The 54,297-nt window shown below is 67.7% G+C and carries 52 protein-coding genes and 1 pseudogene (1 of these 53 cut by a window edge); 28 read left to right on the plus strand and 25 right to left on the minus strand.

All coding sequences use genetic code 11. The annotated features are described in order from the left end of the window. The 3 genes from AC1DK4_RS13255 to AC1DK4_RS13265 all read left to right on the plus strand — a co-directional run. Positions 1 to 1,020 carry the 3' portion of an acyl-CoA dehydrogenase family protein gene (locus AC1DK4_RS13255; RefSeq protein WP_441613519.1) on the plus strand. It extends 147 nt beyond the left edge of the window, so only the last 1,020 of its 1,167 coding nucleotides appear in the window; its start codon lies off the left edge, out of view; it ends in the stop codon at positions 1,018 to 1,020. Next, a complete protein-coding gene (locus AC1DK4_RS13260) occupies positions 1,017 to 1,472 on the plus strand; it encodes a MaoC family dehydratase (RefSeq protein WP_477116034.1) in 456 nt (151 codons plus the stop codon). The genes AC1DK4_RS13255 and AC1DK4_RS13260 overlap by 4 nt, the downstream gene beginning before the upstream one ends. Before the next feature lie 121 nt (positions 1,473 to 1,593). Continuing rightward, positions 1,594 to 2,604 carry a Bug family tripartite tricarboxylate transporter substrate binding protein gene (locus AC1DK4_RS13265; RefSeq protein ID WP_477131578.1) on the plus strand — a complete coding sequence of 337 codons (1,011 nt, stop codon included), beginning with the start codon at positions 1,594 to 1,596 and terminating at the stop codon, positions 2,602 to 2,604. Between the two features lie 104 nt (positions 2,605 to 2,708). Here AC1DK4_RS13265 and AC1DK4_RS13270 read toward each other — a convergent pair whose 3' ends face one another. Next, a complete protein-coding gene (locus tag AC1DK4_RS13270) occupies positions 2,709 to 3,911 on the minus strand; it encodes an acyl-CoA dehydrogenase (RefSeq protein WP_441643425.1) in 1,203 nt (400 codons plus the stop codon). A 270-nt stretch (positions 3,912 to 4,181) separates the two neighbouring features. Between AC1DK4_RS13270 and AC1DK4_RS13275 the strand changes: the two genes are divergently transcribed. The 11 genes from AC1DK4_RS13275 (at position 4,182) to AC1DK4_RS13325 (ending at position 15,685) form a co-directional block, all read left to right on the plus strand. After that, complete coding sequence (locus AC1DK4_RS13275; protein WP_441613523.1) at positions 4,182 to 5,018, plus strand: enoyl-CoA hydratase/isomerase family protein; 837 nt, start codon at positions 4,182 to 4,184, stop codon at positions 5,016 to 5,018. Between the two features lie 456 nt (positions 5,019 to 5,474). Then, positions 5,475 to 6,650: a porin gene (locus AC1DK4_RS13280; RefSeq protein ID WP_441613524.1), complete on the plus strand. Its 1,176-nt coding sequence runs from the start codon at positions 5,475 to 5,477 to the stop codon at positions 6,648 to 6,650. Between the two features lie 308 nt (positions 6,651 to 6,958). Next, on the plus strand, positions 6,959 to 8,206 hold the full coding sequence (locus AC1DK4_RS13285) for a CaiB/BaiF CoA transferase family protein (protein ID WP_441613525.1): 1,248 nt from the start codon (positions 6,959 to 6,961) through the stop codon (positions 8,204 to 8,206). Between the two features lie 19 nt (positions 8,207 to 8,225). Beyond that, positions 8,226 to 9,389, plus strand: coding sequence for an acyl-CoA dehydrogenase family protein (locus AC1DK4_RS13290; protein WP_477131579.1), 1,164 nt, complete (start codon positions 8,226 to 8,228; stop codon positions 9,387 to 9,389). A gap of 13 nt (positions 9,390 to 9,402) precedes the next feature. Next, positions 9,403 to 10,422: an acyl-CoA dehydrogenase family protein gene (locus tag AC1DK4_RS13295; RefSeq protein ID WP_441613527.1), complete on the plus strand. Its 1,020-nt coding sequence runs from the start codon at positions 9,403 to 9,405 to the stop codon at positions 10,420 to 10,422. 26 nt (positions 10,423 to 10,448) lie between these two features. Continuing rightward, on the plus strand, positions 10,449 to 11,633 hold the full coding sequence (locus AC1DK4_RS13300; protein WP_441613528.1) for an acetyl-CoA C-acyltransferase: 1,185 nt from the start codon (positions 10,449 to 10,451) through the stop codon (positions 11,631 to 11,633). 13 nt (positions 11,634 to 11,646) lie between these two features. After that, the gene (locus tag AC1DK4_RS13305) at positions 11,647 to 12,417 is read left to right on the plus strand and encodes an enoyl-CoA hydratase/isomerase family protein (protein WP_441613529.1); all 771 of its coding nucleotides are present in this window, start codon (positions 11,647 to 11,649) and stop codon (positions 12,415 to 12,417) included. Positions 12,418 to 12,440: 23 nt separating this feature from the next. After that, complete coding sequence (locus tag AC1DK4_RS13310; RefSeq protein ID WP_441613530.1) at positions 12,441 to 13,580, plus strand: acyl-CoA dehydrogenase family protein; 1,140 nt, start codon at positions 12,441 to 12,443, stop codon at positions 13,578 to 13,580. Further along, complete coding sequence (locus AC1DK4_RS13315; RefSeq protein WP_441613531.1) at positions 13,577 to 14,680, plus strand: acyl-CoA dehydrogenase family protein; 1,104 nt, start codon at positions 13,577 to 13,579, stop codon at positions 14,678 to 14,680. Before AC1DK4_RS13310 ends, AC1DK4_RS13315 begins: the two co-directional genes overlap by 4 nt. A gap of 26 nt (positions 14,681 to 14,706) precedes the next feature. Further along, positions 14,707 to 15,477, plus strand: coding sequence for an SDR family NAD(P)-dependent oxidoreductase (locus AC1DK4_RS13320; protein WP_441613532.1), 771 nt, complete (start codon positions 14,707 to 14,709; stop codon positions 15,475 to 15,477). Positions 15,478 to 15,493: 16 nt separating this feature from the next. After that, positions 15,494 to 15,685 carry a hypothetical protein gene (locus tag AC1DK4_RS13325; RefSeq protein WP_441613533.1) on the plus strand — a complete coding sequence of 64 codons (192 nt, stop codon included), beginning with the start codon at positions 15,494 to 15,496 and terminating at the stop codon, positions 15,683 to 15,685. Between the two features lie 9 nt (positions 15,686 to 15,694). On the opposite strand, the gene AC1DK4_RS13330 is transcribed toward AC1DK4_RS13325, so the two are convergent. From AC1DK4_RS13330 to AC1DK4_RS13400, 15 genes are all read right to left on the minus strand, one after another. Then, the gene (locus AC1DK4_RS13330; RefSeq protein WP_441613534.1) at positions 15,695 to 16,618 is read right to left on the minus strand and encodes a LysR family transcriptional regulator; all 924 of its coding nucleotides are present in this window, start codon (positions 16,616 to 16,618) and stop codon (positions 15,695 to 15,697) included. Positions 16,619 to 16,712: 94 nt separating this feature from the next. Next, a complete protein-coding gene (locus AC1DK4_RS13335; protein ID WP_477131580.1) occupies positions 16,713 to 17,855 on the minus strand; it encodes a CaiB/BaiF CoA transferase family protein in 1,143 nt (380 codons plus the stop codon). A 47-nt stretch (positions 17,856 to 17,902) separates the two neighbouring features. Next, on the minus strand, positions 17,903 to 18,874 hold the full coding sequence (locus AC1DK4_RS13340; RefSeq protein ID WP_441613536.1) for a Bug family tripartite tricarboxylate transporter substrate binding protein: 972 nt from the start codon (positions 18,872 to 18,874) through the stop codon (positions 17,903 to 17,905). 77 nt (positions 18,875 to 18,951) lie between these two features. Continuing rightward, positions 18,952 to 19,734, minus strand: a complete 783-nt coding sequence (locus AC1DK4_RS13345; RefSeq protein WP_477131581.1) for a crotonase/enoyl-CoA hydratase family protein — start codon at positions 19,732 to 19,734, stop codon at positions 18,952 to 18,954. Positions 19,735 to 19,901: 167 nt separating this feature from the next. Continuing rightward, a complete protein-coding gene (locus AC1DK4_RS13350) occupies positions 19,902 to 20,642 on the minus strand; it encodes an IclR family transcriptional regulator (RefSeq protein WP_441613538.1) in 741 nt (246 codons plus the stop codon). A 77-nt stretch (positions 20,643 to 20,719) separates the two neighbouring features. Next, positions 20,720 to 21,886, minus strand: a complete 1,167-nt coding sequence (locus tag AC1DK4_RS13355) for a CaiB/BaiF CoA transferase family protein (protein ID WP_441613578.1) — start codon at positions 21,884 to 21,886, stop codon at positions 20,720 to 20,722. 77 nt (positions 21,887 to 21,963) lie between these two features. Then, complete coding sequence (locus tag AC1DK4_RS13360) at positions 21,964 to 23,130, minus strand: acyl-CoA dehydrogenase family protein (RefSeq protein WP_441613539.1); 1,167 nt, start codon at positions 23,128 to 23,130, stop codon at positions 21,964 to 21,966. 37 nt (positions 23,131 to 23,167) lie between these two features. Then, positions 23,168 to 23,938, minus strand: a complete 771-nt coding sequence (locus AC1DK4_RS13365; RefSeq protein WP_441613540.1) for a citryl-CoA lyase — start codon at positions 23,936 to 23,938, stop codon at positions 23,168 to 23,170. After that, the gene (locus AC1DK4_RS13370; RefSeq protein WP_441613541.1) at positions 23,925 to 26,075 is read right to left on the minus strand and encodes an acetate--CoA ligase family protein; all 2,151 of its coding nucleotides are present in this window, start codon (positions 26,073 to 26,075) and stop codon (positions 23,925 to 23,927) included. Before AC1DK4_RS13370 ends, AC1DK4_RS13365 begins: the two co-directional genes overlap by 14 nt. Next, a complete protein-coding gene (locus tag AC1DK4_RS13375; RefSeq protein WP_441643426.1) occupies positions 26,072 to 26,572 on the minus strand; it encodes a MaoC family dehydratase in 501 nt (166 codons plus the stop codon). The genes AC1DK4_RS13370 and AC1DK4_RS13375 overlap by 4 nt, the downstream gene beginning before the upstream one ends. A gap of 34 nt (positions 26,573 to 26,606) precedes the next feature. Further along, the gene (locus AC1DK4_RS13380) at positions 26,607 to 27,770 is read right to left on the minus strand and encodes an acyl-CoA dehydrogenase family protein (RefSeq protein ID WP_441613543.1); all 1,164 of its coding nucleotides are present in this window, start codon (positions 27,768 to 27,770) and stop codon (positions 26,607 to 26,609) included. Beyond that, entirely contained in the window at positions 27,763 to 28,512 is a 750-nt protein-coding gene (locus AC1DK4_RS13385) for an SDR family NAD(P)-dependent oxidoreductase (protein WP_441613544.1), read from the minus strand. Before AC1DK4_RS13385 ends, AC1DK4_RS13380 begins: the two co-directional genes overlap by 8 nt. A gap of 25 nt (positions 28,513 to 28,537) precedes the next feature. After that, positions 28,538 to 29,278 carry an IclR family transcriptional regulator gene (locus tag AC1DK4_RS13390; RefSeq protein WP_441613545.1) on the minus strand — a complete coding sequence of 247 codons (741 nt, stop codon included), beginning with the start codon at positions 29,276 to 29,278 and terminating at the stop codon, positions 28,538 to 28,540. A gap of 430 nt (positions 29,279 to 29,708) precedes the next feature. Beyond that, complete coding sequence (locus AC1DK4_RS13395) at positions 29,709 to 30,419, minus strand: nitroreductase (RefSeq protein WP_477131582.1); 711 nt, start codon at positions 30,417 to 30,419, stop codon at positions 29,709 to 29,711. Positions 30,420 to 30,422: 3 nt separating this feature from the next. Then, entirely contained in the window at positions 30,423 to 30,971 is a 549-nt protein-coding gene (locus AC1DK4_RS13400; RefSeq protein ID WP_441613547.1) for a 4-hydroxylaminobenzoate lyase, read from the minus strand. A gap of 114 nt (positions 30,972 to 31,085) precedes the next feature. Here AC1DK4_RS13400 and AC1DK4_RS13405 point away from each other — a divergent pair, with 114 nt between their 5' ends. Beyond that, positions 31,086 to 32,066, plus strand: a complete 981-nt coding sequence (locus tag AC1DK4_RS13405) for a LysR family transcriptional regulator (protein WP_441649835.1) — start codon at positions 31,086 to 31,088, stop codon at positions 32,064 to 32,066. A 16-nt stretch (positions 32,067 to 32,082) separates the two neighbouring features. Here AC1DK4_RS13405 and AC1DK4_RS13410 read toward each other — a convergent pair whose 3' ends face one another. After that, positions 32,083 to 32,484: a hypothetical protein gene (locus AC1DK4_RS13410; protein WP_441613549.1), complete on the minus strand. Its 402-nt coding sequence runs from the start codon at positions 32,482 to 32,484 to the stop codon at positions 32,083 to 32,085. Positions 32,485 to 32,692: 208 nt separating this feature from the next. Here AC1DK4_RS13410 and AC1DK4_RS13415 point away from each other — a divergent pair, with 208 nt between their 5' ends. Continuing rightward, positions 32,693 to 33,199, plus strand: coding sequence for a DUF1993 domain-containing protein (locus AC1DK4_RS13415; RefSeq protein ID WP_441613550.1), 507 nt, complete (start codon positions 32,693 to 32,695; stop codon positions 33,197 to 33,199). Between the two features lie 73 nt (positions 33,200 to 33,272). Here the strand turns inward: AC1DK4_RS13415 and AC1DK4_RS13420 are convergent, their stop codons facing one another. Continuing rightward, positions 33,273 to 34,475 carry an MFS transporter gene (locus tag AC1DK4_RS13420; RefSeq protein ID WP_441613551.1) on the minus strand — a complete coding sequence of 401 codons (1,203 nt, stop codon included), beginning with the start codon at positions 34,473 to 34,475 and terminating at the stop codon, positions 33,273 to 33,275. Between the two features lie 106 nt (positions 34,476 to 34,581). Between AC1DK4_RS13420 and AC1DK4_RS13425 the strand changes: the two genes are divergently transcribed. The 6 genes from AC1DK4_RS13425 (at position 34,582) to AC1DK4_RS13450 (ending at position 40,602) form a co-directional block, all read left to right on the plus strand. Continuing rightward, positions 34,582 to 35,487 (plus strand): LysR substrate-binding domain-containing protein, encoded by a 906-nt coding sequence (locus AC1DK4_RS13425; RefSeq protein ID WP_441613552.1) that lies wholly within the window; start codon positions 34,582 to 34,584, stop codon positions 35,485 to 35,487. Positions 35,488 to 35,821: 334 nt separating this feature from the next. Beyond that, entirely contained in the window at positions 35,822 to 36,469 is a 648-nt protein-coding gene (queE, locus tag AC1DK4_RS13430; RefSeq protein WP_441613553.1) for a 7-carboxy-7-deazaguanine synthase, read from the plus strand. Between the two features lie 77 nt (positions 36,470 to 36,546). Continuing rightward, entirely contained in the window at positions 36,547 to 37,023 is a 477-nt protein-coding gene (queD, locus tag AC1DK4_RS13435; protein ID WP_441613554.1) for a 6-carboxytetrahydropterin synthase QueD, read from the plus strand. 27 nt (positions 37,024 to 37,050) lie between these two features. After that, positions 37,051 to 37,767 (plus strand): tRNA adenosine(34) deaminase TadA, encoded by a 717-nt coding sequence (tadA, locus tag AC1DK4_RS13440; protein WP_441613555.1) that lies wholly within the window; start codon positions 37,051 to 37,053, stop codon positions 37,765 to 37,767. After that, on the plus strand, positions 37,764 to 38,750 hold the full coding sequence (gene ldcA, locus AC1DK4_RS13445; RefSeq protein WP_441613556.1) for a muramoyltetrapeptide carboxypeptidase: 987 nt from the start codon (positions 37,764 to 37,766) through the stop codon (positions 38,748 to 38,750). Before tadA ends, ldcA begins: the two co-directional genes overlap by 4 nt. A gap of 229 nt (positions 38,751 to 38,979) precedes the next feature. Then, positions 38,980 to 40,602 carry an ABC-F family ATPase gene (locus tag AC1DK4_RS13450; protein WP_441613557.1) on the plus strand — a complete coding sequence of 541 codons (1,623 nt, stop codon included), beginning with the start codon at positions 38,980 to 38,982 and terminating at the stop codon, positions 40,600 to 40,602. A 123-nt stretch (positions 40,603 to 40,725) separates the two neighbouring features. Here the strand turns inward: AC1DK4_RS13450 and AC1DK4_RS13455 are convergent, their stop codons facing one another. Next, the gene (locus AC1DK4_RS13455; protein WP_441613558.1) at positions 40,726 to 41,334 is read right to left on the minus strand and encodes a hypothetical protein; all 609 of its coding nucleotides are present in this window, start codon (positions 41,332 to 41,334) and stop codon (positions 40,726 to 40,728) included. A gap of 208 nt (positions 41,335 to 41,542) precedes the next feature. Between AC1DK4_RS13455 and AC1DK4_RS13460 the strand changes: the two genes are divergently transcribed. The 4 genes from AC1DK4_RS13460 (at position 41,543) to AC1DK4_RS13475 (ending at position 47,272) form a co-directional block, all read left to right on the plus strand. Further along, the gene (locus AC1DK4_RS13460) at positions 41,543 to 42,976 is read left to right on the plus strand and encodes an aldehyde dehydrogenase family protein (protein WP_477131583.1); all 1,434 of its coding nucleotides are present in this window, start codon (positions 41,543 to 41,545) and stop codon (positions 42,974 to 42,976) included. Positions 42,977 to 43,264: 288 nt separating this feature from the next. Next, positions 43,265 to 45,730 carry a penicillin acylase family protein gene (locus AC1DK4_RS13465; protein ID WP_441613560.1) on the plus strand — a complete coding sequence of 822 codons (2,466 nt, stop codon included), beginning with the start codon at positions 43,265 to 43,267 and terminating at the stop codon, positions 45,728 to 45,730. A gap of 106 nt (positions 45,731 to 45,836) precedes the next feature. Further along, positions 45,837 to 46,550 carry a glutamine amidotransferase gene (locus AC1DK4_RS13470; RefSeq protein ID WP_441613561.1) on the plus strand — a complete coding sequence of 238 codons (714 nt, stop codon included), beginning with the start codon at positions 45,837 to 45,839 and terminating at the stop codon, positions 46,548 to 46,550. Further along, positions 46,547 to 47,272 carry an MOSC domain-containing protein gene (locus tag AC1DK4_RS13475; protein ID WP_441613562.1) on the plus strand — a complete coding sequence of 242 codons (726 nt, stop codon included), beginning with the start codon at positions 46,547 to 46,549 and terminating at the stop codon, positions 47,270 to 47,272. The genes AC1DK4_RS13470 and AC1DK4_RS13475 overlap by 4 nt, the downstream gene beginning before the upstream one ends. Positions 47,273 to 47,296: 24 nt before the next feature. On the opposite strand, the gene AC1DK4_RS13480 is transcribed toward AC1DK4_RS13475, so the two are convergent. Beyond that, entirely contained in the window at positions 47,297 to 47,482 is a 186-nt protein-coding gene (locus tag AC1DK4_RS13480) for a DUF1289 domain-containing protein (RefSeq protein ID WP_441613579.1), read from the minus strand. A 286-nt stretch (positions 47,483 to 47,768) separates the two neighbouring features. Here AC1DK4_RS13480 and AC1DK4_RS13485 point away from each other — a divergent pair, with 286 nt between their 5' ends. Continuing rightward, positions 47,769 to 48,242: a PaaI family thioesterase gene (locus tag AC1DK4_RS13485; RefSeq protein WP_441613563.1), complete on the plus strand. Its 474-nt coding sequence runs from the start codon at positions 47,769 to 47,771 to the stop codon at positions 48,240 to 48,242. Here AC1DK4_RS13485 and AC1DK4_RS13490 read toward each other — a convergent pair. Continuing rightward, positions 48,239 to 48,847 (minus strand): TetR/AcrR family transcriptional regulator, encoded by a 609-nt coding sequence (locus AC1DK4_RS13490; protein ID WP_441613564.1) that lies wholly within the window; start codon positions 48,845 to 48,847, stop codon positions 48,239 to 48,241. The two genes, AC1DK4_RS13485 and AC1DK4_RS13490, sit on opposite strands and share 4 nt — an antisense overlap. 132 nt (positions 48,848 to 48,979) lie before the next feature. Between AC1DK4_RS13490 and AC1DK4_RS13495 the strand changes: the two genes are divergently transcribed. Then, on the plus strand, positions 48,980 to 49,429 hold the full coding sequence (locus AC1DK4_RS13495; RefSeq protein ID WP_441613565.1) for a PaaI family thioesterase: 450 nt from the start codon (positions 48,980 to 48,982) through the stop codon (positions 49,427 to 49,429). A gap of 235 nt (positions 49,430 to 49,664) precedes the next feature. Here AC1DK4_RS13495 and AC1DK4_RS13500 read toward each other — a convergent pair. The 4 genes and pseudogenes from AC1DK4_RS13500 to AC1DK4_RS13515 all read right to left on the minus strand — a co-directional run. Next, a pseudogene (locus tag AC1DK4_RS13500) lies at positions 49,665 to 49,949 on the minus strand (asparaginase domain-containing protein); the annotation flags it as partial. A 68-nt stretch (positions 49,950 to 50,017) separates the two neighbouring features. Then, positions 50,018 to 51,208: a 2-methylaconitate cis-trans isomerase PrpF gene (gene prpF, locus AC1DK4_RS13505; RefSeq protein ID WP_441613566.1), complete on the minus strand. Its 1,191-nt coding sequence runs from the start codon at positions 51,206 to 51,208 to the stop codon at positions 50,018 to 50,020. Between the two features lie 67 nt (positions 51,209 to 51,275). Next, entirely contained in the window at positions 51,276 to 53,873 is a 2,598-nt protein-coding gene (acnD, locus tag AC1DK4_RS13510; RefSeq protein WP_441613567.1) for a Fe/S-dependent 2-methylisocitrate dehydratase AcnD, read from the minus strand. Between the two features lie 118 nt (positions 53,874 to 53,991). Then, positions 53,992 to 54,297: citrate/2-methylcitrate synthase (locus AC1DK4_RS13515; RefSeq protein ID WP_441649836.1), on the minus strand; the 306-nt coding region annotated here is incomplete at its 5' end.

The following is a 54,297-nucleotide window of genomic DNA, read 5'->3' on the forward strand; positions in this document are numbered from 1 at the left end:
AACGGCTGGCTCGCGGCGGCGCTGCCGGAGGCGGCCGGGGGGCTGGGCGGCTCGATCATCGATACCGTGCTGATCGCCACTGAACTAGGCCGCGGCCTGGTGGTGGAGCCCTACCTCGGCAGCGCGGTGCTGGCGGCACAGACCCTGGCGGCGGCCGCCAGCCCCGCGCAGCTGGACGCCTTGGTGCCAGCGCTGGCGGACGGGTCGCGCCGCTTCGCACTGGCCTACAGCGAAGCGGAGTCGCGCGGTCTGCCGGAACCTGTGGCGATGCGCGCCGAACCGGCGCCCGGCGGCTACCACCTGCAGGGCACCAAGACGCTGGTGCTCGGGGGCGGCGATGCCGATGCCTTTATCGTGTCAGCGGTGCTGCCCGGCAAGTCCGGCTCGGTCGGGCTGTGCAGCCTGTTCCTGGTGCCGGCCGACGCTGCCGGCGTGCAGGCGGTGGCCTTGCCGCTGCATGACGGCAGCCGGGCCGCGGAGGTGACGTTCCGCCAGGTGTTCGTCCCGGCCGACGCGCTGCTCGGCGACGCCGGCGGCGCACAGGCTGCGCTGCGCCACGGCCTCACGCACGGCATCGCCGCGCTGTGCGCCGAGCTGATCGGCGGCATGGAGAAGACGATCGAGATCACGGCCGAGTACCTCAAGGTGCGCAAGCAGTTCGGCGTGCCCATCGGCAGTTTCCAGGCGCTGCAGCACCGCATGGCGGACATGGCAGCCGAACTCGAAGTGGCGCGCTCGATGCTGTACGCGCTGCTGGCCTCGATCGAGAACGACGGCGAGGCCGAGCTGGCCCGCACGGTGTCGCAGGCCAAAGCCCTGATCGGCCGCGCCGCGCGCTATGTCAGCGGGCAGGGCATCCAGCTGCACGGCGGCATCGGCATGACCGAGGAGTACACCGTGGGCCATTACTTCAAACGCGCTGTGGTGGCGGACGTGCTGTTCGGCAACGCAGACCTGCATGAGGCTTGCAACGCGCGCGCGCTGCAAGCATCCCTGGGCGAAGAGGAAACGCAAGCATGAAGATCTACGAGAACATCAGTGACCTGAAGCCGCTGGTCGGCGAATCCATCGGGACCAGCGAATGGCTGGTGCTGGAGCAGGATCGCATCAACCTGTTTGCCGATGCGACCGGCGATCACCAGTGGATCCACGTCGACACCGAACGTGCCAAGAGCGGGCCGTTCGGCGCGCCGATCGCGCACGGGTTCCTCACGCTGAGCCTGCTGCCGGCGTTTTCGCATACCGCCTACAAGATCAGGAACAGCAGCACCGGGGTCAACTACGGCCTGGACAAGGTGCGATTTCCCGCGCCGGTTCCGGTCGGCAGCCTGCTGCGCGCGCATTTCAGGCTGGTGTCGTTCGACCCGCTGGACAACGGTGGCGCGCAGCTCAAGCTGGAGATGCTCGTGGAGCGCGAAGGCGGCAGCAAGCCGGTCTGCATTGCGGAATCGATTTTGAGGCGGTATCCCTGAGCATCGGGCTGACGGACGGAACTTCGCGTCCTCCCAGCATGAAAACCGGCGCCCGTGCGGCGCCGTTTTTTCCTATAAGACCCGCTGCCCCGCGGGGCAGTACACACGAGGAGGAGACACCATGCACCATGGCATTTCACCGCTGCGACGCCGGATCCTGGCCGCCGCCGCCAGCGGCATGCTGGCGGCGCTCGCAACGCCGGCCGGCGCGCAGGCACAGCGCTACYCCGAGCACGTCATCAAGATCGTGTCCGTGGCGAGTCCTGGCACCGGCATCGATGACTACACCCGCCTGCTGGCGAAGTTCCTTGCCCAGAAGCTGGGGCAGAGCGTAGTGGTGGAGAACCGGCCCGGCGCCAACATGATCATTGCCAGTGACTATGTGGCCAAGGCGGCGCCGGACGGCTACACGCTGCTGCTGACCGCATCCAGCGCGATGTCGGCCAACCCCTATCTCTTCAAGCAACTGCCGTACAACCCCGGCAAGGACTTTGTCCCGGTCGCGCGGATGTCGTCGTTGCCGGTCGCGCTGGTGGTGGGCGCAAGTGCGCCGTACAAGTCGGTGACGGAGCTCGTCAACGCGGCACGCGCCCGGCCCGGCAAGCTCAACGGCGCCAGCAGCAGCACCGGCTACCGGCTGATGGCGGCGGCGTTCGCGGAGGCGGCGGGCATCAAGACGACGGATGTGCCCTACAAGGCGACCGCGACACTGTTGCCTGACCTGATCGGCGGCAACGTGGATTTCGCCATGGTCGAGTTCACGGCGGCGATGCCGCTGATCCAGTCGAACAAGCTGCGTGCGCTGGCCGTGCTCAGTCCGCGGCGCGTCACGCTGATGCCGGATGTGCCGACCTTGTCCGAAGCCGGCATGCAGAACAGCCCGGTGGTGGAGGCGGTGTCGCGCATCAACTGGAGCGGGCTGTTCGCCCCTGCGGGCACGCCGGCGCCGATCGTGGACAGGCTTGCCAGGCTTACGCTGGAGTTCGTCGCCTCGCCGGAGGCGATGACGCACTATGCCAGCCGCGGCAGCCTGCCCAACCCCGGCACCGGGGCCGAGCTGGGCAAGTCCGTGGTGGCGGACCAGCGGACGTGGAAGCAACTGATCGCAGCGGCCGGCATGCAGCCCGAATAGCCGTTCCCGCCAACGGCCGCCTTCCCGGCCTTCCAGCGCATTGCGCGCTGTTCGCAGGAGTCCTTCGGGCGGCATGCCGAAGGACTCCTTTGCCTTGTGCGGCGTCAGAAACTGAACAGCGACCTGGCGATGATGGAGCGCTGGACTTCGCTGGTGCCGCCGTAGATGGTGGTGGCGCGGCGGAAGAACATCTCGGCGGCCATGCCCTGCGCGGTGTGCGCCATGGGCAGCGGCGGCCGCCGTGCATCCGCTTCGGCGTGGGTGCCCGGATACGCGACGGCACCGTGATCGCCCAGCGTTTCGACGAGGAACTCGCTCATCCGTTGCTGCAGTTCGGTGCCGCGGATCTTCAGCATGGAGCCCATCGCATGGGCCGCCGGGCTGTGGTCCTGCTCCATCGCCGCCACGCGCTGGACCATGATGGTGATGGCTTTTAGCTCGGCCTCATAGCGTGCCAGGCGCAGCAGGAACGCGTGCCGGCCGGCCAGCGTCGCGCCGCCTGCCCGCGCGGTGTGCGACAGCGACCGGATCTGGCCCTGCAGGCGCCGCAGCGTGGGCAGGTCGGCGGTGGAGGCGTGTTCGTTGTTGAGGAGGAACTTGGTGATCTTCCAGCCTTCGCCTTCGGCGCCCACCAGGTTCTTCACCGGCACGCGCACGTTGTCGAAGAAGGTCTCGTTCAGGTGGTGGCAGCCGTCGATGCTGATGATCGGACGCACGGTGATGCCCGGCGTCTTCATGTCGACCAGCAGGAAGCTGATGCCGGCCTGCTTCCTGGCGCTGGCATCGGTGCGCACCAGCAGGAAGATCCAGTCCGCATGATGGGCATAGCTGGTCCAGATCTTCTGGCCGTTGACCACGTAGTGCTCTGCGTCGCGCACGGCGCTGGTGCGCAGCGATGCCAGGTCGGAGCCGGAACCCGGTTCGGAGAAGCCCTGGCACCAGAGGCGCTCGCCGCTGAAGATCGGCGGGAGGTGCTCGGCCTTCTGCTCCGGCGTGGCGAAATGGTTCAGCACCGGGCCCACCAGCTTCTGCGCGAACGAATCCTGCGAAGGGGCGCCGGCCGCTGCGCATTCCTCGTCGAATACCAGGCGCTGCGGCACGCTCCAGCCGGTGCCGCCATGCTCGTTCGCCCAGTAGGGCGCACCCCAGCCCTGGGCAGCGAGGATGCGCTGCCAGCGCACCACGTCTGCACGTGGCGAGCGCAGGCCGTCCTTGCGGCGCGGCAGGTCGGCCGGCAGGTGATGGCGCAGGAAGCCGCGCACCTCCTGGCGGAACGCATCGAGATTGGGGTCGGGGGCAAAGTTCATGAAGGCTCTCCAGTGGATCGGCGGCCCGCGGGGCTCGCCTGCATTTCCGATGCCTTCCACATTAAGCGGGAGCCGCTCCGGCATCGCCCCCCACCACTGGGGGCGATGCGCGCGCATAGGCGCCGGTTCATCGGCAACGCGCGCCTGGCCCCCTTTGATGAGGGGGGCGGTGCGGCGGTGCGGCGCGCCACACTGCTGGCATGGGCTACACGGCGCGCGCGCGCTGCCGGCGAGCCGCGCGCTTATCCACTCCCCGGAGGACACACGACGATGCAGGCCCAGCAGATCCCATTGCGCCACAGCCACCTGGCCATTGACGACGGCGTGGCGGTATTCACGCACCAGCGTCCGGCGTCGCGCAACGCCCTGACGCTGCAGATGCGCCAGGATTATCACGACATGCTCGACCGCGTGGAGGATGACCGCAGCATTCGCGCACTGATCCTGACCGGCTCCGGCGGCAGCTTCTGCGCGGGCGGGGACCTGAAATCGATCCAGGCGATCTTCTCCAGCCCCGACCCCTCGGCGCGCGCACCGGAGGCGATGCGCCGTCGGCTGCAGGACATCCACAAATGGCTGCGGCGGCTGCGCGACCTCGAGATCCCCGTGATCGCGGCGGTGGACGGGCCGGCCGCGGGCGCGGGCTTTTCGCTGGCCCTGGCGGCGGATTTCGTGCTGGCGTCGGAGCGCGCTTCGTTCTGCATGTCGTTCGCCAAGGTCGGATTGCTGCCCGACATGGGTTCGCTCTATGCGCTGCCGCGGGCCGTGGGGATGATGCTGGCCAAGGAACTGATGTTCACCGGGCGGCGCCTTGCAGTGACCGATGCGCAGCGCTGCGGCATCGTGCATGCGGTCCATCCGGCCGACCAGCTCGACGCGCAGGCGCGCCGGTTCGCGCAGCGCTTCGTGGACGCGCCGCAGGAAGCGCTGGCGCTGATGAAGCGCGCGCTCAACCGGACTTTCGAAAGTTCCTACGACACCTTGCTCGACCTGGAATGCCAGGCGCAGGCGCTGGCGTCGGCGGTGCCGTACTACGCCGAGGCGGTGGACGCGTTCCTGCAGGGCAAGCCGGCGCGCTTCGACTGGGATCGCGATACGCGTGCCTGATGGGCGCGCGGCCGGCGCTTGCGCATCAAACCGACCATAAGGCCGCGCCGTGTCGGCGCATATCTGCCCGCTGCCGGCGGCCCGTTTCGCGAGAGATGGTGTGTAAGCCGGCGCGGGCGCGGTTCGCAGCGCCGCAACCAGGCTGTCTCCACGCCCGTCACGGTCAAATGTGGCGGGGTGTTCGCTCCGGCGTGATGCCGGAGCTTTTTTTTGCCCATGGCCGGCGCCCTGGCCTTCCGCCCGCCGGTTTTGTCGCCCCTCGACATGAGGGGGGGGTGTGGGGAGGGCCAACGCCTCCCGACAGGGGGGCGCTAGTTGTCCCTGCAGTGTTCTCCTTGCAAGTGCGCACACGGCAAGCCGTTGTGCGCCGCGCTTCAGGAGGAGGCGTGGCCCGCACCAGACGGGGCGCGGCAGGCTTGCGTCTGGCGCAGATGACTTATATGGAGAAGACAAGAGATGAAGAAGACAATTTTCGCCCTGGCGGCCCTTGGCGCCCTTGGCGGATTTAGTGCGGGAGCGCGGGCGGATTCGAGCGTGACGCTGTACGGCGTGATCGACGGCTCTATCGAATACGTCAATCGCGTCGCGTCTGCGCAGCCTACGGTCGTGAACGGACAACCCGTCTCTGCCACCACTGGCGGCAGCCGTGTGTCGATGCCAACGCTGGGTGGCCTTTCGCCATCGCGCTGGGGCTTGCGCGGTATCGAGGATCTCGGTGCCGGCAATAGCGCCATATTCGTGCTGGAAGACGGCTTCGCCCCGGATACCGGCGTCGCGCAATCAGGTCGGCTGTTCGGACGCCAGGCCTTCGTCGGACTGCAGAACAGCGCTTACGGCAAACTGATGCTGGGCCGCCAGTACACGTCCTTCTTCGAGGGCATGGCCAACTTCGCGCCGATGCGTTTCGCCACGACTTATGAACCGGTGGCGTGGCAGCTCGGCACCAACTACCGTGAAGACAATGTGGTCAAGTACGTCGGCCAGTTCGGCCCGCTGCAGGCCGCGGCGCACTATTCGTTCGGCGTAGGCGTGCCGGCGATCGGCTCGACGCCGCTGGCCAACAGCGGCAGCGGCGAAACCCCGGGATCGTTCCGCGACAACAATGGCTACGGCGCTTCGCTGACCTACCTGAGCAACGGCTTCGGCGCCACCATCGCCTATGACCAGTGGCATCCGACGGTGACCTCCGGCCAGCAAGGCAACAGCCGCAAGGCAGGCGGTGCGGTGAGCTACGCCACCGGCCCGTTCAAGGCGATGATGGGCTACCGCTGGGCCAAGGTGGACTTCGCCAACGGCAATACGCTGGCGCGCGACGACTACTACTGGACTGGCGTCAACTACCAGGCTACCAGCGCACTGGGCCTGTCGCTGGCCTACTACTACGCCGACTTCAAGCGCCTCAGCCTGGGCCCGACCGCAGCCGCCAGCAATCCGGCCAATCCGTGGCAGGTCTCGTTCCTGGCTGACTACAGCCTGTCCAAGCGCACCGATGTCTATGTGTCTGTGGCCTACTCGCGCAATGCGGGCCTGAACTTCGATTCGTCGCAGACGCTGTTCCTGTACGGCTATCCGATGATGGCCGGGCAGAAGGGCATGGTCGGTGTGACCACAGGCATTCGTCACGTCTTCTGACGGCTCCTGGCGGCCACATGCAGTAACGGCGGGGAACCTGCGACAGCGGCGTTTCCCGCGCTTATCCGGCGGCGCCGTCCGGCGCCGCGCCTGACATCGCGAGCATCAAGGAGCGCGAATTTCAGCATGCCTTGCCACCGCGCCCGGCCTTGGCGGGTGCCGATACAAGCCATGTATTGAGCGACATACACAAAGTATTTTTCTCGGGGTCCGTGCTTCCGTAGCATGTCCTTCAACACGATCCAAGGAGGCATGATGACTCTCACCGCATTCCATTCTTCCGCCGCCACGCGGGCGGGGAGCCCCGCATGAGCGGCCCGTTGCAGGGTGTGCGCATCGTCGACATGACGACGGTGCTGATGGGCCCCTACGCCACGCAGATCCTGGGCGACCTTGGCGCCGACGTGATCAAGGTCGAGCCGCCGGACGGCGATACCGTGCGCGACGTCGGCCCGCGCCGCCACGCCGGCATGTCGGGCATCTTCCTGCATGCCAACCGCAGCAAGCGCAGCATCGTGCTGGACCTGAAGACGCCGGCCGGGCGCGAGGCGCTGCTGCGCATCGCCGCCGACGCCGACGTGCTGATCTACAACGTGCGCCCGCAGGCGATGGCACGGCTGAACCTGAGCTACCAGGAAGTGGCGAAGGTCAACCCGCGCATCCTGTACGTGGGCCTGTACGGCTACGGCCAGGGCGGCCCGTACGCGGCCAAGTCCGCCTACGACGACCTGATCCAGGGCGCGGTGGCGATCCCGACGCTGGCCAGGCTGGCCGGCAGCGACGTGCCGCGCTACGCGCCCAGCGCGATCGCCGACCGCATCGTCGGCCTGGCGGCGGTCAATGCGGTCACCGCCGGGCTTTATCACCGCGAGCGCACCGGCGAAGGCCAGTCGATCGACGTGCCCATGTTCGAAACCATGGCGCAGTTCATCCTGGGCGACCACATGGGCGGCCTGACCTTCGAGCCGCCCATCGGCCCCAGCGGCTATTCGCGCATTCTCAACGAGCACCGCCGTCCGTACCGGACGCAGGACGGCTACCTGTGCGTGCTGCTCTACAACGACAAGCAGTGGCGCAAGTTCCTGGCGCTGATCGGCCAGCCCGACCTGATGGACAGCGATCCGCGCTTCAGTTCCATCGTCGAGCGCAACAAGCATATCCATGCGCTGTATCGCATGGTGGCGGAAGTCATGCCCACGCGGACCACCGCGGAGTGGATCACGGTGCTGGAAGCCGCCGACATGCCGGTGATGCAGCTGCATACGGTGGATTCGCTGATGGCGGATCCGCACCTTGACGCGGTCGGCTTCTTCGATGTCGTCGAGCACCCCAGCGAAGGTGCGATCCGCTCGATGGCGATCCCGTCGCAATGGTCCAGGTCGCAGCCGCGCGTCACGCGCCAGGCGCCGCGCCTGGGCGAACACAGCGCGCAAGTGCTTGCCGAGGCCGGCTACAGCCAGGAACAGATCCGCGCGCTGGCCAGCCAGGGCGCCACGCGCCTTGCCGGGGAGGCCGCCGACGCCGGCGCGCCGGCCGCCGCATCCGTGAATCCCTGAAATCAAACCGGGAGCTACATTGAACTCGACCCACGATTCCCTTCCGCTCGTCAGCATCCCGCCCGAGGATGAGGCGCTGCGGACACCCATCCGCGAATTCCTGCAGGCTGCATTGCGCGACGTGCCGGCACCCGTGCGCGCGCGCACCTGGATGGGCTTTGACGCCAGATTCAGCCGGGCCCTCGGAGAGCAGGGCTGGATCGGCCTGGCGCTGCCGCCCGAGTACGGCGGCGCCGGCCGCAGCGCCTTTGCCCGCTTCGTGCTGGTGGAAGAACTGATCGCCGCCGGCGCGCCGGTATCCGCGCACTGGTTCGCCGACCGCCAGACCGCGCCGCTGATGCTGCGCTACGGCAGCGAAGCGCAGAAGCAGTTCTTCCTGCCGAAGCTGATCCGCGGCGAGATCTTTATCTGCATCGGCATGAGCGAGCCGGACACGGGCTCCGACCTGTCCTCGGTGCGCACCCGCGCGGTTCGCACCGAGACCGGCTGGCGCCTGAACGGCCGCAAGGTCTGGACGACCAATGCCCACCGCGCGCAATACATGTGCGCGCTGGTGCGCACCTCGGGCCAGCATGGCGACCGCCACAAGGGCCTGTCGCAGGTGCTGATCGACCTGAGCCTGCCCGGCATCACCGCGCGCCCGATCCGCGACCTGGCCGGTGACGGCCACTTCTGCGAGGTGGTGTTCGAGGACGTGGACCTGCCCGCGGATGCGCTGGTGGGCGAAGAGGGCTCGGGCTGGAAGCAGGTGACCTCGGAGCTGGCCTTCGAGCGCAGCGGCCCGGAGCGCATCCTGACCAGCCTGATGCTGGCCGAGACCTGGCTGRCCGAGGTGAAGGCATCCGGCCTGCCGGTGCCGGACTCGGTCAAGGCGATCGCCGGACGTATCGCGGGCCGCATGGCGGTACTGCGGGCGATGTCGCTGGCCGTGGCCGACCGGCTCGACAAGGGCGAGAACCCGGAGATCGATGCGTCGTATGTCAAGGACCTCGGCACGGAGTTCGAGCAGGCCGTGCCCGGCTGGATCAGCGAAGCGATGGAGCAGATGCCCGCTTTCCATCCGTCCGAAGACCTGTTGCGTGCGCATGCCTATATCACGCAGCTTTGCCCGAGCTTCTCCCTGCGCGGCGGCACGCGCCAGATCCTGCGCGGCATCATCGCGCGCTCCCTCGGACTTCGCTGAGACGACACACACCATGACTGATTCCCTGATCGAAGGCTTCGAGCGCGCGCTGACCGGCCTGTGCTCGGACGAACAAGTGCGGCGCAGCGAGTCCGGCGAGGGCGCCGACGCGCAATGGGCCGCCATCGATGCGCTCGGTTACACCGACGCGCTCGTGCCCGCGGAGCTGGACGGGGCGGGCCTGTCGCTGACTGACGCATTTCCGCTGTTCCTGGCCGCCGGCCGCGCCGGCCTGAGCCATCCGTTCGCCGAGACGGCGATCGCTCGCGCCATCCTGGCAAGCGCCGGGCATGAGCGCGCGGGCGAGTGCATCGCCGTGGCCCCTGCGCTGGCGCTGGCGGGCGATGCCATCGTCTGCCGCGAAGTGCCGGGTGGCGCGCTGGCGCACCAGGTGCTGGTTGGCTGGCGCGGCGAGTGGCTGCTGATGCCGCGCGCGCTGGCGCATGCCACGCCCGGGGCCTACCGTGCGCAAGCATCGGCCACGCTGCGCTGGGAGTCGGCGGCACAGGCCATCCGCCGCATGCCGGCTGGCGCGGCGGACGTGGTGGCCATCTGCAACGTCGTGCATGCCGCGGGCATGGCCGGCGCCATGGCGCGCATCCAGGCCATGAGCATCGAATACGTCAACAACCGCCAGCAGTTCGGCCGCGCGATCTCGCAGTTCCAGGCGATGCAGCAGGAACTCAGCGTGCTGGCCGAGCAGGCCAACGCGTCGAGCTTCGGCGCGCGCCTGGGCTGCGCCGCCGACGGCTACCTGCCGCGCCCGCTGCTGGCGGCCACCGCCAAGCTGCGCTGCAGCGAGGCGGCCACCCGTGTCGCCGCCATCGCGCACGCGGTGCACGGTGCCATCGGCATCACCGAGGAACTCGCGCTTGGCCTGTTCACGCGGCGGCTGCATGAATGGCGTGCCTGCGCGGGCACGGAAACCGCCTGCGCCACGGCACTCGGCGATGCGCTGTTCGCGCGGCCGAACGGCACCGGCCAGGAGATCCTGGACTTCGTGCGGCTGCAACTGGCGCCTGCCGCAGCCTGACCCCTTGATTTGCTGGAACCCCTGACATGCAGAAAACTGATTCCATCGTGATCGTCGGCGCGAAGCGCACGCCCATCGGGGCGTTCAACGGCGCACTGGCGCAGTACACGGCACCGCAACTGGGCGCCGTGGCCATCCGCGCTGCCGTGGCTGAGGCGGGCGTCGACCCGCCCTCGGTCGACGAGGCCCTGATGGGCTGCTGCCTGTTCGCCGGCCTGGGCCAGGCGCCGGCGCGCCAGGCCGTGCTCGGCGCGGGCCTGCCGGTCTCCACGCCGGCCACCACGCTCAGCAAGATGTGCGGCTCGGGCATGAAGGCCGTCATGCTGGCGCACGACCTGCTGCTGGCCGGCACCTGTTCGGTGGCGGTGGCGGGTGGCATGGAGTCCATGACCAACGCCCCCTATATCGTGCCGCGCGGGCGCCAGGGATATCGCCTCGGACATGGCCAGCTCCTTGACCATATGTACTGCGACGGCCTGGAGGATGCCTACGAAGGCCACCTGATGGGCTATTACGCCGATCTCTCGGCGCAGGAGCGCGGCATTGGCCGCGAAGCGCAGGACGCCTATGCCCGTGAAAGCCTGCTGCGCTCCCAGCGTGCCGTGCAGGAAGGCACGTTCGACCACGAGACCACCCCGCTTACGCTCAAGCGCAAAGGCGACGAGACGCTGTTCACCCGGGACGAGACGCCCGGCCAGTGCGACGCCGCCAGGCTGCCGAAGCTCAAGGCCGTATTCCGCAAGGAAGGCACCGTGACCGCCGGCAACGCGTCGTCGATCTCCGACGGCGCCGCCGCGCTGGTGCTGATGCGCGAAAGCGATGCACTGCGCCAGGGCCTGGCCCCGCTCGCGCGCATCGTCGGCCACGCCACGCATGCCCAGGCGCCGCAGCAGTTCGTGGATGCGCCGGCCGCCGCCATGCGCCGTCTGCTGGACAAGGCCGGCTGGAGCGCGCAGGACGTCGATCTCTACGAGGTCAACGAAGCCTTTGCCGTGGTGACCCTGGTCACGCTGCAGGAACTTGGCATTTCGCATGACCGGCTCAACGTCAACGGCGGCGCCTGCGCACTGGGCCACCCGGTCGGCGCCACCGGCGCGCGGCTGCTGGTGACGCTGCTCCACGCGCTGCGCCAGCGCGGCCTGCGCCGCGGCATGGCCAGCCTGTGCCTGGGCGGTGGCGAGGCCACGGCGGTGGCGATCGAGCTGTGCTGAACGGAGCCCGCCGATGAGCCATCTGCATGAACTTCGCGGCGCCGTGGGCTGGCTGACCCTGGACCGGCCCGCCGCCATGAACAGCCTGAGCCGCGAGCTGATGCGCGGGCTGGACGCCCAACTGCGCTTGTGGCGGGACGATCCCGCCGTGCGCGTGGTTGTACTGACTGCCAATGGCCGTGCCTTCTGCGCCGGCGCGGACCTGAAGGAAGTGTCGGCGCCGGTAGCCGCCGGCGAGGCCGACTTCATCGACGTGGCAACGGCATTCTTTGCCACGCTGCGCACGTTCCCGAAACCCGTCATTGCCGCGGTCAACGGTCTGGCGGTGGCGGGCGGGCTGGAGCTGGTGCTGGCCTGCGACCTGGTGGTGGCGGCCGAGTCGGCGCGCCTGGGCGACGCCCATGCCAACTTCGGCGTGTTTCCCGGCGCCGGCGGCGCGGCCGTGTTGCCGCGCAAGCTGCCGGTCAACGTGGCCCGCTACCTGCTGTTCACGGGCCGCACGTTCACGGCGGCGCAGATGGAGCGCCACGGGCTGGTCAATGAAGTGGTAGCCGACAGCGAGCTGGCGCAGTGCGCCCAGGCCCTGGCCGCAGAGCTGGCAGGCCGCAGCCCGCTGGTGCTGGCGCGCATGAAGCGGGTGGCGGCGGAGGCCGCCGACAAGGCCCTGGCCGACGCCTTGCGACATGAACTGCTGGAGTTCCGCGACCACCAGCGCTCCCACGACATGCAGGAGGGCCTGCGCGCCTTCGCGGACAAGCGCACGCCTGTTTTCAAGGGGTGCTGAGCCCCACCAACCGAAGGACAACCATGGACCTGCTCTATTCCGAGCAACACAAGGCGTTCCGGCAGGAGATCCGCGACTTTATCGCCGAGAACCTGCCCGACGACATGCGCCAGCGCCTGCGGGCGGGCGGCTTCGCCTCCAAGGCGGACACCGAACTGTGGCAGCGCAGGCTGAACGCGCGCGGCTGGGGCGCGCCCGCATGGCCAACGGCCTTTGGCGGTGCAGGCTGGGACGCAGCGCAGCAGCAGATCTTCGCCGACGAATGCGCCTGCGCACCGGTGCCGCCGCCGCATATCTTCAATATCACCATGCTGGGCCCGGTGCTGGTCCACTTCGGAAGCGACGCGCAGCGCGAGTACTTCCTGCCCAGGCTGCTGAACGCCGACATCCAGGTCTGCCAGGGCTTCTCGGAGCCGGGCTCCGGTTCGGACCTGGCCTCGCTGAAGACGCGCGCCGAGCGCACGGCGGACGGCTACCTGGTCAATGGCCAGAAGATCTGGACCAGCCAGGCGCACTACTCGGACTGGATCTTCTGCCTGGTGCGCACCGACCCGGACGCCGCCAAGCCGCAGGCCGGCATCTCCTTCATCCTGGTCGACCTGAAGTCGCCCGGCATCACCGTGCGGCCCATCATCAGCATCGACGGCCGCCACAGCCTGAACGAAGTGTTCTTCGACAACGTGCTGGTGCCGGCCGGGAACCTGGTCGGTGAGGAGAACAAGGGCTGGGACTATGCCAAGTTCCTGCTCGGCCATGAGCGCGCCTATATTGCCGGCATCGGCCGCAGCAAGGAGCGCGTGGCCTATGCCAGGGACCTGCTGGCGCGCCTGCAAGCCGAAGGCCGGCCAGCCGGGATGCTGGCGCCATGGCGAGGCCGTATCGCGATGATCGAGGCAGATCTGCACGCGCTGGAGGTGACCCAGTTCCGCATGCACGGCGGCCACGCCGACATGAAGCTGTCGCCGATGCTGAAAGTGCGCGGCAGCGAGATCTTCCAGGCCATCACCGACGTGATCTGCCTCATGAGCGGCACCGACGCCTTGCGCGCGGACACCGGCACGCTTGCCAGGTCCTTCCTGTACTCGCGTGCCGTCTCGATCTTCGGCGGCAGCACCGAGGTGCAGAAGAACATTCTTTCCGCCACTGTCCTGGATCTGCGATGAACCTGCAACGGAACGACGTCCAGCAGCAGTTGCTGGACAGCCTGACGCGGCTGCTGGGCCGCGAGTATTCCTTCGAAAAGCGCCAGCAGTACGTGGCACACGATGACGGGCACGGCGCCCGGGCCTGGCGCTCGCTGGCGGACCTTGGCGTGCTGGGTGCGGCGATTCCCGAGGAATTCGGTGGCTTCGGCGGCGATGCGGTCGACCAGATGCTGGTCTCGCGGGAACTGGGAAGCTGTCTGTCGCTGGAGCCGTACCACGGGACCGCTGTGATGGCGGCCGCCGCGCTTGCCGCGGCAGGGTCCGGTGCGCAAAAGGCCCGGCTGCTGCCCCGCATCGCCCAAGGCGAGCTGAAGGTGGCGTGGGCCCACGGCGAGGCCGTACCGGGACGCGTGGCCGTGCAAGCTGCCGCCGGCGTGGAAGGCTGGTGCCTGTTCGGCAGCAAGCCCTGCGTGATCCATGGCGCGGGCAGCGATTACCTGATCGTCTCCGCGCAGGTGGCCGGGAGCGGAGTCAGGCTCTTCCTGGTGAACGGCCACAGCGTCGGCGTGCAGCGCGACGGCTACCGCCTGATCGACGGCACGCCGGCTGCCGACGTGCGGCTCGATGGCGCCCATGCCGAACTGCTCGACGCCGACGCCGGCAGTGCCGTCATCGATCGGGTACTGGCGCCTGGCATCAACGCTGCCTGCGCCGAAATGGTCGGTGCCATGCAAGGCGCGTATGCGCTGACGGTCGACTATCTCAGGACGCGCAAGCAGTTCGGCAAGCTGATCGGCTCGAACCAGGCATTGCAGCACCGCGCGGTGGACATGCTGGTGGCGCTGGAGCAGAGCCGCAGCCTGTCGCTTTCGCTGGCCCTGGCGCTGGCCGGTCGCAACGACCTGGCCACGGGCGCGGAGCAGGCGCATGCCGCCAAGGCCTATATCGGCCAGGCGGCACGCCAGGTCACGCAGGAAGCCATCCAGATGCATGGCGGCATCGGCATGACCGAGGAATACGCCGTCGGGCACTACCTGCGCCGCGTGCTGGTGCTGGACCAGCTGCACGGCGACACCCAATACCATCTCGGCTGCCTGGAAGGCCGCCGGCACCATTGAACCTGTTGGAAATCGAGGAGAACACCATGTCGGATCTCATGTCCCTGAAAGGGAAAGTCATCATCGTCACCGGCGCCGCGCAAGGCGTGGGCAAGGCCACGGCCGAACTGGCACTGCAGCTTGGCGCGAAGGTCGGCCTGGTCGACATGAAGCGCGAGGCGCTGCAGGAGATCAGCGCGCGCTACCCTGACCATACGGTTGCCTACGCGGGCAGCGTGTCGGACGCCGACTTCGTCGCGTCGTCGATGGAGCACGCGTTGTCGCACTTCGGCAAGGTGGACGGGCTGGTCAACTGCGCCGGCATCGTGCGCGCGGCGATGATCGAGAACATGACGCTGTCGACCTGGAACGAGGTCATCGACTGCCACCTGACCGGCTCCTTCCTGTGGCTGCAGGCGGTGGGCGCGCACCTGGTGGAACGCGCCAAGAAGGGAGAGAGCGTCAAGGGATCGATCGTCAATATCTCGTCCGAAGCCGGGCGCCGCGGCTCGATCGGCCAGATCAACTATGCCAGCGCCAAGGCCGGCATGCTGGGCATGACCATGAGCGCCGCGCGCGAATGGGGCAAGTACGGCGTGCGTACCAATTCGGTCTGCCTGGGCGTGGTGGAAACGCCGATGACCGAGACCATTCGTGGCGACCGCTTCCGCGATGGCATCCTGTCGATGATCCCGATGGGCCGCTGGGCGCAGCCCGAGGAAGTGGCGCAGCCGATCTGCTTCCTGCTGTCCGACGCGTCGTCGTACATTCTTGGCCAGCACCTTGGCGTAAACGGCGGGTATCACCTGGCGAGCTGAGCGCCGGCTCCGGGCGGTGCCGGGCCCTCACGCCCGGCACGCCCGTCACACCCGGCATGCCCGGCACTTCGCCTACCCCGGTGCCGCGCGCAATCCCTGCGACCTGCCGGCACAGGCGGCCAGCAACCTCGATGCGTCTGTCCAGTGCGGCGATGCGTTCTTCGCCGATCCGGCCTACGGCGCCGCGATCGTGCCGCAGGCGGAATAAAGGCAAGGATCAGGACTCGCCCGGCGCATGCGCATCGGGCGGCTCGGGCATGATCTCGCGCGCAATGGCAACGAAGTTGCGCGTGGTGGCGTTGACGGTATCCGGCAGCGTCACCAGCGCAATCCCGAGGTTCAGCCTGGGCGGCATGCCGGTCAGCTGAACCAGCTTCACTCCGTCGCCGGCCTGCCTGGCTGCCGCGGCGGGAACCAGTGCCACGCCCAGGCCGCTTTCCACCAGTGCCAGGATCGATGGCACCTGCACTGCCTCCTGTGCGATAGGAGGCTGGATGCCCGCTTCATGGAAGGCCATCATCGTCATCGAATACATGGCCGGCACGAAGGTCCGCGAATACACGATAAACGGGGTGGCGCCGAGCTCCGCCAGACTCACCGCTTCGCACGCGGCCAGCGGCGAGTCTGCGCTGACGGCAAGCACCATCGGGTCGGGCTGCAGCAGCAATACGCTGGCGCCGGTTCGCTCCAGGACGGGGTAGCGCACCAGCGCCACGTCCAGCGAGTGTTCGTCCAGCCGGCGCAGCAGCTCGACGGTGGTGGATTCCTCGATCACCAGGTCGACGCGCGGATACCGCAGGCGGAAGGTGCGGATCAGCCGTGGCATCAGCGAGTACACCGCGGAGCCGACGAAGCCCACGCGCAGCTTGCCCTGCTCGCCACGCTCGCCCTCGCTGGCGGCACGGCGAATCTCGTCGGCGAAAAAGAGCGTGTTGCGCATCTGGCGTAGCACGGTTTCACCCACGGGTGTCAGGCGCAGGCCGGATGGCAGGCGCTCGAACAGGGTCACCCCGAGTTCTTCTTCCAGCTTGCGGATGGCGGTGGACAGGGGCGGCTGCGCCATGTGCAGCCGCTCGGCGGCACGGTGGAAATTGAGCGTTTCGCTCAGCACCAGCGCCTGTTTGATCTGTCGGAGGTCCATGCGATGAGACGGGTGGGGCGCGGCACCATCGCCGCGCGGCCAACTATGCGCGAAGGCGGGGCAATGCGCAATCCGGCATTGCCCCGTGCGCGGCTCAGGTGCCGGTGGCGAGCGCCTGCACCTGTTCGATCGCTGCCGGCGGCAGCCAGCCGGCCAGCACTTCATCGTAGCGGCGCGCATCCGGCGCGCGCGGGGCCGTGGGCGGGGCGCTCGGCGTGCGGCTGAAGCGCGGCGCCGGGGCGGGCTGGGCAATGCCATCCACCTCGACGAAGGTCTCGCGCGCCTTCAGGTGGGCGTGCTGCGGCGCTTCGGTGAAATCGAGCACGGGCGCGAAGCAGGCATCGGTCCCCTCCAGCATCTGGCACCACTCGTCCCGCGTGCGGGTCCCGAACACCGCGGCCAGCCGTTCGCGCGCGGCTTCCCAGCCGTGCGCATCGAGTTGCTCGCCCAGGCTGGCGGGGTCGATGCCGATGCGTTCGAGCAAGTCGCGGTAGAAGCGCGCCTCGATCGGCCCGACCGAGATCCAGCGCCCGTCCTTGCAGCGGTAGACGTTGTAGTAGTGCGCGCCGGAATCGAGCACATTGGTGCCGCGCGCCTGTTGCCACTGGCCGGCGGCGGTCATGCCATAGAAGACGGTTCCCAGCGCCGCGGTGCCATCGACGATGGCGGCATCGACCACCTGTCCCTGTCCCGACTTGCCGGCTTCGATCAGCGCCGCCAGCACGCCCGTGACCAGGAACATCGCGCCGCCGGCGAAGTCGCCGAGATAGGCCGGCGGAATCGCGGGCGCCTGGCCACGCCCGCCGATGGCGTTCAGGGCGCCCGTCAGCGAGATGTAGTTGATGTCATGGCCGGCGGTGTGCGCCAGCGGGCCGGTCTGGCCCCATCCGGTGACGCGGCCGTAGACCAGGCGCGGATTGCGCGCCAGGCAGTCCGCCGGTCCCAGGCCGAGGCGTTCCGTGACGCCGGGGCGGAAGCCTTCGATCAGCGCGTCGGCTTTCTCCGCCAGGTCCAGCACGATGGCGACGGCCTGCGGATCCTTCAGGTCGAGCGCGATCGACTTGCGGTTGCGCAGCATCAGGTCGAAGCGACGCTCGCRCTTGACGCCGAGGTCGGCGTCGCCGGGGCGCTCGATGCGCAGCACCTCGGCGCCCATGTCGGCCAGCAGCATGCCCGCCATGGGGCCGGGGCCGATGCCGGCCAGTTCGATGATCTTCATGCCTGCGAGAGGGCCCATCGTGTTCCTTTTGCGGTAGTTGTGTTGCGGCTGGCGCCCAGGGAGTCTCACTCCACCGGAATCCCGGCGGTCTTGACGATCTCGCGGGTGCGCTGGATTTCCGCCAGCTGGAACTGCCTGAGTTGCTGCGGCCCGCCGGAGTACACGCTGCCGCCAAGGTTCTCGATGAATTTCACGCTGTCGCGCTGCTGCATGGTTTCGCGAACGGCATCGGAGAGCGCCTTGACGATCTTCTCGGGCACCTTGGCCGGTGCAAAGACGCCGGTCCAGGCAAATACCTCGAAACCCGGTGCGCCGCTTTCGGCGACGGTGGGCACCTGCGGCAGCTCCTTCAGGCGCTGCGTGTCAGTGACGGCCAGCGCACGGAGGCGGCCACCGCGGATCAGCGGCAGCACCGCGCTGATCTCGCCGATCGAATAGTCGACGTTGCCGGCGGCGACGTCCGTCATGGCCGGTGCGGTGCCCTTGTAGGTGATCGGATTGCCCTTCATGCGGAAGCGCTCATGGAAGAGCTCCACGGCAACCTGGTAGCCCGCGCTGCCGCTGGCATAGTTGAGCTTGCCAGGCGCCTTGCGAGCCGCTTCCACAAGGTTGTCGAGCGTCTTGTAGGGCGAGTTGGCCGGCACCACGACCACCATGGCAAAGCGCGCGATACGTTCGACCGCGACGAAATCCTTGACCGGGTCATAGGGCAGGGTCCTGAACACAGCCACATTGGTCACCATCGACGAATTGCTGCCAACGAACAGGGTGTAGCCATCCGGTGCGGCCTCGGCCACCGCGCGCGCGCCGATGAAGCTGTTGGCGCCAGGGCGGTTCTCTACCACGAAGGGCTGCTTGAACTTCTCGCCCAGGTGCTGCGAAATGAAGCGTGCCGTGGTGTCCGCGCCGCTGCCCGGCGGCAGCGAGACGATGACCTTCACGGGATGGGTCGGGAAGTCGGACTGCGCGGTGGCCGGCATCACGGTCAGCGCCAGCGATGTCGCGACCAGGCACCGCTTCAGAGTGGGAAATGCCATGTTGTCTCCTTGGAAGTTATCTTCCCGGCGGCGTATTGCCTGCCGGTGACCGGTCCCCGGGGGCGGGGGGCTGCCTGTCAGGCGCGCCGCYGCAGGAAAGCGTCCAGCGCGGCTTCGTGTTCGGCCGTGTGATGCGCCAGGGCCTGGAAGCCAGCCGACATCTCCAGGATGGTGTCCATCCGTGCGTGGATGGATTCGCGCAGCAGGCGCTTGGTCATGCGCAGCGCATGGCCGGAGTTGCGGGCGATGCGCTGGGCCAGTTCCATCGCGGTCTGCACTAGCGCATCGGCCGGCACCACCTGCGAGACGAGCCCCCAGTCCAGTGCCTGGCGGGCGTCAATGGTGTCGCCGGTAAAGGCCAGCTCGCAAGCGCGCGACATGCCGATCACACGAGGCAGCAGCCAGGCGCCACCATCGCCGGGAATGAGCCCCAGCTTGACGAAGGTGGCCGCGAACACCGCCTGCTGCGAAGCAATGCGGATATCGCAGAGGCAGGCAAGATCATTGCCCGCGCCAAGGGCCGGTCCGTTGACGGCCGCGATGATCGGCACCTCCAGGCCGGCCAGCGCCAGCGGCACGCGCTGGATGCCGTCGCGGTAGGCCTGGCGGGAGCGGATGGGCTCGCCCAGTCCGCTGCCCATCTTGTCGCGCAGGGTCTTGAGATTGCCGCCGGAAGAAAACGCCGGGCCCGCGCCGGTCAGGATCGCGGCGCGGACAGACATGTCCCGATTGAGCGTCTCGCACATCTCCACCACGGCCTGTACGGCATCGTCGTCCGAAATCGCATTGCGCGTTTCCGGGCGGTTCATGGTGATCAGTGCAACGGCGCCTTCGCGCTTGAGGTCCAGGAAGCTGTTCATAGGAGGATCGAATAAAAATGTCTGGGATCGTTCCTGCCGGAGCGACGCGCTCCGCAAGGGGGTTCCATTCGATGCTACGGACAGCGGGGCGATGTGAAAAATACTTTCGGTATGTCGCGCAATACACCGCCTGTATCGCGTCAGGGTGCCGTGGCGTCGGAAGACGGCTATGCGTTCTCCATCAATGCATCGCGCACCTCCATCAGCGCGGCCAGATAGGCATCGTGGTTTTTCTTCATGCGATCCGCCGGGCCTGCCAGCGAGATGCCCGCCGGTTGCCCGCCCAGCAGGCCGGTCACCGCCAGCCCATAGACGCCCTCGCTGCCTTCCTCGCGCGCTTCATGCCAGCCGCGCCTGGCGCCGCGGGCAACCTGCGCCATCAGCGTGTCGATGTCGACAACGGTGTGCTCGGTCAGCGGGCGCAGGTTGCTGTTGGCCAGCATGGCGCGCGCTTCCTCGGGCGGGAGCAGGCTCAGCAGCCCCTTGCCCAGCGCGGACGCATGCAGCGCGGCCCGCGAACCGACTTCGATGATGTAGCGCAGCGGCTGCCGGCTGGGCTGGACGGCAACGACCTTGACCGCCGCGGTGTCGAGCACGCCGAAGTAGACGCTTTCGTTGGTCTTCCCGCCCACCTGTTCCACGGCCTCCTGGGCAACGGTGCTGAGCGGATCGTTCTCGGCGATCTGGCGCGCGACGTCGAACAGGCGTCCGCTCGGATAGAAGCGCCGGCTGCGCGTCGTGCGCATCAGGTAGCCGAGCGAGTGCAGCGTATGCAGCAGGTCCGACGTGCTGCTTTCCGGCAAGGACAGCAGGCGCGCCATGTCCGAATTGGACAACTCGCGCCGCTCGCGCGCGAAGACTTCGAAGACAGCCATGGCACGGCCGGCGGCTGGGATCAGGGTAGGCATGGATAGGGAGGCTGGAGTTCGGGTATCGACAGTACTATACGAAATTTCGTAAGGCGTCGGAAGCCTACCACGCCGCGCTATCGCACCACGCCCCCCTGGCGCAAGCGATGGATCTCTTCTTCGGCATATCCGGCCGAACCCAGCACCTCGTCGGTATGCTCGCCCAGCAGCGGTGCCCGCCGGCGCACCGCGCCCGGGGTCTCGCTCAGCTTGATCGGCACGCCGGCGATCTTCACCGGGGTGGCCGAGCCGGGCTGTTCGACCTCCACCAGCATCTCCCGCACCGCGTAGTGCGGGTCGGCGAAGATCTCGGCCGAGTTGTAGACCGGTCCGAAGGGCACTTTTCCGCCCAGCGCGGCCGCGATTTCCGCCTTGCTGCGCACCGCGGTAAAGGCCTCGATCGCGTCGATGACCTGCTGCTGGCGCTGCACGCGCGCGGCATTCGTTGCGAAGGCGTCGTCGGTGGCCATGTCGGGACGGCCGATGGCGATGGCCAGCTTCTGCCAGAAGGTGTCGGTGGCRCAGGCGACCGATACATGGCCGTCGGCGGCGCGGAACAGGCCGAACGGGCACAGCAGCGGATGGCGGTTGCCTTCCGGCGCCGGCACCGCGCCGGTATAGGACGCCTGGTAGACGATGCGCTCGCACATGGCCAGCACGGCATCGGTCATCGCCACGTCGACGAACTGGCCCTGGCCGGTTTCGCGGGCCCGGCTGACGGCCGCCAGGATGCCGATGCACAGCATCAGCGCCGGCACGGTATCGCCCACGCCGGGGCCGATCTTGGTCGGCGTGTCGCGGTCCGGGCCGGTGATGCCCATCATCCCGCCCATGGCCTGCGAAACCACGTCATACGCCGGCCATTGGGCATAGGGGCTGGCGCCGCTGCGCGGATCGCCGAAGCCGCGCACGGTGCCGTAGACCAGGCGCGGGTTGGTCCGGCGCAGGCTTTCGTAGGAAAGGCCGAGGCGTTCCATCACGCCGGTGCGGAAGTTTTCCACCACCACGTCGGCTTCGTCGATCAGCCGGAGCAGGATCTCGCGCCCGCTGTCGGTCTTCAGGTCCAGCGCAATCGAGCGCTTGTTGCGGTTGACGCTCTGGAAATAGCCGCCGAAGTCACGCAGCGTATCGTCGGCGCAGAAAGGGCCGGTCACGCGCGTGCCGTCGCCGGTCATGGCCTCGACCTTGATCACGTCGGCGCCGTGGTCGGCCAGGATCTGGGTACAGAAAGGCCCCGCCAGCATCTGCGTGAGATCGATCACGCGCAGGCCGGCAAGGGCACCCGCGGAGTTGGCTTGTATTGGCACGAAGGGCTCCCGGGTCAGGTGGCGAGCTTGCCCAGCATGGCATCGGAGATGATGCGCATCTGGATCTCGGAGGTGCCTTCGAAGATCTTGGTCAGGCGCGCGTCGCGCCAGTAGCGCTCCGCCGCGAAGTGCGTGGTGTAGCCCGCGCCGCCGTGGACCTGCAGGCCCTCGCTGGTGACGCGCTCGCACATCTCGCTGGCGAACAGCTTGACCATCGACGCTTCCGTGTCCGCGCGCTCGCCCTCGTCGATCTTCTCGCACACAGCGTAGAGCAGGGCGCGCGCGGCTTCGACCTGCGTGGCCATGTCGGCCAGCTTGAAGCGGATGGCCTGGAAACTGGCGATGGGGTTGCCGAACTGCGCGCGGTCCTGCGCGTACCGGACCGCATCTTCCAGGCTGCCCTGCGCCAGGCCGATGGAGCGCGCGGCGGTATGGGCACGGGCCGTCTCCAGGCCRGCGGTGGCGAGGTAGAAGGCCTTGCCTTGCTCGCCCACCATCTTGGCATGCGGCACGCGGCAGCCGTCGAAGGCCAGTTCCCACGTCGTCCAGCCGTGGTAGCCGATCTTGGGGATGATGCTGCCCTTGACGTTCTCCGGCAGCGCGCCGCGCGGCTTTTCCACCATGAAGGCAGAGAGGCCCTTGTGGCGCGCCTTCGGGTCCATGACCGGGTCGGTGCGGCAGATCACGAGGATGAAGTCGGCTTCGTCGGCAAAGGTGCACCAGTACTTGCTGCCGGTGATGACCCAGTCGTCGCCGTCGCGCACCGCGCGGCAGGTGATATTGGCGATGTCGGAGCCGGCGTTGGGCTCGGACAGCGAGAATGCGCCCAGGAACTCGCCGCGCGCCATGCGCGGCAGGTACTCGGCCTTCTTCTGCGGCGACAGCCCCTTCAGCGCGCCGATCAGCCCATTGCCACGCGCGATCAGGCTGCCCACGCTCATCCAGCCGCGCGACAGCTGCTCGGCCACCAGGCAGTACTCGTAGGCGCCCAGCCCCAGGCCGCCGTATTCTTCGGGAATCAGGATGCCGAAGTAGCCAAGCTCGGCCATCTCGTCGATCAGTTCGCGCGGGATCTGGCCCTTTTCGGGGTCCAGCTTGTTGGCGATGGGCAGCACGCGCTCCATCGTGAACTGGCGCGCGGCGTCCTGGATCATGCGCCGCTCTTCGGTCAGTTTCTGCATCGTCTCTTCCTTTGCTTGCGACGGCCGGGGCCGCTGCTCAGGGCAGCACGTTGCGCGGGTCGTCTTTCAGGACGAGCTGCCACGCCTCGCGTGCCATCGGTTGTGTCTTCTCTTCGAGCACATGGGCCAGCAGGCCGGCCGAGCGGCCCACCAGCGCCAGGCCGCGCGCGATCAGCGGATCCAGCCCCATCGCCGCCACGATCGCGCCGATCGCGCCCACTACGTTCATCGGCAGCTTGCGGTGCTGCTCCTTCACCAGCACGTCGACGATGGCTTCCATCAGGCGCCAGTGCCGGCCGTAGTAGCCGTGCTCGCGCGACAGCTCGCGCAGCGCGGGCACGCGCGGGTCGCCATCGACATGGATGGGGTGGCCGACGCCGAAGATCTGCTGGCGGCGCTCCTTGTGGAGGCGGACCAGCGCGCGGGCGGCTTCGCGCACTTGCTCGTCCGGGGCATCGTCCGCCAGCGCGCTGGCGCCTTCGTTGAGCATCTCGGCCGCGTTCTGCATGGGGCCGAGGAACACGCTGCCCGCGCCGAGCAGGCCCGTGGCCACCGCACCCTGCAGGGCTTCCGGCGCGCCAATGTAGGTGAGGCGGGCCGACAGCGAGCTGGGGGTGATGCCATGGTCGGCCGTGGTCACCAGCAGTGCATTGACCATGACCTTCTCGCGCGGCGACGGCAGGCGCGACAGCGTGGTGAAGAAGATCATGTCGACAAAGTCGAACTTGCCGATGATCTCGGTCGCGAGGTTCAGGCCGCGCACCATGATGGTGTCGGTGGTGGTGTAGCCGATTTCAGTCTTTACCATGGGGAGGCTCCGTGCCTTGATATGAGAGAACGGCATCCAGCGCGGCCACTCCCTCGCCTTGCGGGCGCACCGCAAGGGGATTGATTTCCAGTTCTTCGATCTTGTCGGCATGCGCGGCGACAAAGTCCGAGAGCTTGACCAGCATGCCGACCAGCGCGTCGATGTCGCAGGCCGGCTGGCCGCGATAGCCCTTGAGCAGTTCGTGGCAGCGGGTCTCGCTGATCATCTCGCGCGCCGAGTCCGGCGTGAGCGGCAGCAGGCGCCGGCTGACATCCTTGAACAGTTCGATGCTGACGCCACCGAGGCCGAAGGTGCAGACGTGGCCGAACACCGGGTCCCGGTGGATGCCGACCACGGCTTCGACGAACGGGGCGGGCAGCATCGGCTCCACCAGCACGCCCTCGATCCGCGCGGTGCCACTGGCCCGCGCGCCGTTGGCGTGGATCTCCTCGTAGGCCGCCATCGCCGCGCTTTCGGAGGCGATGCCAAGCCGCACGCCGCCGATGTCCGTCTTGTGCGTGATGTCCGCGCTGACGATCTTCATCACCGCCTTGCCGTTGCCGACATCGCGGAAGGCGCTGGCCGCCTCGGCAGCAGTGCGCGCCACCACGCCACGGGGCGTCGGAATGCCGGCCCGTTCCAGCAGTGCCTTGGTCACCGCTTCGGACAGGTTGGCCGTGGCGGCCGTGGCGCCGGCAGCGCTTGCGCTGCCCAGCGGCTGCCATGCGCGCTCGAAGCGGGCTTTCCAGCGGCCGTAGTGAATGAAGCGCTGGATGGCGAGCACGGCGTTGCCGACTGCGCGCATCGGCATCAGGCCGCCGTCGATCATCTTGCGATGGCCTTCTCCGGTGCGGTCGCTCATCCACACCGGCACGATCGGCGTGTCCGGTTGCTCCAGCTGCACGCGCACCATGCTGTCGGCCAGCATGGCCGTGGTCTTGCCGTACTCCACCGGGATCGGCACCAGCACCAGGTCGGTGTTGGGATCGGCGGCGGTGGCCTTGAGCGTGGCGTAGCTGACCTCGGTATTGACGAGCACTTCGGCGGTCACGTCCACCGGGTTGCTGAAGGCGGCGAAGCCGGGCAGGGCGGCGCGCAGTGCCTCGGTGGTCGCCGGCGCGAACTCCGACAGCTTCAGCCCGGCCAGTCCCACCATGTCGGAAGCCAGCGCCGCGGTGCCGCCGGAGAAGCTGTACACGGCCAGCTGTTCCTTGCCGGAGGGCTTGCGCCGCGCCAGCAGCGAGGCCACGTCGATCAGCTCGTCGATGTCGTCCACTTCGATGATGCCGAGCTGGCTGAACACCGCGCTGTTGATCTCCGCCGAGCCGGCAATCGCGGCGGTGTGCGACTGCGCCGCCTTGGCGCCGTATTCCGACTTGCCGACCTTGATCGCGACGATGGGCTTGCCGCACCGCGCGGCATGCAACGCTGCGGCCATGAAGCGCGGGCCGTTGCGCACGCCTTCCAGCGTGGTGACGATCACCTCGATGTCCGGCGCTTCGGCCATGTAGTGGATGTAGTCGCTGACCTCCAGGTCCACCTCGTTGCCACCGGAGCACCACAAGCCCACGCCCACGCCGCGGTCCATCGCCTGGATGAACGAGCGGCCGAGGCCGCCGCCCTGCGTGGCGACGCCGATCGGGCCGGGGCGGCGGTCGATGCGCCATGCCGGCGAGAAGGTCAGGCCCAGCCGCGCGTTCATGTTGTTCAGGCCCGGGCAGTTGGGGCCGTAGATGCGCATGCCGGTGCTGGCCACGATCTCGCGCATCTCGGCTTCCACCGCGCGGCCGTCTTCGCCGGTTTCGCCGAAGCCGGAAGTGAAGACGATGGCGAACTTGACGCCGAGCCTGCCGCAATCGCGCAGGGTCTGGATGACCATGTCGGCGCGCACGGCCAGGATGGCCAGGTCGGGCGCTTCCTTGAGGTCATTGACCGAGGCCACGCATGGCCTGCCGTGGATTTCGGCGCGGCCCGGGTTGACCAGATGCAGGTCACCCGTAAACTCGGAGAAGGTGGTCAGGTTCTCCAGCGTCCGGCCGCCGATGCTGTCCGGCTTCTCGGAAGCGCCGACCAGCACGATCGAGCGCGGATTGACCAGCCGCGAGAGGTCGCTGAACCAGATCGGCTGGCTGCTCATTGGGCCTCTCCCGGCGTGCGGCGCTTGAACAGGCACGTGGCTGCCATCTCCGCCACCACTTCGCCGCGCTGGTTGATGCCCTTGCGCAGGAAGGCGATGATGCCGCGGTCGGGGCGGCTGGTGGTCTTCTGCTCGACCACTTCGATTTCCACGCGGATGGTATCGCCGATGAATGTGGGCTTGGGGAACTTGAGGCGGTTTTCCAGCACGCTGAACAGCGAACCTTCAAAGAACTGGTTCGGAATCGAACGCGAGGTCAGGCCGGCCATGAAGGCGGCCACCAGCATGCCGTGGGCAATGCGCTGGCCGAAGATGGTGCCCTTGGCGTATTCGGCATCGACGTGCACCTTGTTGAAATCGCCGGTCAGCGCGGCGAAGGCGGCGACGTCGGCTTCGGTGATGGTGCGCGACGAGGTGCTGTACTGCATGCCCGGTACCAGGTCTTCCCAGTAGAGCGTGGTATTGGCGATCTGCTCGAGGATGGCAGGCTGCGTCATGTCTTGTGTCTCCGTATTTGGGTGGGGGCCAGGGTCAGGTCAGTGCGCTGATGCCCAGGATTTCGCGGCCGATGATCAGGGTCTGGATTTCGGTAGTGCCTTCCGGGATCATGCCGCCGCGCGTGTCGCGGAAGATGCGCTCGATCGGGTAGCCGGTGGCGTAGCCCATGCCGCCATGTACCTGCAACGCCAGATTGGCGACTTCGAACGCGGCCTCGGTGGCGTACAGCTTGGCGATCGAGCATTCCGTGCGCGACGTACCGTTCTGCATCGAGCGCGCGGCGCGGTAGCCCAGCGCCCGCGCGGCCTGCGTGCGCATGGTCATGTCCACGATGTGCTTCTGCACCAGCTGGAAGCCGCCGATCTGGCGCCCGAACTGCTTGCGCTGCAGCGCGTAGTCGATCGACAGGTCCAGCGCGCATTGCGCCGCGCCCACCGCCCCCATGGCCACGTTCAGGCGCCCGAAGTTCAAGCCGATCAGGATCTGGCGCAGGCCCTGGCCTTCCTTGCCCAGCAGGTTGGCGGCCGGGATCTCCGCGTTCTCGAAGGTGAAGGCCGCGGTGCCGGTGCTGCGCGTGAACATGGTCTCCACCGGCGTGGCGCTGTACGGCGTCACGTCGCGCTCCACCAGGAACAGCGACAGCTCGCCGTTGCAGGTATCGCTGAACGTGCGCGCCACCACGATGCCGAAGTCGGCGAACATGCCGTTGGTGATCCACAGCTTGCTGCCGTTGAGCACATAGTGGTCGCCGCGCTTGTCGGCCCGGGTCTTGATCTCGGCCACGTTGGAGCCAACGTCCGGCTCGGAGATCGACACGAAGGTCTTGCGCTCGTTGCGCAGCAGCGGGCGCATGAAGCATTCCTTCTGCGCCTCGGTGCCATAGGCATTGATGATGCCCGCGACGATATTCAGCGTGTTGAGGATGATGCGCAGGGACAGCCAGCAGTAGCCGGCTTCCTCCATCATCACCGCCCAGGTCGGGTAGTCGAGGTCCAGGCCGCCGTCGGCCTCTTTCATGTAACCACCGAAGTAGCCGAAGTCGGCGAGGCCGGTGATTGCTTCCTGCGGGAAGCGCCGCTCCTTCTCCGCCTGGTCGATGCGCGGCGAGATGTGTTCCTTCAGGTAGCGGCGGATGTTCTCGCGCAGCAGGCGCTGGCTGTCGTCCAGGCCGTCGATGTCGACATTGGGATCAACCATAGCGGCCTCCGGTCACGAACAGGGTGGTGCCCGTGATGTAGCGGGCATGCTCCGACGCCATGAAGGCCACCGCGCCGGCGATATCGCTGGTCTGGCCCGGAAAGGTCACGGCGTTCTTGGCCATCACGTTGGCCAGGATGGTGTCGTAGTTGGGCAGGCTCTTGATGTACTCGGTCTCGATGTAGCCCGGGGCGATGGCATTGACCGTCACGCCCTTGCGCGCCTGTTCCAGCGACAGCGCCCGGGTGAAGCCGATGATGCCCGCCTTGGCGGTGGAGTAGTTGGCCTGCCCGGGATTGCCGAACATCGCGCGCGAGCTGATATTGATGATCCGGCCCCAGCCCTTCTCATGCATGAAGGGCAGCGCCGCGCGACAGGTGTGGAACGCGCCCTTGAGCGTGACGTCCAGCACCAGGTCCCAGTCCGATTCTTCCATCTTGAGAATGGTGCGGTCCTTGACCAGGCCGGCGTTGTTGACCAGCACGTCGATGCTGCCGAAGGCTTCCTTGCCGGCGCCGATCATGTTGCGCACCTGGTCTTCCTGGCGCACGTCGCACTGCACGGCAATGGCCTTCCCGCCAGCGAGCCCGATCCCGCCGGCGGTCTCGCGCGCAGCATCCAGGTCCAGGTCCGTGATCACCACGGCCATGCCTTCCTTCGCAAGCATTCGGGCGGTTTCCGCGCCGATGCCGCGTGCCGAGCCGGTGACAACCGCCACGCGACCTTTCAATCCGAGGTCCATGTCTTCTCCTTAGGGGGGTGTGGATTCAATGGTCGGCCAGCAGGGAATCGCGCACTTCGCGCAGGGCCGCCAAATAGGATTCGTGGTGCTTTTCGATACGTTCGGCGGGCCCCGCCACCGAGATGGCGACCGGCCGCTCGCCCAGCCGGGCCGCAACGGCCAGCGCGGTAACGCCTTCGGTGCCTTCGTCATGCGCTTCGTACCAGCCTTGGTCGCGGCCGCGCGTCAGTTGCGCCATCAGCTGGTCGAGGTCCACCACCGTGCTTGCGGTCACGGCCGGCCGCTTGGCGGCTTGCAGCCGTGCGCGGGCATCATCGTCGGTGAGCTGGCCCAGCATGGCCTTGCCCAGTGCAGACGCATGCAGCGCGACGCGCTCGCCAACGTCAAGGATGTAGCGCAGCGGCAGGGGACTCTGTGCCACGGCGACGACGCGCACGGCCTGCGGTTCGAGTACGCCGAAGAAGGCGCTCTCGCTGGTGGCGTGGGACAGCCGCAGTACCGCTGCCTGCGCGCGCTGCGTCAGCGGATCGTGTTCCGCGATCTGGCGCGCAGTCTCGAACAGGCGGCCGGTCGGATAGAAGCGACGCGTGCGCGTGGTCCGCATCAGGTAGCCGAGTGAATGCAGGGTGTGCAACAGGTCCGAGCAACTGCTGTCGGCAACAGCCAGCAGCTTCGCTATCTCGGAATTGGACAAGTCCCGTCTTTCTCGCGCAAAGACTTCGAACACGGCCATGGCGCGGCTTGCCGCGGGAATCTGGACTGGCATATCTGCTCCGAAATATCGAATATGATTACGATATACGGGACAAATGTACGACCCATCGGCGACGTGCGCAAGTCGTTTTTCGAGGGGGCAGAGGATGCTACGATATTTTGTAGGAAAGATGGCCGAGCCGGCAGCCCTCAAAATGAGGACGAATGGGCATATCTGACGCGCATATGCCTCTCCATGTGCGCGACAGGCGGGGGGCGCCGGCGGTCTTGCCGGGCAATCGTCCTGCGGGCATGGGAAGCCGCGTGCGAAAAGCTGGGTGCTCGTAAGGGTGCACGGGTGGCGACACAGCGCTGCCCGGGCGCCGCATCAGGCTATGGGCCGCCGCCGGCAGGCGTGCCGGGCGGCCCCAAGTGCCAGGAGCCTGCCACTGCATGCGCGCAGGCTGCCGCTTCCGTACCGATGGAATGGAACTGCGGGAAGGTCAGGCCGGAAACCCGAAGAGCCGCGCGAAGTCCTGCACGTGCTCCCGTGGCATCCTTGTTTGATTCACCTTGGCTTGCGGGTCTCCGTATCCCATGGACATGCCGAAGGCGGTCACTTCCTCCGGTGGCATGTGCAGATGCGCCGCGATCACGTCATGGAACGGCGCGAAGGAAACCTGCGGGCATGTGTCGATGCCACGCGCTTTCGCGGCGATCATCAGGTTCTGCGCGAACAGGCCGATGTCGATCCAGCTGTGCGGCTTCAATCTGCGGTCGATGCTGAAGATGAGACCCACCGGCGCGCCGAAGAATGAGAAGTTCTGCTCGGTCTGGCGCATGCGCGCCGCGGTGTCGCTGCGATCGATCCCGAGCGWAGCGTAGTAGCGCGCGCCGAAATCGGCCAGTCTCGCGCGGAACACGTCCGGCAACGGCTCAGGGAAGTGGGCGGGCGCGGGTGCGGTCCCGGCGCGGGAGGCGGCGACCAGGGCGCTGGCCAGTTCATCCTTGACCGCGCCGCTGACCACATACACCCGCCAGGGCTGGATATTGGCCCCGCTCGGGGCGGTCGCTGCCTCCTCCAGGATCTCCTGCATGAGTTCCCGGCGAAGCGGCTCAGGCCTGAAGGCGCGAACCGAGCGGCGAGACGTTACGACGGTGGCGACGCATCGCGCGACGGCCTCCTGGGACCATTCCATTGCTGTCTGTACCATGGACTACTCCTGCGGCACGTCGTGGTAGGAAATCCGGCCGGAGGGCAGGAAGAACAGCGCGATCACGGCGCCACCCTTCGCTTCCGGATAGTGGTGACTGCCCGGCGCCGGGGCGGTCCAGCCTCCGGAACACCAGCCATTCGGCCCGTTCAGGGCGGCACCGGGATCCAGCGGAACGACCATGTTGAACTCGCCATAGGGATGACCGTGGTATTGCCCTCTGAACCGATGGTCGGGGTGCCCTTGCTGATTGCCGGTGCTATCCATGTACACCGCTGTGATGCTGAAGTGGAGCGTGCGCTCGGAGGGCTCCGCGATGCGGCTGCGGCGGTAGCTTGGGCCGCCGATCTCGACGTTCGCTGCCCATCCATCCTCCACGCCCTTCCTGACAGAGCAGGACAGCGTCTGGTAGAACTCGCTGTCGGGCCCGTACTTCTCGTTCAACCAGCGCTCGACCGCGGTGCTGGTGGTCAGGTCCTTCACTTCTTCAAGGAAGGGGATGCAGCGCTCGATCAGCGCCTCTCGATCCTGGATGCGGGTTTCGGCCGTCATGGTGTCGTCTCCTGTCAAATGGGCTGGAGGTCATGATGCGCGAACCATGAATTGAATGGAATTGATGTCTCTGCAATTGCATAATGAACGCCATTCAATTGATGGGGCGACATCATGAGCATCGGCCGCACCGACCTGAACCTCTTGAAGGTGTTCGAGGCCGTCTACGAGGAGCGCAATCTGATCCTGGCCGGCAAGCGCCTCAATCTCACGCAATCGGCGGTTAGCCATGCGCTGCGCAGGCTGCGCGAGCTTGTCGGCGACGAGCTTTTCATGCGCATGGGGAAGGGCATGGTGCCGACCGGCCGTGCAACGGCGATGGCGCCAACCCTGCTGGACTCGCTGCGGCGCATCGAGGACGCGCTCGGCGTGGAGCCGTTTTCTCCCGACAAGTCCAGCCGGCGCTTTGTCATCGCGGCGAACGATCACGTCACCGAGGTGATCGTTGCGCCTTTGTCCCGCGAACTGCAAAAGGCCGCCCCGGGCGTCGACCTTGTCATCCGGCCGTCCACGCGGCTGGACCTGGCCGAGCAGATCGACCTGGGACGCATCGATCTTGCCATCGGCATCTTTTCCCAGGTGCCACCCCGCCTGAACTCGCGAACGCTGATGTCGCAGGGAGAGTCCATCTTGATGCGCAAGGGACATCCCGCTTCCCGCCGCAAGCTCACGCTCCGCGACCTGGCGAAGTACCCGCTCGTCACCCTGTCCGTCGGCGGGGAGGAGGAAGGCGCGGTAGGGGGTTTCATCGTTGAGCGTGGCCTCGCGCGCCAGTCGGAGATGTTCGACCGGCGTGCGTTGGAGAAGGCGCTCCTTGAACTGAACGAGGTGCCGCGGCTGAGAGTCACCGTCCCGCACTCGCTCGCCATTCCAGCGCTGCTTCGCGATACGCACATGCTGTCCATCGTGCCCGCGTCCCTCGCCATGGCGCTGACAAGGAGCGGCGACCTGATTCGCCGGCATCCGCCGTACCCGGCTGGAAACGAGACCATGCGTGCGGTCTGGCATGGCCGCGACGACCACGACGTGGGTCACGCCTGGCTGCGCGAGATGATCGCGACGACAGCGCGAGCCGCCGAAGAGGCGCTCGCGTAGCATGGCGGACCCGCACTCAGCCGCCGCCCAGCAGGTCGTGCGCGTCGAGGAGCGCGTAGGCGATCTCCGGCCTGGCTTCGAGGCAGCGGCGTATGGCCGCAGGGATGGCCTGGCGGGTCTTGCGGCACAAACCGGGCTGGTCTTCCACCCGGATGTTGATCCCGCGCATGGTGCGCACTTCGTGGATGCTCGGGGTGATCGTGACGACGAGGCCCAGTTGCGCCTGCATGCGCTGTTCCATTTTCCGCAGGTCGGCAAGGCTGGAGAGGCTTTCCAGGCGCGCAACCAGCTTTTTCTCCTCCTCCTGCGTGAGCATCAGGATCCGGATGTCGGCATGCGGGTCGCCCAGCAGGGCCTCGCGATTGCAGATGCAGGCGCCGGGCGGGCATTCCTTGCGGATGGGAAAGGGGGCGTTCATGTCGTCGGGGCTGCCGGCGCCTCAGCCGGGGAGGGTGCAAGCAGAATATCTTAAGGCAGGATGCCTGAGCCAGGTTCACCCGGGATGCGTTCTCGCCGGGCCGGCACGGCCGGCCGCCAGCGGGAAGCGGGGAAACGGTTTATGCTCGCGTTCGCGCGCCCGCCCCCTGGGCGGATGCGCCAGCCAACTTCCAGCCAAGGACACCCCCATGTCACTTTCGATGTATGAAGTCTCGATCCCGGTGTTCATCCGGGCCTTCGGCAGCCTGTCCGCCATCCTGGACAAGGGCGCGGCGTTCGCGCAGGCGCAGGGCATGGATCCGTCCGACCTGATCCAGACCCGCCTGGTGGCGGACATGGATCCGCTGCCGGCCCAGGTGCAACGCGCCAGCGACGCCGCCAAGGGCTGCGCGGCTCGGCTGGCGGGGATCGAGATGCCGTCGTTCACTGACAACGAGGCCACCTTCCCGGAACTGCAGGAGCGCATCGCCAAGACCGTGGCGTTCCTGAAGACCATCGAGCCGGCCCAGCTCGAAGGCAGCGAGACGCGCACCATCGAGCTCAAGCTGCGCCCGGAGCCGGTCACCTTCGACGGCAAGTCCTACCTGCTGGGCTTTGTGCTGCCGAACTTCTATTTCCATGTGACGACCGCATACGACATCTTGCGCCACAAGGGCGTGCCGGTCGGCAAGCGGGACTATCTCGGCCTGAAATAAGGCAAGTGCAACGAAGCCGCCGCGGCATTTCTGTCGCGGCGGCCTCGCCAGGATCGCGGCGGGCGCCGGATTGTCAGGCGCGCCCGGCCGCCAGCCTGGCGCCGGCCGGGGTTGGCTGCTCGAGCCGGTCCAGGCGCCCGCTCCAGGCCGTCAGGCCCAGCGCCACCAGCACCACCAGCGCGCCGATCCACGGCGTATGCATCAGCCCCAGGTGGGTCACGATCAGGCCGCCGGCCCAGGCCGCGCCGGCAATGCCCAGGTTGAACGCGGCGATATTCAGCCCCGACGCCACGTCCACGGCGCCCGGCGTGAAGCGCTCGGCCTGCTTGACCACATAGACCTGCAGGCCCGGCACATTGCCAAAGGCAACCGCGCCCCAGGCCAGCACCGTGGCCACTACCAGCCAGCGATGCGCGGCGGTGAAGGTCAGTACGAACAACACCAGCGCCAGCAGCAGGAACACGATCTTGAGCGCGGCGATGGGGCCGCGGCGGTCTGCCAGGCGGCCGCCCCAGATATTGCCTGCCGCCACCGAGACTCCGTACACCAGCATCACCAGCCCGACCGCGCCGGCGCTGAAGCCCGACACATCCTGCAGGATCGGCGCGAGGAAGGTGAAGGGGATGAAGGAGCCGCCGTAGCCGATCGCGGTCTTGGCGTAGACCAGCAGCAGGCGTGGCTCGGCCAGCACCCTGGCCTGTTGCAGCAGGGAGGCCGGTGCGCCGCTGCGGATGCCGGCCGGCACGAACATCAGGCTGCCGACGAAGGCGACCAGGCCGAGCGCGGCCACCGCGAGGAAGGTCTCGCGCCAGCCGAAGTGCTGGCCGATGAAGGTGCCGAGCGGTACGCCGGTGACCAGGGCCACGGTAAGGCCGGTGAACATGATGGCGATCGCGCTCGCGGCCTTCTCCTTCGGCACCAGGCTGGTGGCGATGGTCGAGCCGATCGAGAAGAACACGCCGTGGGCCAGGCCGGTCAGCACGCGCGCCAGGATCAGCGATTCATAGCCGGGTGCTTTCCAGGCCAGCAGGTTGCCCAGCGTGAACAGCGCCATCAGCGACACCAGCAGCGCCTTGCGCGGCAGGCGGCCGGTGAGGGCGGTCAGCACCGGCGCGCCGACGGCGACGCCCAGCGCATAGAGGCTGACCAGCAGGCCGGCGGAGGGCAGGGTGATATGGAGATCGGCGGCGATGGTGGGAATCAGGCCGACGATGACGAATTCGGTGGTACCGATGGCGAACGCGCTGATGGTCAGCGCGAGCAGGGCGATGGGCATGGTTGGCTCCGGACATCCGGGAAATTCGGGATGGAGGGAGTGTGCCCGTGCATTTCTTGCCGATTAAGAGGGTGATCTGGATAAGATATTTGATTAGTATTCAACAATGAAGATCACACTCGAAGAACTGCAGGCCTTCGCCACCGTGGTGGACAGCGGCTCCATCACGGCCGCGGCCGAGCAACTGGGGCAGACCGTTTCCGGCATCAGCCGGGCGCTCGGCCGGCTGGAGGACAAGGTCGGCACCACCTTGCTGCACCGGACCACGCGGCGGCTGGCGCTGAGCGAGGAGGGCGAGGCGCTGCTGGCCCATGCGCGCAACATCCTGGCCTCGGTGGATCTGGCCGAGGAGCAGATGGCGGTACGCCGCCAGCGCCCGGCGGGCCGGCTGCGGGTGAACGCGGCGTCGCCTTTCATGCTGCACGTGATCGTGCCGCTGGTAGGAGAGTTCCGCCGCGAGTACCCGGAAATCGAGCTGGAACTGAACACCAACGACCTGATCATCGACCTGCTGGAGCACCGCACCGACGTGGCCATCCGCATCGGCGCGCTGCGCGACTCCACCCTGCATGCCCGCCCCCTGGCCACCAGCCGCGTGCGGGTGCTGGCCAGCCCGGCCTATCTCAAGGCGCGCGGCCGACCGGCATCGGTGGCGGACCTTGCCGCGCATAGCCTGATCGGCTTCAACCAGCCGGAGTCGCTCAACCGCTGGCCGCTGCACGGCGCCATGGGCGAAGAGGTGCAGGTCACGCCGCATCTGGCCGCATCGAGCGGCGAAACCCTGCGCCAGCTTGCGCTGGCCGGGGAGGGCCTGGTGTGCCTGTCGGATTTCATGACCGAAGCGGACCGCCGCCGCGGCGACCTGGTCCAGGTGCTGATGAAGGAGACCATCGAAGAACGGCAGTCGATCAACGCGGTCTATTACCTCAACACGCAGCTATCGGCGCGTATCGCGTGCTTCCTGGACTTCGTCGGCACGCGGCTGCGGGCGGCGGAGTGGGCCAAGGTATAGGCGCGAACGATGCGGCGGCTGGAGCGACTTCGCGACCTGTGCGAAAATAGCGAGTTAGCCGCAGTACCCTGGCCACTGGCCATCGATCATGGGTGGCCGCCTGTTTGCCCGCTTCCCGGCCGCCCCGCGCGCGCGATTGCCTTTGCGGCATCGCCGCCCGCCGGCCGGAATCCGTCCGCCCGGCCGCCGACCGTCTTGCCGCCACCGTGCTTGTCGCATTTTTTTGCAGTATGGATGCCGCATGAATGCCGCATGAATGCCGCATGCCGGCGGCCCATGGCTGGCGCATGATGACTGCATACCCACAAAAACCCATTACCGCTTCACCACCAGCATGACTTACGCCGTCAAGGAAATCTTCTACACACTGCAGGGCGAGGGCGCCAACGCCGGCCGCGCCGCGGTGTTCTGCCGCTTCTCCGGATGCAATCTATGGAGCGGGCGCGAAGAGGACCGGGCGAGCGCGGTCTGCCAGTTCTGCGATACCGATTTCGTCGGCACCGACGGCACCGAAGGCGGCAAGTACCGCACTGCCGAGGCGCTCGCCGACAAGGTCGCGGCGCAGTGGCCGCAGGACGTGGACGCCGGCGGCGCCGGCCGGCCGCTGGTGGTTTGCACTGGCGGCGAGCCATTGCTGCAGCTCGATGCGCCGCTGATCGCAGCGCTGCACGCGCGCGGCTTCGAGATCGCCATCGAAACCAACGGCACCCTGCCGGTGCCGGAGGGGGTCGACTGGGTTTGCGTCAGCCCCAAGATGGGCGCGGAGCTGGTGGTCACGCGCGGCGATGAGCTCAAGGTAGTCATCCCGCAGGATGGCCAGGATTTCGCCGCATACGAGCGGCTTGATTTCCGCCATTTCCTGGTGCAGGCCATGGACGGCCCGCTGGCGCGGCAGAATACGGCGCTCGCGGTCGAGTTCTGCCAGCGCCGCCCGCGCTGGCGCCTCTCGCTGCAGACACACAAGTTGCTAGGTATCCGGTAGTCCCGGCCTTTCGCTCCCGATTCGCCCCGATTCGTTCCGATTCGCCCCGATCACCGTACCCGCACACACCGGCACCCATGAACAAGCAAGTCTCCATTACCCGCCGTCTGGAATTCGACTCCGGCCACCGCATCCCCAACCATGGCGGCCAGTGCCGCAACATCCACGGCCATCGCTATCGCCTGGACCTCACGCTCTCGGGCGAGGTGCTGCGCCGCGCGGGCGCGTCGGACGAGGGCATGATCCTGGATTTCAGCGACATCAAGGCGCTGGCCAACGAGCATCTGGTCGACAAGTGGGACCATGCCTTCCTGATTCATCGCGGCGACACCGCGCTGCTGAATTTCCTGCAGTCCATGGAAGGGCACAAGACGGTCGTGCTGGACGCCATTCCCACCGTGGAAAACCTGGCGCAGATCGCCTTCGACATTCTCTCGCCGGTATTCAAGGATTGCTTCGGCCACCAGTTGCAGCTGACGCGCCTGGTGCTGTTCGAGACGCCGAACTGCTGGGCCGAGGTCAGCGCTTCCCTCAGCCTGCCCGCGCAGGACTGAGGCGTCAGCCAGCCCATGCCAGCCGAGATGAACGCCCCGATCCTGCCGCCCCTGGCAGGCGAAGCAGGCCTCGATCCCGCCGCCGAGCGCGACCGCCGCTATATGCGGGCGGCGCTGGAGGAAGCGCGCCTGGCCGAGGCTGCCGGCGAAGTGCCGGTGGGCGCGGTGGTGGTGTGGAACGATGCCGTCATCGCGCGCGGCCACAACCTGCCGATCCGCTCGGTGGATCCCTCCGCGCATGCCGAAATGCAGGCATTGCGTGCCGCCGCGCAGGTGATCGGCAACTATCGCATGCCGGAGTGCGAGCTGTACGTGACGCTGGAACCATGCGTGATGTGCAGCGGCGCCATCCTCCATGCGCGCATCCGCCACGTGGTGTTCGGCGCCTCGGACCCCAAGACAGGCGCCGCGGGCAGCGTGCTCAACCTGTTCGAGCAGGCGCAGCTCAATCACCAGACCTCCATCGCCGGCGGCGTGCTGGCCGACGAATGCGGGGGCATGCTGAAGGCCTTCTTCGGTGCCAGGCGGCGCGCGCAGAAGGCTGCGCAGAAGGCCGCGCAGCAAGCCGAGCAACAAGCCGAGCAGCAAGGCGTGCCGGCGGCGCAGGCCGCGGGCACTGGCTGCGCCCGCTGCGCGACGGCGGATAATGCCGGCGGCGCCAGCCAGCCTGATTCCAGCCCGGACTCCAGCCCCGTGTTAAGCCCCGTTCCCGGCCCCGCTCCAAGCCCCGATCCCGACGCATGAGCCAGCTCCCCGATCCGATGCCGAACCTCGCCACGCCGCCGACCGAAGTCCGCCTGATTGCGTCCTCGGGCTATCCCCACGACGTCGCCATCGCCGCGCGTGCTGTTGCCTGGCTCAGGCAGCATGGCTTGCACGTCGGCAATCCGGACGTGCTGGCACGCCGCTACCTGCGCTTCGGCGGCACCGACGACGAGCGCCTGGCCGACCTGCATGCCATCGGCACCGGCACGCCGCACGAACTGACGCTGGCCGTGCGCGGCGGCTATGGCATCGCGCGCTTGCTGGAGCGCGTGGACTTTGCCCGCATCGCGGAGCAGGCGCGCGGCGCGTGCACGCCCATCGTGGGTCACAGTGACTTCACGGCTTTCCAGCTGGCCTACCTGGCGGCGTGCGGCGGCGTGACGTTCGCGGGGCCGATGCTGCTGGCCGATTTCGGCGCCGAGCCGGTCGACGCCTTCATGTGGCAGCATTTCCTCGGCGTGATGCATGACCCGGCCTACACCATCGATGTGCAGGCGCCCCAGGCCGGCGGCCAGCCATTCAGCGGCACCGTGTCCGGCACGCTGTGGGGCGGCAACCTGGCCATGCTGTGCAGCCTGCTGGGCACGCGCTTCATGCCGGCCGTCGACGGCGGCATCCTGTTCCTGGAAGACGTCAACGAGCCGCCATACCGCGTCGAGCGCATGCTGCTGCAACTCGACCAGGCCGGCGTGCTGGGGGCGCAGCGCGCCATCGTGCTGGGCGATTTTTCCAACTACCGCGTGACCGACTACGACAATGGCTACGACCTGCCAGCGGTGGTGCGCTACCTGCAGGAGCGCCTGTCCGTGCCGGTGCTGACCGGCCTGCCATTCGGGCACTGTGAGCGCAAGCTGACGCTGCCGGTAGGCGGCCAGGCGCAGTTGAGCGCACGCGAGGATGGTTTTTCGCTGTCCCTCTCGGGCTATCCGGTGTTGAAAGCGGGGGCTTGCGCCCCTATCTGAAGGCTGGCGCTTCTTTAGCGCGCTCGCGGATGGTAAAATTACGGGTTATTTCCCGGTTTCCTGTCCGGGCTCCAGTGCTTGCCGGCCATCGGCCCGCAAGCCGGGGCCGCATGCCGATGCCATGCCGCTGCACTTGTGGCGCCATCGCCGCACGGGCACTGCCGCCGGCATCGCCGCGCGCCATGCGCGCGCCAGTTTCGCGCCCCATCATTCATACAAGGTTCCAGACGTGCTTTCTACCGCAAACATCACCATGCAGTTCGGCCCCAAGCCGTTGTTCGAGAATATCTCGGTCAAGTTCGGCGAGGGCAACCGCTACGGCTTGATCGGCGCGAACGGCTGCGGCAAGTCCACCTTCATGAAGATCCTCGGTGGCGACCTGGAGCCGTCGGGCGGCAACGTCATGCTGGAGCCGGGCGTGCGCCTGGGCAAGCTGCGCCAGGACCAGTTCGCCTATGAAGACATGCGCGTGCTGGACGTGGTCATGATGGGCCATACCGAGATGTGGGCCGCCGCCGCCGAGCGCGACGCCATCTACGCCAACCCGGAAGCCACCGACGAAGACTACATGAAGGCCGCCGAGCTGGAGGCCAAGTACGCCGAGTACGACGGCTACACCGCCGAGGCGCGTGCGGGCGAGCTGTTGCTGGGCGTGGGCATTCCCACCGACCAGCACCAGGGCACCATGAGCAACGTCGCGCCCGGCTGGAAGCTGCGGGTGCTGCTGGCGCAGGCGCTGTTCTCGAACCCGGACGTGCTGCTGCTCGATGAGCCGACCAACAACCTGGACATCAACACCATCCGCTGGCTGGAGGAAGTGCTCAACGAGCGCAACTCCACCATGATCATCATTTCCCACGATCGCCACTTCCTGAACTCCGTGTGCACGCACATGGCCGACATGGACTACGGCACGCTCAAGGTCTATCCGGGCAACTACGACGACTACATGGAAGCCTCCATGCAGGCGCGTGAGCGCCAGATGGCGGCAAATGCGCGCGCCAAGGAGCGCATCGGCGAACTGCAGGACTTCGTGCGCCGCTTCTCGGCCAACAAGTCCAAGGCACGCCAGGCCACCTCGCGCCTCAAGCAGATCGACAAGATCAAGGTCGAGGACATCAAGCCCTCGTCGCGCCAGAACCCCTTCATCCGCTTCGAGTTCGAGAAGAAGCTGCACAACCTGGCGGTGGAAGCGGACGGCATCACCAAGACCTACGACCGCAAGATCATCAACAACCTGTCGATGGCCATCCAGGCCGGCGAGCGCGTGGCCATCATCGGCGAGAACGGCGCCGGCAAGACCACGCTCCTGCGCAGCCTGCTGAACAATGCCGTGCAGAACGGCGTGCAGCGCGGCGTGGAAGTGGATCGCGGCACGATCAAGTGGGCCGAGAACGCCAACGTCGGCTACATGCCGCAGGATACCTACGAGGAATTCCCGGCCGACCGCGACCTGATGGACTGGATGAGCCAGTGGACCCAGGCCGGCGACGACGACCAGTCGCTGCGCGGCACCATGGGCCGCCTGCTGTTCTCGGCCGACGACATCAAGAAATCGGTCAAGGTGCTGTCCGGCGGCGAGAAGGGCCGCATGATCTGGGGCAAGCTGATGCTGGGCCGGCACAATGTGATGGCGCTCGACGAGCCGACCAACCACATGGACATGGAATCGATCGAATCGCTGCAGATCGCGCTCGACAAGTACACCGGCACCCTGATCTTCGTCTCGCACGACCGCGTGTTCGTCAGCGGCCTGGCCACGCGCGTGATCGAAGTGCGAACCGACGGCACGCTGACCGACTACCTGGGTACGTATGACGAGTACCTGGAGTCGCAAGGCATCGACGGCTAAGCGCGTCGCGCCGGCTCCGCCAGCCAGGCGGCAAGCGCAGGAAGAAATGGGCCGCCAAGTTCAGTGCGGCCCTTTTCCATTCTGTTGCGAAGTGCGCACTGCTGCCGCGCCGCGTGCCTGTGCTCAGGCGTGCGCCTGCGCCTGTCCCTCGTCGCGCGTCATCTTGTCGAGCTGGTCGATGATGGCGGCCGCGGTGATCTCGCCCTTGGCCTTGCGCAGGGCCGCGTACAGCGTGTCGCGCAGCGCCATCAGCTCAGCCGGGCTGGCGGCCTTCTCGACCTTGACCTGCAGCATGTAGCCGCGCAGGCCGAGATGATGTCCGATGACATCCGTATAGAAGTGATAAAGCGCCTGGTAGCTGCCGGTGCCCTTGCTGTCGCCCGCATCGCCGCCATCGCCCGCACCGCGGCTGGCGTAGATGGAAAAGACGCTGTCGGCATGGCCGGCGGGGCCGCTTGCGCCGGTTGTCGCCGGCTCGGGCAGGTCCTGGGCGTCCCGGGCAGGTGCGTCCGGCGGCGCGGCGTCCCCGGTGCCGATCAGGCCGGCTTCGAGCAAGGCTTCGAGGGCCTCGGGGCCCACGCCCATGCCGCCGGTCTGGGCCAGCAGATCGCTGCGCCGGCGTTCGCCGTTGACGATCAGCAGCAGGGCGCGCGTCTTGTGGTCGAGTCTGCGCGCGCGCGTGCGGATCTCGTCCTGGCCCTGCTCGGTCTTGTGGAACACCGGGTCGGTCATGTCTCTTTGCTCTCCCTTGTTGTGCGCCGGCAGCGGCATGCGGCGCGCTGTGCCGGGGTTCGGCTCGTCGTCGGCCGATTATCGCCACGTTGTGCGGGGCGGCTGGCGCACCGCAAAAAACCGAGGCGCCAAACCGCTCTACAATGTGGAGCACCATAAAAGTAACAAAATTTGCACCCGCCTATTCACCCAACTGAAAACTGTGGCCATGCAACAACGAGACAAACTTTTTATCAACGGTAAGTGGGTCGCGCCTCATGGCACCGGCCATATCGACGTCATCCATTCCACCACCGAAGCCGTCATGGGCCGCATCCCCGAAGGGCATGCGCGCGATGCCGAGGATGCCATCCAGGCTGCCCGCGCCGCCTTCGACGCCTGGTCGGCCACGCCGCCCAGCGTGCGCGCGGGATATATCCGCAAGGTTGCGGAGGGCCTCAAGGAACGCAGCGAGGAACTGGCGCAACTGATCGCGGGTGAAGTCGGCATGCCGATCAAGCTGGCCCGCGCGATCCAGGTCGGCGGCCCGGTCTACAACTGGGCGCAGGCTGCCAAGCTGGTGGAGAGCTTCGCCTTCGAGGAGGAGGTCGGCAATTCGCTGGTGGTGCGTGAGCCGGTCGGCGTGGTGGCGGCCATCACGCCGTGGAACTATCCGCTCAATCAGATCACGCTCAAGGTGGCGCCGGCACTGGCGGCCGGCTGCACCGTCGTGCTCAAGCCGTCCGAAGTGGCGCCGCTCAACGCCTTCGTGCTGGCCGAGGTGATCGAAGCCGCCGGCCTGCCGCCGGGCGTGTTCAACCTGGTCACCGGCTTCGGCCCCGTCGTGGGCGAAGTGCTGGCCAGCCACGCCGAGGTGGACATGGTGTCGTTTACCGGCTCCACGCGTGCCGGCAAGCGCGTCTCCGAGCTGGGCGCGCAGAGCGTCAAGCGCGTGGCGCTGGAGCTGGGCGGCAAGTCCGCCTCGGTGATCCTCGACGACGCGGACATGGCGGCCGCGGTGAAGGGCACCATCAACGCCTGCTTCCTCAATTCCGGGCAGACCTGCTCGGCCCACACCCGCATGCTGGTGCCGCGCGGCCGCTACGACGAAGTCAAGGCGATCGCCAAGCAGGTGGCCGATGCCTTCACCGTGGGCGACCCGCTGCAGGAAACCAGCCGCCTGGGCCCGCTGATTTCCGCTACGCAGAAAGAGCGCGTGAACAGCTATATCCAGCGCGGCCTCAACGAAGGCGCCGAACTGGTGGCGGGCGGGCCTGAAGCGCCCGCGGGGCTGGACAAGGGCTTCTTCGTCAAGCCGACCGTGCTCGGCAAYGTCGACCCCMRGGCYACCGTKGCCCAGGAAGAGATCTTCGGCCCGGTGCTGTCGATCATCTGCTACGACACGGAGGAAGACGCCGTGCGCATCGCCAACGACAGCATCTACGGGCTGGGCGGCGGGGTGTGGTCGGGCGACGAAGCGCGCGCCATCCGCGTGGCTCGCCGCATCCGCACGGGCCAGGTCGACATCAACGGCGGCCCGTTCAACATGCAGGCGCCGTTCGGCGGCTACAAGCAGTCCGGCAACGGGCGCGAAGCCGGCAAGTACGGGCTGGAGGAATTCCTCGAGTACAAGTCGCTGCAGTTGAGGAAGCCGGCGGCCTGAAGCGCCCGGCCTTGATCGGCGCGGGGCAGGGCGCGCAATCCGGCGTCACTGCCCGCAGCAGGGAAGCATGCCCGGCAGGTCCGGGCATTTTTCATGGGCGCGGGTGCTTGCCCTGGCGGTGCCTGCTTCGGCGATAATGCCGGGGTTCCGACCGCTGGCCGGCCCGCTTCGCCATGCGAGCAAAGGCCGGCGCGGCGCAAGGCGACAAGAGACAAGAGACAGCAGCACTGGGACAAAAACATAAATAACCGCGGGCGCTGCGTGCCGTCACGCGGAGGAGAGGGATCGATGCGCTGGTTCAAACGGCTGGCCTGGCTGGTATTGGCGCTGGCGGCGCTGCTGCTGGCCGGCGCGCTCGGCGGCTACGTGTGGTACCGGCAGGCGTCGCAACCACAGACCGCGGGCACGCTGAGCCTGCCGGGGCTGCGCGAGCGCGTCTCCATCGTCAGGGACCGTCACGATGTACCCCACATCAAGGCAGCCAACGTAGAGGACGCCTACTACGCGCTCGGCTTCGTGCACGCGCAGGACCGCTTGTGGCAACTGCAGATGAACAAGCGCATCGTGTCGGGGCGCCTGGCCGAGATCATCGGGCCGCAAGCACTCGATGCCGACCGCTTCCTGCGCACGCTCGGCGTGCGACGCAATGCCGAGGCCATCCTGGCCAGCTCCACGCCCGCGACGCGCGCCGCGCTGCAAGCCTATGCCGACGGGGTCAACGCCTATATCGACACGCGCAAGGGCCCGCTGCCGCCGGAGTTCGTGCTGCTGCGCACGAAGCCCGAACACTGGGAGCCGGCCGATACGCTGGCCTGGCAGACCATGATGGCGTGGGACCTGGGCGGCAACTGGACGCAGGAGACGCTGCGCATGCGGCTGGCGCAGGTGTTGCCGGTCGCGCGCATCAATGAACTGCTGGCGCCGTATCCGGGCGATCGGGCGCCGCGCACCATGGACTACGGCAACCTCTACCGGCACCTGGCGCCGCTGGCCACCGCCATGGCGCGCGTCGAACAGCAGGCCCCGCCCGGCTACGTGGAGGGCATGGGCTCGAACAACTGGGTGGTATCGGGCGCCCATACGCGCTCGGGCAAGCCGCTGCTGGCCAACGATCCGCACCTGGGCCTGCAGGCGCCGGCGCTGTGGTACTTCGCGCAACTGCAGGCGCCGGGGCTGGATGTCAGCGGTGCYACGCTGCCTGGCACGCCGCTGGTGGTGCTGGGGCATAACCAGCGCATTGCCTGGGGCTTCACCAATACCGCGCCCGATGTGCAGGACCTGTATATCGAACGAATCCAGCCCGGCAGCACCCGGCGCTACCAGACGCCGGACGGCTGGGCCGATTTCACGGTGCGCAGCGAGACCATCCGCGTCAAGGGCGCGCCCGACGTGACCCTGAGCGTGCGCGAGACGCGCCACGGGCCGGTGATTTCCGACGTGGCCGAACCCGTCTCCGCCGCCGCGGCGCCGCTCGGCGCGCAGTTCGTGGTGGCCTTCCAGTGGACCGCGCTGCGCGCCGACGACCGCACCTTCCAGGCCGGGCTCGCGCTGAACCGGGCCACCGGCTGGGACAGCTTCCTGGCGGCACTGCGCGATTTCCATTCGCCGCAGCAGAACATCGTCTACGCGGACGTGGACGGCAATATCGGCTTCATCGCGCCGGGCCGTGTGCCGCTGCGCCGTGCCGACAACGACCTGAAGGGGCTGGCGCCGGCGCCGGGCTGGGATGCGCGCTACGACTGGAATGGCTTCATTCCCTTCGATCAGTTGCCGCGCCGCTTCAATCCGCCCGAAGGCGTCATCGCCACGGCCAACCACAAGATCGTGGAGGACGATTACCCGTACTTCCTGACCAGCGAATGGACCGTGCCCTATCGTTACCAGCGCATCCGCACCCTGCTGGACGCGACCGAACGGCACACCATGGACAGCTTTGGCGCGATCCAGAAAGACACGCTCTCGCTGGCGGTGCGCGATGCCTTGCCGCTGCTGCTGGCGGCGCCCTTCGCCGGCGGCCCGGCGCTGCCCGCGCGCGAGCGCGCGCTGCTCGAGTCGTTGCGCCAGTGGGACGGCGACATGCAGCCCGGGCTGGCGCAGCCGCTGGTGGCGACGGCCTGGCTGCGCGAGCTGTCGCGGGTGCTGTTCGAGGACAAGGTGGGCGACGCCGTGTTCAATCGCCTGTGGGAGCAGCGCAACGTGCAGCAGCCCATGCTCAACGTGCTGCGCAACCCCCGCGGGCTCGGCGCATTCTGGTGCGACGACAGCACCACGCCGGCCCACGAAGACTGCGATGACGCCATCGCCAAGGCATGGCGCCGCGCCATTGCCGATCTGGACCAGCGCTACGGAGACAAGCCCGAGCGCTGGCAATGGGGCATGGCGCACGCTGCGCGCTCCGAGCACAAGCCCTTCGGCAAGCATCCCTACCTGGCGGGCCTGTTCAACGTGAAGGTGCCGAGCGGCGGCGACACCTACACGGTCAATGTGGGGCGCCACAACCTGCGCGACGAAGCGGCGCCGTTCGAGAGCGTGCATGCGGCCAGCCTGCGTGCCATCTACGATCTCTCCGACCTGGCCGAATCGCGGTTCATGGATTCCACCGGGCAGTCGGGCAACGTGATGTCCACCCACTACCGCGACTGGACCGACAAATGGGCCTCGGTGCAATACATCACCATGGCCCCCGGGCGGCGCGCGCCGGGCAACGAAGTCTTCGATACGCTGGTGCTCAAGCCGGAGGGCGGCGCGCGCTGAGCGGGGCGGCTGGCCGCGGCGCGCGGCATGTCATGGCGCGAGCCGTTGCCGGCTTGCGCCGCAAGCCATTAAGATCGGTGCTTTGCATCGTCCAGACGGGACCGCCATGACCCAAGCCAGGTTCACCACCCATGTCATACAGCACGTCGCATTCGAAGACGCCGGCGTGCTGGGCGACGCCCTGCGCGAGCGCGGGCACGCCCTGCAAGTGCTGCGCGCGGGTATCGACGACCTGAGCGTGGTCGCCGCGCAGCCTGCCGACCTGCTGGTTGTGCTCGGCGGCCCGATCGGCGTATACGAGAACGAGGCCTATCCGTGGCTGGATGCCGAAATCGACATCATCCGCGCGCGGCTCGAAGGCGGGCGGCCGGTGATCGGGGTCTGCCTGGGCGCGCAGCTGATCGCGCGTGCGTGCGGCGCGCGGGTCTACCCGGGCACGCGGGAAATCGGCTGGGCGCCGATCCAGCCTACCGCGGCCGGGCGTGACTCGGCGCTGGCGGAACTGGAGAGCGCCGGCTGGAACGTGCTGCACTGGCACGGCGATACCTTCGACCTGCCCGCCGGCGCGCAACTGCTGGCCTCCACGGCCGCGGTGCCGCACCAGGCCTACGCCATCGGCCGCCAGGTCCTGGCGCTGCAGTTCCATCCCGAGGCCCGTCCGGCGGAGCTGGAAGGCTGGCTGATCGGGCATACCGTCGAGCTCGGCAAGGCGGGTATCGATCCGCGCGAGATCCGTGCGCGTACGGCGGAGATCGGCGCGGATGTGGCTGCGGCGGGGCGCCGCATGTTCGGGCGCTGGCTGGGAGAGGCCGGCTTGTGAGCGGGTTTGCCGCAACGCCGGCGCTGGTCACCCGCATCGACGAGGTCCTGCTCGGCGCCGTGCGGCCCTTCGGGCCCAAGGGCGTGCCCAGCGGCATCGACAAGCGGCCGGCGGCGGGCGTGGTGCGCGTCACCAGGCTCGGCCTTGCCGGCGACGGGCAGGGCGACCCCCGGCATCACGGCGGCCCCGAAAAAGCGCTCCACCACTATGCCTTCGACCACTACGCGGCCTGGCGGCGGGAGCTTGCGCCGCTGTCCGCTGCCGCCGCCGGGTTGCTGTCGCTGCCCGGGGCGTTCGGCGAGAACCTGAGCAGCGCCGGCCTTACCGAGAAAGAGGTCTGTATCGGCGACCGCTACCGCCTCGGCACGGCGCTGGTCGAAGTGTCGCAGGCGCGCCAGCCCTGCTGGAAGCTGAACCACCGTTTCGGCCACGCTGGCATGGCGCGGGCGGTCCAGCAAAGCTTGCGCACCGGCTGGTATTACCGGGTGCTGGAAGAGGGTGACGCGGGGGGCGGGGACTGCCTTGCGCTGGTCGAGCGGCCATGCCCCGGCTGGAGCCTGCATCGCTTGCTGCATGTGCTGTACGTGGATCGGCTCGATACGGTGGCGCTGGCCGATATGGCGGTACTGCCATCACTTGCCGAAAGCTGGCGCAAGCTGGCTCGCCAGCGGCTGGAACGGCGCGAAGTCGAGGATATGGAGCGGCGGCTGGCGGGCGGCTGAGCCCGGGGGCAGGAGGAGGAAAGCTCAGTTGCGGCAGAAGCGGCGCGCGGTGCCCTCGCGCGTGATGCGCTCCCAGACGGCCTGCTTTTCCGTGTCGTCCAGGAAGACCCAGTTGCTGACTTCCATCGCGGTGCGGCCGCAGCCCTGGCAGATTTCGTCGAACAGGGTCGAGCAGATGCCGATGCAGGGGCTGTCGGGGCGGTCGGACAGATTGTCGTCGCGGCGGGTGTCGGGAGAGCCGGCGGGAGAGCCGGCGGGCGATGCTGGCTGGCGGGTGTCTTGCGGGTTTGACGGCATGCGGCGGTGAGGCGGGGCGGATGGCCGCACATTATAAACGGCGGCGGGCATGATCCCCGGTCGCGCGGCGTGCGGCGACGCAATGCCGGCGGCCGGATGCCGGCGATGACGGATCCTGATTACCTGCCACGTAATTGAGCGCTGCCTCCGGCAGGCTTACGCTGCACCTGCTGCACGATCTTCCAACCAGGAGCCTGCCATGTCTATCCTCGTCACCGCGCTGTCCAGCGCTGCCGGCACCGCCGCCGCGCCTGTCGACCCGCGCATCCGCCAGTTCGTGGAGCAAGTCCTGATGGGCTCTCCCGTGGCCCGCTCGCTGGGCATCGCCCTGGATGTGCTGGCGGTGGACCATGTCGAGCTGGTGCTGCCGTTCAGCCCGGCCAATATCACGGTCGGCGAGATTGTCCACGGCGGCGTCATCGCCACGCTGATCGATGTGACGGGTGCGGCGGCGGCTGTGTCCGGCTGCGATGGCGAGCACTTGCGCGGTGGCGCGACCGGTTCGCTGAATATCCAGTATCTCGAAGCGGCAAGGGCGGCCAACCTGCGCGCTGTGGCCAGCGTGATCCGCCGCGGGCGCAGGCAGGTGGTTACCGAGGTGTCGCTCTACGCGGAAGGTGCAAACGAGGGCGAGCTCGTGGCCAAGGCCCTGATGAGCACCACGCTGTTCTAAGGCTGCTGGCCTGCCTGCCGTCGCGCATCCCGGACGGCGGCATCGAGCTGGCACGCCAGTTCCTCGCTCGCGCGCAGGAGCGGTTCGCGGCTGCGCGCGGCCCGGGCGAGAATCAGCGCCCCGGACCACGAGCAGACCATCAGGCTTGCCAGCCCGGCTGCGCGCGCGGGCGGGATGCCGTGTGTCGCGAATGCCGCCGCCAGCACGCTTTCCCACGAAGCAAACGCGGCCCTGCCGGCCTGGGCGACGGCTTCGGCCCCGGGCGCAAGCTCCAGCAGGATGGTCGAGATGGGGCAGCCGTCGCGGTATTCCGACTCCGCCATCCAGCCCGCCAGGGCCGTGCCGTAGGCCCTTGCGATCGCCGCTGGCGAATCGTGCCCGGCGCATAGCCGCGCAAGCGTCGCGCGCACCAGTTCGCCGGCGTAGGCGATGACTTCCTCGGCGATCTGCTCCTTGCCGCGCGGGAAGTAGTGATACAGCGATCCCTTGGGCGCGCCGCTCAGTGCAACGATGTCATTGGTGCCGCTGGCCGCGTAGCCGTTTTGGCGGAACAGGACGGCTGCGGCGCGGACGATCTTGTCGCGGTGCTTGGCGTGGGCTGGCATTGGCGGGTGTCCTGATGCGGGTGTCCTGATGCATCGGAGGGGTTGCGATACGGCTGGAATTATATAGACTGGTCTATATTAAAGCCAGGCCGAAGGCACCTGCTGACCGATCGATTCAAGGAGGGAAGGGTAATGACGACAGACATGGAAGCCCCGGCCACGGCCGCGTATTCACTGGCGACACTCAAGGACGTCAATCGCACCGCCGCGCTAAATCGCTGGCTGGGCTTCGAGGTGGTGCGCGCCGAAAAAGGGGAGGCGGAGCTGCGCATGCCGTGGCACGAAGAGGCCACGCAATACGCAGGCTTGCTCCATGCCGGCGTGCTCGGCGCGCTGGTCGACACGGCATGCGGTTTCGCTGCCACCACCGTGGCGGGGCCGGTACTGGCTTCGCACTATTCGGTGAATTGCATGGCGCCGGCGCTGGGGCAGGCCTTCGTGGCGCGCGCCAGCGTCGTCAAGGCGGGCAGGCGGCAGATATTCGCGCGGGCCGATGTGTTCGCCGAGCGCGACGGCGTGCTGCGGCTGGTCGCGTCGGGCGAGACCATCCTGGTGCCCGTGGGCAGCGTCGACGGGAAATAGTCTTTCATCCGCGCCGTTGGCGGATTGATCGCGCTGTTAACGCAATTAACGGCCAAGTGTTTTGCCTGCCCACGTTGGTGCCATCTCCGTTGCTGCCGGTGGGTGCAGGCCCGCTACCTCCGGCAACGTGCGTGCTTGCAGGGCAGCCCCTCGAATGGAGGGAAAACGGCTGGAAAACGGCTGGAAAGCCGCGTTGCGAGCTTCCAGCCATAGGGGCGCGGCTAACCGGGCGCGCGCCATCCACGTCCGGCTGCTTGCGCAGCTCCGAGACGCGCTTGCCAAGCTTGAGCAGCCGTTCGTTATTGAAGCTCTCCGAGCCGATCTGGAAGACCTGCTCGCCCTTGACGTTGGCGATCTTCGAGATCTCGGGCGCCGAGGCGATGATCTTGTCCACCGGCACCACCGCCGACTGGTAGGCGGCGGTATTGGTGGCGGCGGCGCCCGCGCCGGCAATGGTGCCGCCGGTGCCGATGATGACGATATTGGCCTTGCGGGCTTCGCTCGGCGCGCTGGCCCGCGCGGGTCATGGGCCGGGCCGCGGACTGCAGCACGATCGGGCCGGAGTCAGGGCTCCGGCCGTGGCACTACTCAGAACGCGTCGCCCGGCACCCGTACCCAGCCTTCCATCAGCACGCGCGCGCTGCGGCTCATGATGGCCTTGGTCACGGCCCATTCGCCGTCGACCTGGCTGGCTTGCGCGCCCACCCGCAAGGTGCCCGAAGGATGGCCGAAGCGCACCGCATTGCGTTCGCCGCCGCCGGCAGCCAGGTTCACCAGCGTGCCCGGGATCGCCGCGGCGGTGCCGATGGCCACGGCGGCCGTGCCCATCATGGCGTGATGGAGCTTGCCCATGGACAAGGCACGCACCAGCAGGTCGACGTCGCCGGCGGCAACGCGCTTGCCGCTGGAGGCAACGTAGTCGGCCGGCTTGGCGACAAAGGCCACCTTCGGCGTGTGCTGCCGCTTGGCGGCCTCGTCGATATTCTTGATCAGGCCCATGCGCATCGCGCCGTAGGCGCGGATGGTTTCGAACATGGTCAGGGCCTTGGCGTCGCCGTTGATGGCTTCCTGCAGCTCGGTGCCGGTGTAGCCGATGGCTTCGGCGTTGACGAAGATGGTCGGGATGCCGGCATTGATCATGGTCGCCTTGAGCGTGCCGACGCCCGGCACCTCGAGGTCGTCTACCAGGTTGCCGGTGGGGAACATGGCACCGCCCGCGCCTTCTTCCTCGGCGGCCGGATCCATGAACTCGAGCTGGACTTCGGCGGCGGCGAAGGTCACGCCGTCGAGTTCGAAGTCGCCGGTTTCCTGCACGGCGCCATCGGTGATGGGCACATGGCCGATGATGGTCTTGCCGATGTTGGCCTGCCAGATGCGCACGGTGGCCACGCCGTTGTGCGGGATGCGGCTCGGGTCGACCAGGCCGGCGCTGATGGCGAACGGCCCGACGGCGGCGGACAGGTTGCCGCAGTTGCCGCTCCAGTCGATAAAGGGCTGGTCGATCGAGACCTGGCCGAACAGATAGTCGACGTCGTGGCCGGGCCGGCTGCTCTTCGAGATGATGACGGTCTTGCTGGTGCTGGACGTTGCCGCGCCCATGCCGTCGATCTGCTTGCCGTAGGGGTCGGGGCTGCCGATCACGCGCATCAGCAGCTTGTCGCGCGCTTCGCCGGGCACCTGCGCGGCCGCGGGCAGGTCCTGCAGGCGGAAGAACACGCCCTTGCTGGTGCCGCCACGGATGTAGGTGGCGGGAATCTTGATCTGGGGTACGTGGGCCATGGAAATAGTGTCCTGGTGAAACCGGGCGGCACGCCGCCGTGCCGCCCGGAACGCAAGCCGCCTTATGTCAGGCCGCGGCTTTCGTCGATTCGAGGAAGTCCTGCGCGAAGCGCTGCAGCACGCCGCCCGCCTCGTAGATCGACACTTCTTCCGCGGTGTCGAGGCGGCACGTCACGGGGACTTCCACGCGCTCGCCGTTCTTGCGGTGGATGACGAGGGTGAGGTCCGCGCGCGGCTCGCGCTCGCCGATCACGTCGTAGGCCTCGGTGCCATCGATGCCAAGCGTCAGGCGGTTCACGCCCGGCTTGAACTCCAGCGGCAGCACGCCCATGCCGATCAGGTTGGTGCGGTGGATGCGCTCGAAGCCTTCGGCCACGATGACTTCCACGCCGGCGAGGCGCACGCCCTTGGCCGCCCAGTCGCGCGAGGAGCCCTGGCCATAGTCCGCCCCTGCGACGATGATCAGCGGCTGCTTGCGGTCCATATAGGTCTCGATGGCTTCCCACATGCGCACCACCTTGCCTTCCGGCTCGATGCGCGCCAGCGAACCCTTCTTGACCTTGCCGTCCACCACCGCCATCTCGTTGATCAGCGTGGGGTTGGCGAAGGTCGCGCGCTGCGCCGTGAGGTGATCGCCGCGGTGGGTCGCGTAGGAATTGAAGTCCTCCTCCGGCAGGCCCATCTTCGCCAGGTACTCGCCGGCGGCGCTGTCGAGCATGATGGCGTTCGACGGCGACAGGTGATCGGTCGTGATGTTGTCGCCCAGCACCGCCAGCGGACGCAGGCCCTGGAGCGTGCGCTCGCCTGCCAGCGCGCCTTCCCAGTAGGGCGGGCGGCGGATATAGGTGCTCTGCGGGCGCCAGTCGTACAGCGGGCTGATCTGCTCGCCGCTGTCGACCGCGAAGTTGAACATCGGCTCGTAGACCTTGCGGAAGTGCTCGGGCTTCACGCTCTTGGCCACGATCGCGTCGATTTCCTCGTCGCTCGGCCAGATGTCCTTGAGCCGGACCGGCTTGCCGTCCTTGTCGGTGCCCAGCACGTCTTGCTCGATGTCGAAGCGGATGGTGCCGGCGATGGCGTACGCGACCACCAGCGGCGGCGAGGCCAGGAAGGCCTGCTTGGCGTAGGGGTGGATGCGGCCGTCGAAATTGCGGTTGCCCGAGAGCACGGCGGTGGCGTACAGGTCGCGGTCGATGATCTCTTTCTGGATGGCCGGGTCGAGCGCGCCGGACATGCCGTTGCAGGTCGTGCAAGCGAAGGCCACGATGCCGAAGCCAAGCTGTTCCAGATCCGGCAGCAGGCCGGCTTCTTCCAGGTATAGCTGCACGGCCTTCGAACCCGGCGCCAGCGAACTCTTCACCCACGGCTTGCGGGTCAGGCCGCGCGCGTTGGCGTTGCGCGCCAGCAGGGCGGCGGCGATCACGTTGCGCGGGTTGCTGGTGTTGGTGCAACTGGTGATGGCGGCGATGATCACGGCGCCGTCCGGCATCTGGCCGGGCGTTTCCTCCCACTTGCCGGCGATGCCGCGCTCGGCCAGGTCGGAGGTCGGCAGCCGCTTGTGCGGGTTGGACGGGCCGGCCATGTTGCGCACCACGGTGGAGAGGTCGAACTTGAGCACGCGCTCGTATTCGGCGTTCTTCAGCGTGTCCGCCCACAGGCCGGCAGTCCTGGCATAGGTTTCGACGAGCTTGATCTGTTCGTCCTCGCGGCCGGTAAGGCGCAGGTACTCGATGGTCTGCTCGTCGATGAAGAACATCGCGGCGGTGGCGCCGTATTCCGGGGCCATGTTGGAGATCGTCGCGCGGTCGCCGAGCGTCAGGCTCGAAGCGCCTTCGCCGCGGAACTCCAGGTAGGCGCCGACCACTTTTTCCTTGCGCAGGAACTCGGTCATCGCCAGCACGATGTCGGTGGCGGTGATGCCGGGCTGGCGCTTGCCGCTCAGTTCCACGCCGACGATATCCGGCAGCCGCATCCACGAGGCGCGGCCGAGCATCACGTTCTCGGCCTCCAGGCCGCCCACGCCGATAGCGATCACGCCCAGCGCGTCGACGTGCGGCGTGTGGCTGTCGGTACCCACCAGCGTGTCGGGGTAGGCCACGCCGCCCACCGAATGGATCACCGGAGACATCCGCTCCAGGTTGATCTGGTGCATGATCCCGTTGCCCGGCGGGATCACCTCGACGTTCTTGAACGCCTTCTTGGTCCAGTTGATGAAGTCGAAGCGGTCTTCGTTGCGCCGGTCTTCGATGGCACGGTTCTTGGCGAACGCGTCGGGGTCGAAGCCGCCACATTCCACGGCCAGCGAATGGTCGACGATCAGTTGCACGGGCACGACCGGGTTGACCTTCGCCGGGTCGCCGCCCTGGGCGGTGATGGCGTCGCGCAGGCCGGCCAGGTCGACCAGCGCGGTCTGGCCGAGGATGTCATGGCAAACCACGCGCGCCGGGAACCAGGGGAAATCCAGGTCACGCTTGCGCTCGATCAGTTGCTTGAGCGATGCGGTCAGCGTGGCCGGGTCGCAGCGGCGCACCAGGTTCTCGGCCAGCACGCGCGACGTGTACGGCAATTTGTCATAGGCACCCGGCTGGATCGCCTCGACCGCGGCGCGCGTGTCGAAGTAGTCCAGCTTGGTGCCCGGCAGCGGCTTGCGGTTTGCAGTGTTCATTTCGTAGGGAAGAGAGAAAATCATGATCCGGGGCAGTGGCCGTGCGTTGCGGCAGGCTGCCCCCGCTCCCGCGGGCGCCGCATGGCGGCGGCCCAGGGAGCAAACCGGACGCGGACTGTTACTTGCGGTCCTTGAGTGCCACGAACTCCAGGTTCTCCGGTCCAGTGTAGTTCGCGCTCGGGCGGATGATCTTGTTGTCGATGCGCTGCTCGATGATGTGCGCGGCCCAGCCCGAGGTACGCGAGATCACGAACAGCGGGGTGAACATGGCGGTCGGCACGCCCATCATGTGGTAGCTCACCGCGCTGAACCAGTCCAGGTTGGCGAACATCTTCTTGCCATCCTGCATGGTGGCTTCAATGCGATCGGCAATGTCGAACATCTTCATCGAGCCGGCGTCGCTGGATAGCTTGCGCGCCACTTC

Source organism: Cupriavidus sp. 05N38 (genome assembly GCF_056397345.1).

What these genes read in the sequence shown, in the direction of transcription:
- AC1DK4_RS13350 (WP_441613538.1), bottom strand. Translation starts at nt 20,642, where the DNA reads ATGCCTACCCTGATCCCAGCCGCCGGCCGTGCCATGGCTGTCTTCGAA.
- AC1DK4_RS13285 (WP_441613525.1), top strand. Translation starts at nt 6,959, where the DNA reads ATGAGCGGCCCGTTGCAGGGTGTGCGCATCGTCGACATGACGACGGTG.
- AC1DK4_RS13405 (WP_441649835.1), top strand. Translation starts at nt 31,086, where the DNA reads ATGAGCATCGGCCGCACCGACCTGAACCTCTTGAAGGTGTTCGAGGCC.
- AC1DK4_RS13375 (WP_441643426.1), bottom strand. Translation starts at nt 26,572, where the DNA reads ATGACGCAGCCTGCCATCCTCGAGCAGATCGCCAATACCACGCTCTAC.
- AC1DK4_RS13295 (WP_441613527.1), top strand. Translation starts at nt 9,403, where the DNA reads ATGACTGATTCCCTGATCGAAGGCTTCGAGCGCGCGCTGACCGGCCTG.
- acnD (WP_441613567.1), bottom strand. Translation starts at nt 53,873, where the DNA reads ATGAACACTGCAAACCGCAAGCCGCTGCCGGGCACCAAGCTGGACTAC.
- AC1DK4_RS13340 (WP_441613536.1), bottom strand. Translation starts at nt 18,874, where the DNA reads ATGGCATTTCCCACTCTGAAGCGGTGCCTGGTCGCGACATCGCTGGCG.
- AC1DK4_RS13455 (WP_441613558.1), bottom strand. Translation starts at nt 41,334, where the DNA reads ATGACCGACCCGGTGTTCCACAAGACCGAGCAGGGCCAGGACGAGATC.
- AC1DK4_RS13390 (WP_441613545.1), bottom strand. Translation starts at nt 29,278, where the DNA reads ATGCCAGTCCAGATTCCCGCGGCAAGCCGCGCCATGGCCGTGTTCGAA.
- AC1DK4_RS13485 (WP_441613563.1), top strand. Translation starts at nt 47,769, where the DNA reads ATGTCTATCCTCGTCACCGCGCTGTCCAGCGCTGCCGGCACCGCCGCC.
- queD (WP_441613554.1), top strand. Translation starts at nt 36,547, where the DNA reads ATGAACAAGCAAGTCTCCATTACCCGCCGTCTGGAATTCGACTCCGGC.
- AC1DK4_RS13280 (WP_441613524.1), top strand. Translation starts at nt 5,475, where the DNA reads ATGAAGAAGACAATTTTCGCCCTGGCGGCCCTTGGCGCCCTTGGCGGA.
- AC1DK4_RS13275 (WP_441613523.1), top strand. Translation starts at nt 4,182, where the DNA reads ATGCAGGCCCAGCAGATCCCATTGCGCCACAGCCACCTGGCCATTGAC.
- AC1DK4_RS13385 (WP_441613544.1), bottom strand. Translation starts at nt 28,512, where the DNA reads ATGGACCTCGGATTGAAAGGTCGCGTGGCGGTTGTCACCGGCTCGGCA.
- AC1DK4_RS13260 (WP_477116034.1), top strand. Translation starts at nt 1,017, where the DNA reads ATGAAGATCTACGAGAACATCAGTGACCTGAAGCCGCTGGTCGGCGAA.
- AC1DK4_RS13365 (WP_441613540.1), bottom strand. Translation starts at nt 23,938, where the DNA reads ATGGTAAAGACTGAAATCGGCTACACCACCACCGACACCATCATGGTG.
- AC1DK4_RS13270 (WP_441643425.1), bottom strand. Translation starts at nt 3,911, where the DNA reads ATGAACTTTGCCCCCGACCCCAATCTCGATGCGTTCCGCCAGGAGGTG.
- AC1DK4_RS13330 (WP_441613534.1), bottom strand. Translation starts at nt 16,618, where the DNA reads ATGGACCTCCGACAGATCAAACAGGCGCTGGTGCTGAGCGAAACGCTC.
- AC1DK4_RS13470 (WP_441613561.1), top strand. Translation starts at nt 45,837, where the DNA reads ATGACCCAAGCCAGGTTCACCACCCATGTCATACAGCACGTCGCATTC.
- AC1DK4_RS13370 (WP_441613541.1), bottom strand. Translation starts at nt 26,075, where the DNA reads ATGAGCAGCCAGCCGATCTGGTTCAGCGACCTCTCGCGGCTGGTCAAT.
- queE (WP_441613553.1), top strand. Translation starts at nt 35,822, where the DNA reads ATGACTTACGCCGTCAAGGAAATCTTCTACACACTGCAGGGCGAGGGC.
- AC1DK4_RS13400 (WP_441613547.1), bottom strand. Translation starts at nt 30,971, where the DNA reads ATGACGGCCGAAACCCGCATCCAGGATCGAGAGGCGCTGATCGAGCGC.
- AC1DK4_RS13420 (WP_441613551.1), bottom strand. Translation starts at nt 34,475, where the DNA reads ATGCCCATCGCCCTGCTCGCGCTGACCATCAGCGCGTTCGCCATCGGT.
- AC1DK4_RS13305 (WP_441613529.1), top strand. Translation starts at nt 11,647, where the DNA reads ATGAGCCATCTGCATGAACTTCGCGGCGCCGTGGGCTGGCTGACCCTG.
- AC1DK4_RS13320 (WP_441613532.1), top strand. Translation starts at nt 14,707, where the DNA reads ATGTCGGATCTCATGTCCCTGAAAGGGAAAGTCATCATCGTCACCGGC.
- tadA (WP_441613555.1), top strand. Translation starts at nt 37,051, where the DNA reads ATGAACGCCCCGATCCTGCCGCCCCTGGCAGGCGAAGCAGGCCTCGAT.
- AC1DK4_RS13380 (WP_441613543.1), bottom strand. Translation starts at nt 27,770, where the DNA reads ATGGTTGATCCCAATGTCGACATCGACGGCCTGGACGACAGCCAGCGC.
- AC1DK4_RS13410 (WP_441613549.1), bottom strand. Translation starts at nt 32,484, where the DNA reads ATGAACGCCCCCTTTCCCATCCGCAAGGAATGCCCGCCCGGCGCCTGC.
- AC1DK4_RS13495 (WP_441613565.1), top strand. Translation starts at nt 48,980, where the DNA reads ATGACGACAGACATGGAAGCCCCGGCCACGGCCGCGTATTCACTGGCG.
- AC1DK4_RS13300 (WP_441613528.1), top strand. Translation starts at nt 10,449, where the DNA reads ATGCAGAAAACTGATTCCATCGTGATCGTCGGCGCGAAGCGCACGCCC.
- AC1DK4_RS13490 (WP_441613564.1), bottom strand. Translation starts at nt 48,847, where the DNA reads ATGCCAGCCCACGCCAAGCACCGCGACAAGATCGTCCGCGCCGCAGCC.
- AC1DK4_RS13315 (WP_441613531.1), top strand. Translation starts at nt 13,577, where the DNA reads ATGAACCTGCAACGGAACGACGTCCAGCAGCAGTTGCTGGACAGCCTG.
- ldcA (WP_441613556.1), top strand. Translation starts at nt 37,764, where the DNA reads ATGAGCCAGCTCCCCGATCCGATGCCGAACCTCGCCACGCCGCCGACC.
- AC1DK4_RS13415 (WP_441613550.1), top strand. Translation starts at nt 32,693, where the DNA reads ATGTCACTTTCGATGTATGAAGTCTCGATCCCGGTGTTCATCCGGGCC.
- AC1DK4_RS13310 (WP_441613530.1), top strand. Translation starts at nt 12,441, where the DNA reads ATGGACCTGCTCTATTCCGAGCAACACAAGGCGTTCCGGCAGGAGATC.
- prpF (WP_441613566.1), bottom strand. Translation starts at nt 51,208, where the DNA reads ATGGCCCACGTACCCCAGATCAAGATTCCCGCCACCTACATCCGTGGC.
- AC1DK4_RS13425 (WP_441613552.1), top strand. Translation starts at nt 34,582, where the DNA reads ATGAAGATCACACTCGAAGAACTGCAGGCCTTCGCCACCGTGGTGGAC.